A 54,459-nucleotide genomic window follows, 5' to 3' on the forward strand; every position below is an offset into this window, starting at 1 on the left:
TCCAGGCCCGTCGCCGGGCGGGCCTGGGCGGTGGCCGAGCGCCCGTCGTGCTTCGAGGGTGATCGGTGGAAGCGTCTGCCTGGCAGGCGTGCTGTCGCTACTTGCGGTTGTAGAGGCGCATGGTCAGCGCGCCGAAGACCACGATCGAGGCCGCGCCGCAGACCAGCACCCAGATGATCTCCCCGCTGTCCGGGCTGCCCGCCATCAGTGAACGCGTCGCGCTGACCAGGTGGGAGATGGGGTTGACGCCGACGAACGCCTGCAGCCAGCCCGGCATAGTCTGCGGGTCCACGTAGACGTTGCTGAGGAAGGTGAGCGGGAACAGCACCAGCATGCTGGTGCCCATCACCGACTTCTCACTGCGCAGCAGCAGCCCGAACATCGTCCAGATCCACGAGAACGCGAACGAGAAGGCCACCAGCAGCGCGATGGCGGCCAGCACGCCGGCGACGCCGCCCTGCGGGCGGAAGCCCAGCACCAGCCCGACCACGAGGATGACCGTCGCCGCCATCGTGTAGCGGAGCGCGTCGCCGAGCAGATAGCCGACCATTGTCGACGGCCGCCAGATCGGCAACGTACGGAAGCGGTCGAAGACGCCCTTCTCGATGTCCTTGTTGACCTCGACCCCGGTGTACATCGTGATCATCACGACGCTCGTCACCATGATGCCCGGCAGCAGGAACTGCAGATACTCCGTCGGCGACCCCGCCAGCGCGCCGCCGAACAGGTAGGTGAACATCAACGTCATCATGATCGGGAACGCGGTGACGTCGAAGAGCTGCTCGGGCACGTGCTTGATCTTCAGCATCGCCCGCCAGCCGAACGTCAGCGAGGCCGACAGCGCGCTGGGGCGTGGCGGGCGCGCCCCGGGCGCCAGGACCGCGCCCAGCGTCTCGGCCGCGGGGACGAAGGACGTGCCGCTCTCGGTGGTCGTGGTGCTCATGCCGCCTCCTCCTGCGCGTTCTGGTCGGTCGCCGGGCGATTGGTGAGGGCCAAGAAGACTTCGTCGAGGCTGGGCTGGCCGAGGGAGAAGTCGTCGACGACGATGCCGGCCGCGGCCAGTGCCGCGAGGGCGCGCGAGGCCCGCTCCGCTCCGGCGTCCGCGTCCTCGCCGGGGACGCGGGTGGTCAGGGCCACGGGATCGGCTTCGAGGTGAACCTGCGTGTTCAGCTCCCTGGCCAGCACGCGCTCCGCCTCCGGCCGCTGCGCGGCGTCCCGCAGCCGCACGTGCACCGACCCGGAGCCGACCGACGACTTGAGCTCGCCGGGGGTGCCCTCGGCGATGACCCTGCCGTGGTCGATGACCGCGATGCGCCCGGCCAGCCGGTCGGCCTCGTCCAGATACTGCGTGGTGAGCAGCACGGTCGTGCCGTGGGCGACCACAATCCTCACGATGTCCCAGACCTGGTTGCGGCTGCGCGGGTCGAGCCCGGTCGTGGGCTCGTCCAGGAACAGCAGGTCGGGGGTGTTGAGGATGCTGGCCGCGATGTCCAGCCTCCTGCGCATGCCGCCCGAGTAGGTCTTGACCTGCCGGCCGGCGGCCTCGGTCAGCCCGAAGGCCTCCAGCAGCGCCATGGCCCTGTCCTTGGCGGCGGGCTTCTTGTGGCCCAGCAGCCTGCCGAGCAGGACCAGATTCTCCATCCCGGTCATCTCCTCGTCCACCGAGGCGTACTGGCCCGTCAGGCTCACCCGGGTGCGTACGGCGTCGGGCTCGCGCAGCACGTCGTGGCCGAACACCCTGGCCTCGCCGCCGTCCGGGCGCAGCAGGGTGGCCAGCATCTTGACCGCGGTGGTCTTCCCCGCCCCGTTGGGGCCGAGCACGCCGTACACCGTGCCCGCGGGCACGGTGAGGTCGAGCCCGTCCACCGCGCGGTTCTCGCCGAATATCTTGACCAGGCCCGATGTCTCTATCGCCAGGTCCGTCGTCCGGTCCCGCATGATCTGTCGTCTCCTTCTGTCCGTTCACCCAACAGGCGCCAGATCGACGGGCGGGGCCCGCTAGATCGGATCTAGCGGGCCCCGGGGGAGCGTGTCGTCAGGCGGGACGGCAGGAGACCGTGGGCCAGGTCCGGTTGCCGTGGTGCTTGATCGTCACGCCCCAGCTGTCGCCGTGGCCGTCGGGCCGGGCGGTCATGACGTTCGTGGTGGGGTTCCACCTGGCGCTGGCGTTCCACGTCGCGATGATCTTCGCGGGACCACGTCCCAGGCGTAGATCTGGCCCTTGTAGTGGGCCATCACGCCGTCGATGTGGTCGATCATCGCCTGACGCAGCGCGCTGCCGGACAGGTTCTGCAGCCACTGCGGCTGCCCCGAGTGCCAGAGCAGGGTGTGGCCGCGCACCTGTTTGCCGTTCTGCGCCGCCCAGTCGTAGACGCGGTCACCCGGGCCGAAGTTGAACACGCCCTGCCGGGGCTCGGTGGCGTCGAGCTTCATCTCGTTCTCGGGCGTCACCATGGTGAACTCGCGCCCGGCGATCGCGGTGTACACCGGGTCGCCGAGCTTGCTCGCGCTGATCGCGGTGCCGAAGTAGCGCCCGGTTTGGGCCGCCGCCGCGCCCAGCGTGTCGGCGGCGGCGTTCGCCCGGGGGGTCCCGGCCACCGCGAGGCCCGTCGCCAGCGCCGCGACGGCGCCGAGTTTCAGAGAACCGTGACATCTGTCGTGGCCGGGTCGTGACAGACGGCGCAGGCCCGGACCGGGGCGGCGGCGGAGGCTTGCCGCATGGACATTCACGAGGGCGCCCCCGCCCTGTCCGTGGCGGGGCTGCGCAAGACGTACGGCGAGACCCGCGCGGTCGACGGAGTCGACCTGGTCGTGGGCCGGGGAGAGGTGGTGGCCCTGCTCGGCCCCAACGGCGCGGGCAAGTCCAGCACGATCGACATGATCGTCGGGCTCGCCCGCCCGGACGCCGGGGAGATCACCGTGTTCGGGGTGACCCCCCGCGAGGCGGTGCGGAAAGGCATGGTGGGCGTGATGCCGCAGGAGGGCGCGCTGCTCGACGACGTGACCGTGGGGGAGACCGTGGCGCTCATCGCGTCCCTCCACAGCGCCCCCCTGCCGGTGGAGGAGGCGCTGCGCCGGGCCGGGGTGGCCGGCCTCGCCGGCCGGAGGGCCGCGCGGCTGTCCGGCGGCCAGAAGCAGCGCGTCCGGTTCGCCATGGCGCTGGTGTCCGGCCCCGGCCTGCTGGTGCTCGACGAGCCGACGGCGGCCCTGGACGTCACGGCCCGGCGCGAGTTCTGGCGGTCGATGCACGCCTTCGCCGCGACCGGCCGCACGGTGCTGTTCTCCACCCACTACCTGGATGAGGCCGAGGCGTACGCGGACCGGGTGGTGCTCATGCACGCGGGCCGGATCGTGGCGGACGGGCCGGTGTCCGCGGTCATGGCCGAGGTGGGCGCGCTGGGTCTGGAGGACGCGTTCCTGCGCCTGACCGGAGATTCGGAGGCCGTGCGATGACCGCGTACCTCACGTTCGAGATCCGGCGGACGCTGCGGGACGCCAAGTTCCTGCTGTTCGCGGTCGCCCTGCCGGTGGGGTTGTATCTGCTGATGGCCGGCCGTTTCATCGACCAGGGGGTCCCGGCGTCGTACGTCATGGGCGGCGTCGCGGTGTTCGGGGCGATCAAGTCGGCGCTCGACGTCGGTGCCCGCACGGCGGTGGAGCGCGGCATCGGCTGGCAGCGCCAGTTGCGGCTGACCCCGCTCAGCGGCGGCGGCTACCTGCTGGCCAAGGCGTCGGTGGCGATGGTCGTGGCGCTGCCGCCGGTGGCCGGGGTGTCGCTGGTGGCCGCGCTGGTCAGCGGGGTGCGCCTGTCTCCCGGCGGATGGGCGCTCGCGGTGCTCGGCGTGTGGGCGGGCACGGTGCCGTTCGCTCTGCTGGGCCTGCTGATCGGACAGTTCGCCACCGCCCAGAACCTGCAGGCGTACCAGGGGGCGGTGGTGCTGGTGCTCAGCTTCGTCGGCGGGCTGTTCATCCCGGTGAGCACGTTCCCGCAGGCGCTCGCGACGGTGGCCAAGGTCCTGCCGAGCTACTGGCTCGCGCAGGTCGGGCACGCCGCCGCCCTCGGCGGTGACAGATGGCGGGCCGCGCTGGTCCTGGCGCTGTACGCGCTCGTGCTCGGCGCCGCCGTGGTCGTCCGGTATCGCCGCGACACCGCTCGGGCCTAGGGTGACTGACGTGGGCGATCAGGGCGTATGGGGGCCTTCCGCCTGGCCGGTGTGGAACCCGGCCCGGGCGGGCTCCCGCACGTCCCGCGTACGCGCTGTTGTCGTGCTGTCGGCCTTCCTCCTGTGGCCGCTCGCGGAGATGCTCCGCGCGGACGGCGGCCGGCCGGACGCGGTGGTCGGAGCCGTCATGCCGCTGTACGCGGCGGGCTGGCTCATCGCCATGATCACCGGGCCCCGCCTGCCGCCCTGGCGGCGGATCGTGCTGGTCGGGGCCCTTCTCGCGCTGGCGGGCGCAGCGGCACTGACGCAGAACGGCCCGGCCTATCTGGGGCGCGCCGGCGTCTTCAGCTTCGCGCTCGCGGTGGCGGCCTGGCTGCTGCCGGCGCTGTGGGCCGTGCTCCTCGGGTCGGTGCTCGGGGTGGCCCAGGCGCTCGTGCTGTGGGCGGCGCCCGGCCCGATCTCCTGGGGGCTTGTGGGCGGGCTCATCCCCGGGATCGTGATCCCGGTGGCCGTGACGCTGCTGATCCGGCTCGTCGTCCAGCTCGGCCAGGCCCGCCGGGAGATCGAGGCGCTGGCGGCGGCGGCCGAGCGCGACCGGCTGGCCAGGGACCTCCACGACGTGCTCGGGCACAGCCTCACCACGATCACCGTGAAGAGCGGCCTGGCCCGCCGGGTGCTGGAGAGCGGCGGCGACCCGGAACGCGCGCTGGCCGAGTTGCGCGACGTCGAGCGGCTGTCGCGGCAGGCGCACGGCGAGGTGCGCCTGACCGTGTCCGGCCGCCGTCGGCCCTCCCTCGCCGCCGAGCTCGCCGGGGCCCGCGCCGCACTGCGGGCCGCCGGGATCACCGCCGTCCTGCCGTCGTCGGCCGACCACGTCCCGGCCGAGCTCGCCGAGCCCTTCGCGTACGTCCTGAGAGAGGGGGTCACCAACGTGATCCGGCACAGCGGCGCGACCCGATGCGACGTGCTGCTCGGGGACTCCTGGCTGGAGGTGCGCGACGACGGCCCCGGGCGGCAGGCGGCGCCACCGGGCAACGGCCTCTCCGGGCTGGCCGAGCGGCTGCGCGCGGTCGGCGGGCGGATCGAGGCGGGCCCGCTTCCCTCCGGTGGCTTCCGGCTCCGGGCGAGCCGCCCGTGATCAGGGTCCTGCTCGCGGACGACCAGGCGCTCGTACGCGGCGCGCTGGCGGCGATGCTCGCGCTGGAGCCCGACATCGAGGTGGTCGCCCAGGTCGGCTCGGGCGAGGAGGTCGTCGAGGCGGCGCGGCGCAGCCGGCCGGACGTCGCGCTGGTGGACGTGCAGATGCCGGGCAAGGACGGGCTGGAGGTCACCGCCGACCTGCGCGCCGCGCTGCCGTCCTGCCGGGTGGTGATCTGCACGACCTTCGGGCGGCCGGGCTACTTCGCCCGCGCGATGGAGAACGGCGCCTCGGGCTTCGTCGTGAAGGACGCGCCGCCCGAGCACCTGGTCGACACGGTGCGGCGGGTCCACGCGGGCCTGCGCGTGGTCGATCCCGCCCTGGCCGCCGAGTCGCTCGCCAGCGGGTCGAGCCCGCTGACCGCGCGGGAGCGCGACGTCCTGCGCGCGGCCCGGCAGGGCGGGACGGTGGCGGAGATCGCCCGGAGCCTGCACCTGTCCGCCGGGACCGTACGCAACCACCTGTCGGCGGCCATCGGCAAAACGGGGGCGAGCACCCGCGCCGAGGCCGCCCTGAGAGCCGACGAGCAGGGCTGGCTCTAGCGGTTATTGCGCGTACGACCAGACGGCGGCCCGGCGGCGGTCCTCCTGGAAGCGAGTGATCGCCAGGACGATCGCGACGGCCAGGGCGGCCGCGCCGATGGTCAGGACGTTGCCGACGATGTCGAAAAGCGCGGCGTCCCGGATTTCCGGCAACTCCTCGGCATCCGCGTACCTGCGGCTCACCACCCGGGTCACGATGGTCACGAGCACCCACGCCAGCCACCAGGCCCAGACAAGGCCGGAACGGCGTGCGGTCGCGAGGTTCCCGCTCTCCTCGATGGCGCCGGGCTTGGACGACGTCCAGATGTCGTCGACGATTTGCTTGGGAAACCAGAAGTTGACGATCGGCACGACCCACCCGAAGATCAGCCAGGGTGTGGCGCGCCGGTGCGGCCACGGGCTGAGCGTCTCGGCGTTCGCCCGGGCCCGGAACAGCCAGACCAGGAACATGACGGCGGTGGCGACGTAGACGACGGTCTCTACCAGCCCGGACAGGGCGTAGAGCACGTCATTGGTCTCGAGAGCGCTGATCGGGACGGAATTCGTGTCGGCCAGAAACCTGTCGACGAGCACGGCCCGCTGCGCGTCGATGCCGGAGGAGATCAGGCACACCACGGAATCGGCGGCCAGCATCATGACGGCCGCCGTCCCCAGGCCCCGAATGGGTCGCAGGGGAGCGGGTGGTGGTGTGGGGTACACAAAAGACTCCTCACAATAGGCCGACAGGTCATCATGCGATAGGGTGCGGAACCCGATTGTGCGCGTTTCTCACCCGGGATGATTCTGTGATCACGTCGGAATCCGCTAATTCGGAATACCGCTGGGGGTGGCGCCGCCCGGCGGCGACCTCCGGGAAAAAGCGAATGACCGGCGAGCGGTGCGAGGGCAAGAATGCGTCCCATGTCCCAGGCCACACTGCGCACCGACCGCATCGAGCTCGTTCCGCTGTCCGACGAGCACCTCGAACACGAAATCGAGCTGGACGCCGATCCCGAGGTCATGCGTTACCTCTCCGGCCGAGCGCGTACCCGTGAGGAAGTCGAGGCGTTGCATCGCCTGCGGCTCGCCGCGGCGGAGCGCGCGCCGGGGCTCGGTTTCTGGGCCGGTCTCGTGGACGGGTGGTTCGTCGGCTGGTGGATCCTGGAGCCGCCCACGCGTGCCGACCAGGGCCCGGTCGAAGGACAGGCCGAGCTCGGCTACCGGCTCCTGCGTCGCTACTGGCGCCAGGGCCTGGCCAGCGAGGGAGCCCGCGAGCTCCTTCGCCACGGATTCGAAGATCTCGGACTGACCCGCGTCTTCGCCGAAACCATGGCGGTCAACACCGCCTCCCGCGCGACGATGAACGCGATCGGCATGCGGTACGTCCGTACGTTCCACGCCGATTGGGAAGAGCCGCTCCCCGGCAGCGACCTCGGCGAGGTCGAGTACGCGATCACCCGCGCGCAGTGGCTCGCCTCCCGTTAGGTTGTCGCCATGGAGGCAGAGGTCGGCGGTGTGGCGGTGCATTACGCCGAGCACGGAAGCGGGCTCCCCGTGGTGGCGTTGCACGGCTCGGGGGTCGACCACCGCGAGATGGCCGGCGCGCTGGAGCCGGTGTTCCGCGACCGGCCCGGTTATCGGCGCGTCTATCCGGACCTGCCCGGAATGGGGCGCACTCCAGTGCCGGAGCGGTTTCGCGGCTCCGACGACGTCCTCGATCTCCTGCTCGGCCTGGTCGACGCCGTTGTGGGCGATGAGGAGTTCGCCGTCGTCGGCCACTCCTTCGGCGGATACCTCGCCGCGGCCGTCGCCGACCGGCGTCCGTCCCAGGTCGTGGGGCTGGCGCTGATCTGCCCTCTCTCTGAGGAGACCCGTGACGTGCCCGCACATGTCGTGCTGCACGCCTCCGCCGACGTGGCCGAAGGTCTGAGCCCGGCCGAGCAGGGCCAGTTCCGGGACTACTTCGTGGTGCAGACGCCGGACACGCTGAGGCGCTTCCGGGAGCACGTGGCCCCGGCCCTGCCCCTCGTCGACTGGGACGGCCTCGGGCGGATGTCCGAACACTGGCGGCTGAGCGACGCCCCCTCGGACACCCCTCCGTACACGGGCCCGGCTCTGATCCTGGCCGGGCGCCAGGACTCCACATTCGGGTACGCCGGTCCCTGGGAGCTGGTGGAGCGGTATCCGCGCGCCACGTACGCCGTCCTGGACCGCGCCGGCCACGCGCTGCCGCACGAGCAGCCCGGGCTGTTCACCGCGCTCGTCACCGAGTGGCTCGACCGAGTGACCGAGCATCGCGCAGCCTGAGTGCCGAAGCCCGTCAGCTAAGTACTTCACGTACTTGACGTACGTGACGGCGGAACGGATACTCAGGGAGAGCGAAGGGAATTGATATGGGAGTGCATTTCGCCAGCTACACGGAGGCTCGCGCGAAGCTGAAGGAGCTTCTCGACGCGGCGGAGCGAGGCCGCAGCGCGACTGTCAGCCGTGATGACCGGACTGCTGCTGTGGTGGACGGCGAGCGCCTCCGTTACTTCCTCACCCGGGTGTGCCCATCCCATGCGCAAGTGGTGGCTGAGGATGGCGGGTGGTCGGTGTTCATTCCAGGGTTGCCGGTCGCCGCGGACGGGCGGACGTTCGACGAGGCCATAAACGAGATGATCGACGCCCTCCGGGAGTACGCCGAGGACTGGCAGGACCACCTGTTGAACGCGGCCAACCACAGGGACAACTGGGGTCTGGTGCAGATGATCTGCCTGAGCAGCGACGACCAGCTACGGGAGTGGCTGACCGGAGTAGCTCCATGACGTGGCCCCAGCCGACCCGAGAGGATCACGAGCGCTTCTGCAAGGCCGAGGGCTGGCGGCGAATCCGGGACGCCAGGGGACGGACGGGCACTCATCACGTCACATATGAGCTCGACCTTCCTGCGGGTGGCATCCTGCGGACGCGAATCTCACATCCGCCTGACCGTACGACCTATGGGCCCAGCCTTTGGGCTCATATCCTGCGGGACCAGCTCCAGGTCTCCGAGGAGGAGTTCTGGGATTGTGTCCGAGACGGGGTCGTGCCCGACAGGGGAGGCTCTCAGACACCGCAAGAGGCGCTTCCCGCAGATCTCGTGCACCTCCTCATTCACCGGGTGGGGCTTACCGATGCCGAGGTCGCGGGGATGTCGAAGGACCAGGCCCTCGCCCGTCTCCAGCGCTACTGGACCGAAGGCGCGTAGCCCTCAGCCGGTGACGGCGCGAAGGGAGCCGGGGTGGCGGCCGGTGAGGCGGTCGAGCCTGGCGGCGGTGACGTCGTCCGCGGGGAGATAGGCGATCAGGAGCTGGCTGTCGTCGCCGGACAGGCCGAGGGTCTCGTAGGCCAGCCGTAGCTCGCCCACATCCGGATGCGTCAGCCGTTCGAGGCCGGTGCGCCTGGACGGGCCGGGCGGGGTCGTCAGCCGGTCGGTGAAGGGGGCGCCGACGGCGAGGGTCAGTTCGTCGACGAGATGCGCGATGTGCGGGTCCGCGCGGGAAATGCCCAGTTTCAGCCCGGCGAGCCGCTCGTCGGCGACGCGGTCCCACTCGGGATAAGCGGCTCTGGCCCGGGGATCGGCGAAGACGTATCGCGCCAGGTTGGGCGGCCGGCGGTCCAGCAACCCGATGGGGCCGGTGAGCCGTTCGTAGCCGTCCGTGTGGGCGAGCACGTCACCGAGCCGGTTGACCACCACCGCCGGGGCGGGTTCGAGCCGGTCGAGCAGCGCCCGGACGGTGGGACGGACGGACTGCGTGGGCGGTCCCTGGCACGGGCCGACGAGCCGGCCGGCGCCGTCGGCCGCCTTGAAATGGTGGAGCAGATGGAGGCGTTCGTCGGCGGACAGGCGCAACGCGTCGGCGAGGGCGGCGAGCACGGGCACCGAGGGATGACGATCACGCCCCTGCTCGAGCCGGGTGAGGTATTCGACGCTGATCCCGGCGAGCGTGGCCAGCTCGGAACGGCGAAGGCCGGGGGTACGGCGTCGTCCGCCGCCGGGCAGCCCGACCTCGGCGGGGGTGACGGCCTCGCGGCGGGCCCGGAGGAACTCGCCCAGGGTGTTGTCGCTCACGATTCGCAGGCTACCGAGTGGCCTCGGTTCGATCGTGGCCCTGCGGGGGCCAGTCTCGGCCCGGCCTCCCTCCGGCGGTCCCTGTCACCGGATCCTTAGCGCTGCTCAAGGTTTTCCACTGTCGTTTCGTGAGGAGCGCTGAAATGGATCTGGGACTCACCGGCCGTACGGTCATCGTGACGGGGGCCTCCGGCGGCATCGGCCGCGAGATCGCCCGCGGGTTCGCCGCCGAAGGGGCCGACGTGGTGCTCACCTATCACCGCTCCCAGGAGGGCGCGGAGCGGCTCGCCAAGGAGATCGACGGACGCTCGCTCGTCGCGCCGTACGCGCTGGACGACGACGGATCGGCCCAAGGCCTGGTCGAGACCGTGCTGGAGTGGTCCGGCCGGATCGACGTGCTGGTCAACAACGCCGTGCACTGGGGCGCCGCCGAGCCGGAGCCGGATCTCCCCTTCGAGGCCGTGTCCGACGAGAGGTGGCAGAAGATGATCCGGGCCAACGTCGAGGGCACGCTGCGGCTCAGCCGTGCGGTCGTCCCGTCCATGCGGGAGCGCGGCTGGGGCCGGATGGTGCACATCTCGTCGAGCATCGCGGTCGACGGCATGCCCGGCGGGGAGTACTACGGCGCGGCCAAGGCGGCACTGCACGGTTTCAGCAGGTCCGCCGCGTTCGGGCTCGGGAAGGGCGGAGACATCCTGTCCAACGTCGTCATGCCCGGCTTCACCAGGACCGAGACCAACGTCGAGATGGTCGAGCAGGCGGGCGGGCACTACAGCGCGCTGGCTCCGATCGGCCGCCTGCTCGACGCCGCCGAGGTCGCGGGCGCCGTCGTCTACCTGGGCTCGGCCGCCAACACCGGCATCACCGGACAGGCGATCAAAGTGACCGGCGGGGCCTGACGGATCAGGGTCGGGTCAGGCCGGGCCGAACCCGGATACGTGATAGCGAAGCACTTCGGCGTCGCGGATCATCGTCACTTGCCCCTCGTCCGGCCCGGAGCCCCGGAAGGCGTGGAGAGCCTCCTCGGATTCCCACCGCTCGTAGACACTGATGCGCGCGGTGTCGATGAGATCGGCGCTGAGCACGAAGTCGAGGCAACCGGCCGCAGCGCGCGTATGCTCAACCACACTGATGCAGCCCCGCAGATAGGCATCCCGAGCATCCGGGTCGACAGTGAGCCAGCCGGCAATGCTGGGTGCTCTCAAGCCAGGGGATGCGCGGCCAGGTACGCGACCGCATCTTCGTTGGTGGCGAGCCACTGGTCGCAAGCGCCCCACTCTTTGCGTTCGGTTCTCGCATCGGAGAGAGCGACGTACGCGACGGCCGGACGGTTGCACGACTCTTTGCCGTGTGCGCTGCACTTGCGCTGCGCACCATCCGTGGACGGATTTCGGAACAGACGTGCATCCCACCGCTGGATGTCGATGATTTTCGAGGTCATTCGCGGCATGGCGATCAGTCTGATCACTCCGCGGACGTCGAGCAAGGGTTCCTCGGTCAGGAGGCGGGAGTGCAATTCTTGTCCGCGTCCGCGTCCGCGTCCGCGCCCCAGTCCCAGTGGGGTTGCAGGACCGGGCCGAGGGAGCGTCCGCGTCGGGTGAGGCTGTACCGGACCCGAGGCGGCCAGTCGGGGAGACGATGACGGTCGACGACCCCGACATCCCCGAGGTGGGCCAGCCGTTCGGACAGGACCTTGTCCGAGAGGCGGGGCAGCGTGCGGCGGAGCTGGCTGAACGTACGGTCGCCTCGGAGGAGTTCGCGGAACGAGTGTCGTCCACCTGCCGCGGAGTGCCGCGAGGGTGATCTCCTGGACTGGATCATCGACGGCGTGGACGTCCGAGGTGATCGGGTGCACGTGGAGGGCACCGCGACAGATGTCGCCCGCGGCGGCCTGGACGGCGTCTGGCGCTACGTGATCGACAATCCCTTCGGGGTGGCCCCTGTGGGATGAGGGTGGATCAGGAGATGGGGCAGCGGTAGTCGGCGTGGCGGTTGGGGGAGCAGCAGACCACGCCGCAGGTGAGGAGAGGCGTCGATCCGGCGGGCCGGCTTCAGCGGCCAGTCGCAGGTCCGCATCGGCGGCAGCGGGGAGCTGGTGAACGGGCCGGGGTCGGCGGGCGGCAGCGGCGGCCGTCGCTCGGCCTCGTTGCGCAGGTCTGCCCCGATCCCGCTCCACACGTAGCAGTGCAGATGACTGGCGCGGGAGTGGCCCCTGCCTGCTCAATCGGTCGTGGCGACGTTCGATTGGAACCTCCCGTGGCTGGGTCGCCTGGCGTACCGCAGCGGAGGTCAGAGCCAGCCGGTCAGCCGGGCCGTCCAGACGAGGGCCGCCGCCAGCGCGGCCGCGGCGAGGACGGTCCGCAGCCGGGCCGGCCAGGCGGGCCGGATGACCAGCGCGAGCACGAGCGACAGGGCAAGACCCGCCCAGTCCTGCCAGGGGTGCCCCCACTCCGCACCGGTGCAGCACTCGCCGTCCGGCCTGGTCGCGAGCGCCGTCATGGCGGGGACGAGCTGCGCCTGGAGCAGCAGGGCGCCGGCCAGGTCCCCGGCCACGTCCCGGCGCCGGGTGAGACAGGCGAGCACGGCCCCGGCCACGGGCGCGGCCAGCACCCACGCGTTCAGCGGGCTGGAGAGGTCGGGCACCAGCGCATTGGGCGTGCCGCGGAGCGCGGAGACCGCGACGTCGCCGACGAGAGCCGCGGCCGTGACGATGAGCCCGTGGACCGCCGCCCGCGCGACGGTCGGCGCAAGCCGCCCGACCGCGACCACCACCAGGAAGTACGCGAACCTGAAGAAGAACGACGAGGCGACCAGGGCCGCGTCGGGCCACTCGCCGCCGTGGTAGGCGACCGCGCCGCTCAGCGCGCCGAGGACCAACCCCACTGCCGCGTACCGCAGACCGACTCCCACCGGCGACCCCCTCGGCCCACTTGCGACAGAAGTTGAAAAATTACACTTCCGCCCTTTACGAGATCGTGATTCACTTTACCCGTTTTGATCACGCTTTCCGTCGAGAGCTGGAGATCCCCGCATGCGCAACGCCTTATTTCGGCGTGCCGTAATCGCGGGCGGCGTCGCCGCCCTGACCCTGACCGCACTCCCCTCGGTCACCGCCACTGCCGACCCGGTCCCGATGGTCGAGGTCTTCACCGGCGACCCGTACGCCAACGTAACCGCCCCCGACTACAAGCTGAGCTACGCGCTCAAGGAGGCCGAGGCGCGGGCCCTGGCGAAGCCCGACCAGTACGCCCAGCCGTATGTGCAGTCGGGCGCCGTCTACATCCCCGTGACCAGCCAGGACGTGATTGCCGAGGCGAGCCAGCCGCTCAGCCTTCCGCCCCAGCTCTCCCCGCCCGACGACGGCAGCGGCGACCCGACGAACGTGCCCGCCCCGGTCGACAAGGACGCCGTTCCGGTCACCGCGCCGACCGCCGCGGCGACGCAGACCGCGAGCGCCGAGCAGAAGCAGGCGGCCGCCCTCGCGGAGGCCACGACCACCACCAGCACGAAGACCACGACCCAGTCGGCCCAGGCCGTCTCCCCGCCGGTGACGAACCCGTGGATCATCTACCCCAAGGTCCAGGTCGTGGCCCACAGCATCACGCAGCTCAACGCGTTCAAGGACGAGGTGCTGACCCTCGGCACCGACGTGCTGCCGGGCGCCGACCAGCTGCTCACGTCCATGATCCAGCCGGAGCGTGACCGCGTCGTCCTGGAGTCGACCCTCGCCTCCGACGAGCTGCGGGCCGCCCTCGCGGCCCGGTACGGCGCCGATGCCATGGCCATCCGCCTCGTGTCCGACCCCGGTGAGGTCCAGCCGTCCTCGGGACGGTGGGACGACGGCCACATCGGCGGCTTCTACGGCGGCGCGCACATCGAGACGTCGGTAGGCGGCTGCACCGACGGCTTCTCCTGGTACTCGGGCAGCACGAAGTACATGCTGAGCGCCGGCCACTGCACCACCCAGGGCGGCGGGGTGTACACATCGGTCGAGTACCTCGGCAGCGTGGTCAAGGACACCTTCGCCAACGGCTCGGGCACCGTCTACATCGACGGGCAGAGCACCTACCACGGCGACCTGTCCCTGATCAAGATCACCAGCAACTACTACGGCGCGCCGCGCATCTACGTCGGCGGCAAGAACAGCAAGACGAGCCGGCCGGTCAGCGCCATGTGGTCGCGCCGCGCCGACTACGGCGACCAGTACTGCACCGGCGGCGCGATGGCCGGGGAACTGTGCGGATGGAAGGTCAACGCGCTCAAAATCAACTTCAAATGGAGCGACGGCCGGATCACCAAGAACATGATCCGGGGCACCAAGCAGGGCCAGTGCATCATCAAGGGTGACTCCGGCGGCCCCGTGTACACCGTGACCTCGGCCGGCAACGTCGTCGCCAAGGGCATCCAGAGCGGCAAGGGCGGCGGCGGCTCCGACAACTGGGGTGGCGCCTTCGACCCGTGCATCGACACGTTCACCGACATCTGGGAGGCCTACTACGGCTTCCCCGGGTTCCTCAGCACGTCGTGACGTGAGGGATGAGCGGGGTCTCGCCACCGGAGTGATCCGGGACCCCGCTCACCACCGTCGCCGGGAGCGACGATCAGCCGGCCAGTCTGATCGTTTCGCAGATGCCGAATTTCCGGACGGCTGAGAAGTTCAGGAGAGAGGACAGCGGTAGTCGGCGTGGCGGTTGGGGGAGCAGCAGACCACGCCGCAGGTGAGGAACCGGCCGCCCGTCAGCCAGATGCCCCACTGCACGTCCACGCCGTTCTGTAGCGCCTCGCGGGCGGTCTCCAGCCGGAAGTCCAGCCCGAGCCGAGCCTCGTCGGCCGGGCGGAGGAATGAGCTCTTCATCGACCGGTAGCGCTCCGCCAGCCACGTGACAGCGTCGTCGGGCGTGGCCGGACTGGCGTCGATCCGGCGGGCCGGCTTCAGCAGCCAGTCGCAGGTACGCATCGGCGGCAGCGGGGAGCCGGTGAACGGGCCGGGGTCGGCGGGCGGCAGCGGCGGCCGTCGCTCGGCCTCGTTGCGCAGGTCTGCCCCGATGCCGCTCCACATGTAGCAGTGCAGGTGCATGACGCTCCGTACAGTGGGGGTGGCCCCCGCCTGCTATCACCGGGCAGGGACCACCGTGCTCCTACAGTGTGGTCAGGCCGGCCGCGCGAAGCTCGGCACCGGTGAACCGGAGAGTCCCGGCATCCGGGTTCTTGCTGTCACGCAGGGCGAAGGCGTCGGCCTCGTTCGGAATCGGGGCCAGCTCGACGCAGGACTCCATGTCCTCCTCCTGCTGGTTGCCGCCGCACAGCCGCCGGAAGCGCACTCCGGCGAGGTCGTGGTCGTACAGGTCCATCGCGTTCCTTCCTGTTTGGTGGTCCCGCCTCGGCGCGTTCGCCGGGCGGGCGTCTTCATCGGGCCTGGCCGAGAAGCAGATCCAGCCACAACCCGCGCGCCCGCGCGTCTGGCAGGCGTTCGGTCTCCCGGATCTCCGGTTTGTTGCCGCTCCGGTCCGTACGGCGGACGAACAGCAGCCCGCCGGACGCGCAGAGTTCGTACGCCAACGGCGAGCAGTGGTCACAGGTGTGCGCCACGACCCGGGCCCGGACAGTCCGCCTGGTCTCGCGCATCCACCGGATCACGACGCGCCCCGGCTGCTCGGGAGCCACGTGCAACCCCGGGCAGCTGTCAGGGAGCCGAGGCAAGGGCGGCCAGGCTCTCCTGCTCGGCGATGACCCGGCAGAGCTCGGCCAGGTCGTCGCCGTCGACAGTCCGGGCGGCGCCCGCGTCCTCGGCTGCCGCGGGGAAAGGTCGTTCGCGGGTCGCCCACAGTCGTCCACGATCGCTCGTCATCACCCGCCAGCCCTCGGTCGGCGTGGTGCTTCTCCGGTCTGTCACAGCTCGGACCTCGATTCCTGATCAGAGGTCCTGCGCCGGACCTCGTTCGGTGCTACCTGCTATGACAGCGCTGCGTAACCTTCCCGGCACAGGTGCGGATGAGGGAAACTGAGGGCGCACAGGGATCACCCCGGATCCGAGCAGAGGTGCAGGCGATGAGCGACGACCTACCCGCATGGGCCGTACGACTGCGCGCCGAGCGGCGCAACCGGTTGTGGAGCCAGCGTGAGATGGCTCGCCGCCTGGTCGAGGCCGCCGACGAGGACATCCGTCCCCGCCTGCCCTCGCGGGAGACCATGATCCGCCGCATCAAGGCGTACGAGGCCGGTCACAACCGCCCCGGCGACCCCTACCGCGTCCTGTACGCCCGAGCCTTCGGCCTCAGCGAAGCGGAACTATTCAGAGAATCGGCTGATGTCTCGTCGCACGGGAGCGACGTGATCGATCTCGTCGCCTGGGTCGAACAGACCAACGTGGGTGACGGCACGATCGGCATGCTCGCGGAGGAGACGCAACGCCTCGGTGAGAGCCACGCGCACGTGCCTCCCTCGCGTGTGTTGTCTGATGTCGTCCGCCTCGAACGGCACACTCGCGCGCTGCTGTCGGGCGGCAGGCAGAGGCTTCGCCAGACCCGCGAACTGTTCCGCATCGAGGCCGATCTGCTGGCTCACGCCTGCATCCTCTTCGGGGACCTGCACCGCAATGGTCCCGCCCTGAGTCACGGCACGGCCGCTGCCATGTGCGCCGACGAAGCCGGCTCGAGCCCAGCCGCCGCGCTCAGCGCCCAGGCGAAGACCGAACGATGGCGGGGGAGGTTCGCCGCGTCGGCGGACCTCGCGCGGCGAGGGTACGAGTGCAGTCCGCCGACCCAGCTTCGCGTTCTGCTCGCGAGTCAAGAGGCCAACGCCGCAGGACTGCTTGGGGACAGGGTCCGGGCACGAGAAGCACTCCAGCGCGCCGAAGAGGCCGTCCAGGGCGGGCTCTCACAGGATTCCGGCGTTTCCCCCTGGTCGTGCCCGCGCCCACGGCAGGCGTTGTACGCGCTCTCGGTTGCCCTGCAGGCCGGGAATCCGGAGGCGGCTCTTCAGGCCGCTCGTGTGGCGGAGTCCGCTTGGGCGTCGGGTGATCCACGCGTGCCCGCCACCTGGGCGCAGATCAGGTTCGGCGCGGCCAACGCCTACGCGATGTTGGGTGACCTCCACGGCGCTGCCGAGCAGATCGAGCCCGTGATGAGCATGCCGCCGGAGTTCCGCATGTCCACTGTGACCAACTACCTGGTGGAGCTGGACGCGCGATTGGACGACCGGCGCTTCCACGGCTCTGGCGCGGCAGCGACCCTCCGGGAGCAGATCCGCGATTTCACCTCAGCCGCCCTGTCGGCGGTCGGTGCCGGGGAGGACGCGTGAGCCCTCTGCCGAAATTCATGGCTGACCGCTGGGGGAGACGGGAGATGCTCCCTCCTGGAAAGGGCCGGATTTACTGGCACGTCCTGTTCCGCGATCACCCAGAGGTCCGGGCGATAGCGAGCGAGGCCCATCGACGACTGGACGGGATCAGTGGGCTGGACCCTGTGCCGTACGAATGGCTGCACCTGACGACCCTCGTCGTCGGCCTGACGGACGAGATCACGGAGGAGCAGATCTCCGCCTTGATCGCCGAGGCCCGCAAGCGCCTGACGGACGTGCAGCCCGCCACCGTAACGCTTGGCCGCGTGCTCTACCACCCCGAAGCTATTGCCCTAGAAGCGCGTCCTGCGCAGGCCCTAATGCCGATGCTCGACGCGGTACGGACCGCAACGCGCACTGCGACCGGTCGTGCAGGCATCCTGGGCACCAATCCCTGGATACCGCACATCACGGTCGCCTACAGCAGCGCGGAGCAGCCCGCCGAGCCCGTCATCGCGGCCCTGGGCCGTCACCTACCGGACTGCGAGGTAGCCATCGACCACATCAGCCTGGTCGTCCAAGACGGCCCCGAATACCTCTGGGACTGGCATCCGCTTGCAGGGATGCCCTTTGGCGCCAGTCCTTCGAATTCGCTCAGTGGTTGATGAGGTCAGTAACCAAATTATCGAAGCTCTTCAATCTCTTCTGCTTGACCATCTCATCCCACTGCTCTAGCTGTGACGGCTGATCTCTGTTCGTCCTTTCGTTTGCAAATTCAGTTACTCCTTCTCCTGTCTCAGTGAGGGCTACGTGATAGACGGTATCCACCCCGCCTACTCCGCCGACAAGTGCCGCTATGCGCGAAGGTAGTGGCTCCGCGGTAACGGCCACAATGTGCGGTGCGCGGCCTCGTCGCGCCGCAATCAAGGTATTGGACTCGTGGCGAACATTCTGTACTCGGTCACTACGGATAGTCCATTTGCAAGAGATTACCGCGTGCAGCATGACTGCATCTCCGTCGAGGCGGCCGACTACAACGTCGGGGTTTGTGGTGTACTCCGTGCCCACTACATCCCGGAGAATTTCATCATTCGCGAGCAAACTTCGAAGCTTGCCGAGATGTTCATACTGGACGTAATCATCAAGCTTTGCATTACGCTTTACTGTCCACTTGCTAGTGTCGAGGCTTTGCAGTAGGTGTTGCTCGGCAGCTCTTTCCAGGGCGTTCCCCGCGCTGCCCTTTTGCTCCTCTGAGGCCAATTCGCGAGATACTCCCAGTTTAGTGTATATGTAGTTTGCTATCCTCAGGCTGGTAGTGCTATGAATATCTGCGATATTTGGACGCCAAGGGCGTCCGCAGATATCAGTAACTTTCTGTCGCGCCGCAGCTTTGGTACCTTTGTCTAGCTCTTGCCATAAAAACAATTCTGTGAGCGAGCTGGGGGCCGTCATGCGATCTCCATGGAAAGCTATTTGTTCTTTGGGTGGCAGTCTTGCTTGCGTGATTGCCTGGCTGCGCAGATGGGACTGACCAGAAGCTCGAAGGCGACCTAAGTCGCCTGTGGCGGCGTTGTTTTCGATTGCCATGTCGCCATCCGGTGGGAGTGCTGCTAATGCTTCGCTATTCGCATCAATCTCGCTGACGGGTCGGCCAGGCAGGCAAGGTGCGACTCAATAAAGGCGATAAGACGGCAGTGTCACTCCTTCAAATATCTGGAGCAGCCCGCCGTGCTCGACTCGAAGTGCTATCCCGCTCAGGCAGATATCTCAGCCGTTATGCAGAGCTATTCGTGAGCTATAGAGGCGCCTAGCTGATCTTAGTCCGCAATTGCTGGAACTGCTCGTGGCGCACATGGGTCTCTTGGCCAAGGAATGCCTTGAACTCTCCGAGTTTGTATGCGGTGAGGGCATTGCCGTCCCGGACTTCGATATCGAAGTCGCGGCGTAGGAGACTGATGCGGCGCTCCAGTTCGTTTGGCTCCAGCTTGATTCCGACGGCTTTTTCGATTTGGGTGGCCGTCATGAAGTCGCCCTTGGCGCGAAGCGCCCGGTAGATCGGGTCGTGCTCCGGTTCGGGATCGAGTTCACGCCGCTCGGCCGTACGGTTCAGTGCAGCGGCAATGGCTACTCCGATGGCCTTGGCAACGGGGGGTGGGAAGGCATTGCCGATCTGCCGGTAGTTCGATGTCTTCTTGCCGGTGAATTCCCACTGGAATTCGCGGTCATTCCAACCTTGGATGCGTGCGACCATCTCACAGGTGAGTTTCGGGCCGATGACAAACTCATCATCCGGGCCAGGGGCATGATTCGCGATGCCCAGAGCATCTACGCCCAACTCGGCCCATGCACGCTTGGCTCGGGTGGGGCCGAGGTCAGCACCACCATGCTTCTTGGAGCCACCGACGATAGTGGGGGCAATGCCGTCGGCCTTATCGGCCCAATCCTCCGCGCCCTTCCAGCCGTTGACCGACATCAAGGGCAGAAGGATTTCGCCCACGGTAGGTGCGGGTCCTACTGGCTGCGGCCAGTGGAAGTGGGCGAAGTCATCCGGCTCCATGGCGACGAGCACGAAGCGCGGGCGTAGCTGAGGGACTCCATAGTCGGATGCCTGAAGGAGTTTCCATTCGGCGGCGTAGCCGAACTCGCGAAGGCGGTCCAGCACGTGCTGCCGATAGCCGGCAAAGCGAGGCATGCTCAGGCCGCGGACGTTCTCCAAAAGGAGCGCCCGAGGCCGAACTAGCCTGACTTGCTCCACGGCCCAGGCGAACAGGTCACGTTCGTCGGTGGCGCCGAGCTGCTTGCCCGCGATGGTGAAGGGTGGGCAGGGAACTCCGCCAGCAAGGAGATCGAGTCGCCACCCATCCCGAGGGGCGTAGTCCTTCGGGTCCCACACGGAAGGGTCGGCGACGTCACCCTGTGCGACCTTCCAGCCCGGCCGGTTGCGTCGCAGGGTGTTGACCGCGTTCTCGTCCAGTTCAATGGCTAGCTCATGCTCGAAGCCAGCCTGCTCTAGGCCAAGAGCTTGGCCGCCGGCGCCGGCGCAGATCTCAATGACCCGAAGTGCCTTCTGGGTGGTCACAAGATCTCCTTTTCGGGGGTTCTGGGGCGACGCTGGGGAGCCAGCAGAGGTATCTTCGCGGAGGAGACAGTGAGTCGTTCGGAACGAGTGTGTCTGACCTTAAGAGAAGCCATGCCCGAGAGCAGGCCCATGAGCGAGGTAGCTACCCAGCTCCGCTGAATGAGGGCCGCTCCAGAAACATGCGTGCCAACCGGCGGACGGACACCAAACCTGAGGTGGCGTTGCGTAGCGCCTTGCACAGGCTGGGCTACCGGTACCGTAAGGATCTTCGTCTCGACCTGGGCGGTGGAGTCAAGGTCCGCCCAGACATCGTCTTCACGGCACGCAAGGTCGTGGTCTTCGTCGACGGTTGCTTCTGGCACGTCTGCCCTGAGCACGGGCGGCAGCCGACTGTCAACGAGTGGTACTGGACGCCCAAGCTGCGGCGAAACATGGAGCGGGATCGCGCGGCTGACACGGCGCTTGCCACCGCTGGGTGGCAGGTGGTGCGTCTGTGGGAGCACGAGCCGCTGACGAGCGCCGTTGCAGCGGTCGTCGCTGCTCTGGGAGCCGAGAGCGAACACGTGCGCGACCCTAGCGGATAGCACTGACACTCTGGGCAGCGACTCATGCCAGGTCATGCCTGTAGGAAGCTCAACAGACGTTGCCTCTCCGAATCGGGAATGTTTTTGTTGGCCTTGATGGTGTTTCTCGCAATGCTATGAATGTATGACTTGTCGAGCTCGAGTGAACGAAGAGTGTACGTGTCGGAATCTGCCACCTTGGCCGGGATCACAGGTAGCCCAAGCTCTCGCAGCTCGCGTACCCGCCGCTCGGCATGGACAGCATCCGCAGTGATTACTCGCAGATAATCTGCCGGCACGGGCTCGCCGAGGCGATCGGCTAGCAAGCTGAAAAGTTCCTGGTGCGTCCGGGAGCTATACGGGATCTTCGTTGCCCAGTCGGGAAGGACGCGCCCGTACTCTCGATCCATCTCGTACTCCAGCGTATGCCGGATTGTGTGCCAGGCTGTCTCCTGCTTAGGGATATTGGCCCTGAGTAGCGATTGAAACGCGACGGCGGAGGCCCTTTTCGCTGTCAAGTAGGCATCAAGTAGATCTTGATGGGATGCGGAATTTTTGAGTTGCTCAACAAGCTCGCTATACGCGTCAACGAGTTCCGGGCGCTGACGCAGCCACTTCTCCATAACCGATCTGTCGCTATGCATAACCGCCCCTAACCTCGCCTGAAGTCACTGTGGTCATACTCCGGCGGGTATCGAAGGATGTGTACGTCTTCGCCTGCTTCTTCTACAGCTTTCAGATCACCTAGCCACTCTCGTAGGAACTGGGCACCGGGCTTGTCCTCCTCGTTGGCGTGAAAAAAGGTCACCTTACTGCCAAGTTTGACCCGTGACCCAGATCGGCTCTGCGGAGCTTCGAGTGAACTATGCAGGTCCAAACCGGCGGCGAAGCGCCGGATATCCGAGACAAAATCGAGAACGATCACCCGATCCTTGCCTCGTGCAAGACGGAGGCCCCGGCCAAGTTGCTGTACGAAGATCCGGCGGCTGTGGGTGACTCTCTGAAAAACGACGATATTAACGTCGGGAACGTCAACGCCCTCGTTAAGTACATCGACCGCACACAGGACTCCGATACGGCCCTCGGCGAAATCCCAGAGCGCTTTGTTGCGCTCCACGGGCTTCATTGCCCTTCCGCTCGCGGACCTGGAGTAAATCGCTTGCGCTCGGGTGATCGCCAGAGCGTTGATCCTGGCTGCAGTCTTCTCTGCGTGGTCGATGGTCCCGCAAAAGACAATGGCGCGAGGGTTCGTCTGCTCCTTCCAAGCCTCGGTTAGTCTCTGCACGACAGCATCGTCCCACTCGTCGACGAATAGAGTTCTATTGATTCTCCTTGGGCTAAATTGGTCGCCGTGAAGTTCCTGGAGAGCCTCCCAATTCACGTTGTCTGTGTACATGCGGTAGTCAACATTGGCGAGGTACCCCTCGCGTAGTCCTCTGACGAGATCGATGTTCACTACAGGGTGGTCAAACCACTTTCCGAGGGCGCTGCCATTCGGGCGCCAGGGCGTAGCCGTCATACCGACAAGGAATGCCCCCCCGTCGCCGGCCGACAGCTCGCCTAGTACGGAGTTGTATGCAAGAGTGCCTAGATGATGACACTCATCTACGATCACCAGATCAAAATGCGGAAGTGCTCGGCCTGACTCTAGGCTGGAGGCAACGCTGTCCACGCATGCGAAGACTAGGTCCAGATCTCTCAACACATCAAAGTCGGGTCGCTCATAACCGTTCCAAACTCCTGTGGACTGAAAGGTGGATAGCATCGGCCAGAACGAACGTTCCAACTGATAGACGAGTTCGTTACGGTGAGCGAGTACAAGTGTCTTTGAGGTGGGTCGTAAGAGCGAGAAACGGCGGTAGAATTCCGCTGCAACAAAGGTCTTTCCTAGGCCTGTCGCAAGTACCACGAGGGCGCTTCTAGCACCTCGAACGAGTTCTCCCATCATTCGGTCGACGGCGTCAGACTGGTAGTTGCGTAGCTCGTAATTATCCAGGCAGCGTTGAGCGATCGGCTCGGGCTCAGCGAGTTCTGCCTGTTTGATGAGCTTCCGGGAGTCCCAAAGCTGTAGCTTGATTCCCTGCGCGAGGAGTTGACGCTGTTGTTGCAGCACCGCGGGCGCGAACCCACTTTTACTTACGATGACAGGGATATCAGCCTCATATCTCCTGGTAGCGGCAAGAGTCTCAGCGACCACTTCCGGACCCACTGCGGTCCGCCAGCGCTTGACCTGGAAGAGCCATCGCTTGCCTGACTTGGTGGCAATGACATCAGCACCGCCATCACCGGAGGTACCCGCGAGACGTACATGCTCGAACCCACGAGCTAAGACCAGTCGCATCACCATGCGCTCGAATGCCTGCCAGCTGGTCCCGCTCAGCAGGAGGTCACTCACTATCCGCTGAGCCATCACAGTCTGCTGTCTAGGAAATCAGCCGCCGCGCGTGCGCGTGTCACAAGCAGTGGTTCCGGCCGCTGATAGCGTAGATAGGAGGCGCAGTCCTCAAGGCAGCGTAGGTACTTGATTGATAGTTCCTCTCGCAGGCCTTCAGCAACGGTAGGCCCCAGATCGTCACTTGGCCAGGGATCCCGCCACACTTGCCCGTCGAACCACACCTGCGGGAATTTCTGAAAAAACATCACCAGGGCGGCCGGATCACAGTAACGCAGGTACTCGCCGGACTGCTTCATGCGGTTGAGTTCGCTGAGGTCCACCCCCGAAGAAATCATCCCTTCCGCCAGTGCTCGCTGCTGCTTCTCGTCCAGGTCCGCATAGAAATCCTCCGCTTCAGGAATTCCGACGAGACGCTCGGCGATCAGTCGGAAGACCTGCTTGATCTCCTCGCGAACGCTTTCGGGTGTCTCGGCAACCAGGTCACCCCATGCTCTCCGGAGGACCTCAGCCATGAGAACCCCAGGCGAGTGGCCTCTCTGCCCGGTCAGAGACGAATAGTTGTCGTAGAAGAACTGCGCGGTCTCTGCCGCTACCATATCCTCTGGCCGCATACCCAATTCCGAGAAGGCCGGGTGCATACGGTCGACGAAGACCGCAATTTTTCCGATTTTCTTATGGCTGAGCACCGGTATCGGTTCCCGGCCGTACCGGGGGACGATCGGACGTTGCATCATCCGGGTAGTGACGTCCACTGGAGAGCTGGTTGTCCCGTCTGCCAGGCTGATAGTCAGTCCTGTTATCGACAGATCGGTCCACTCTTCGGAGGCGGTAAGCAGTTCCTCTTCGCTAGCCGGATGTGCCGCACCGCGAACGAGGGCGCAAGTCCGGCAAGCGTCTTCGCTGGCCTCGTTGGTTTGACCGCAAAATGTGCAATTCCACGGGGTGATTACTTTGGGTATCTGAGAGCTGCCGCACACGTCGCAGCTGACGGCCGACTTAGGGATCTCGGCGCCGCAGTCAGAGTTCAAGCAGTTCTTGCCAACAAGGACGCAATTGCATTCCTCGCAGGTTTCCACTCGAGGGACGTTCTGAAAGCCGCATACCGGGCACTCTAAGAGCTCCTCAATTGGCTTGTCATTTGCGCTCTCGACAAGTTCCCACCACTTGGTATCGTCATAGTAGCCAGCTTCTTGGCTCTGAAATCTAGAAAGGTACTCCCGCTCGATCTCGCGGGGGATTCGTTCGGCCTTTCCTTTGGCTGGGTTGTACTGACCCATGTACATGTCAGCGCGGCCAAAGTTACGTACCTTGCGATATCCCTGAAAGAGTCTGGATACCGGGGATGGATTTGTTTCGCCTGGGCCCCATTTGCTCGGGATCAGTGAGCTGCCGCGAAGGAACTGCATTGCCGCGTACCATTCGTCGCTTGTTCGCTGAAAGTCCTGCTTGGAGAAGTCAACCGGAACATGATCAAGGTGTACCTCGCCAACAATTCTCCCGTACTGTTGGTCGACTGGGTATTCTTTCTCCGCCTTCTTTGTGTTTTCGTCCACATGCTCGAAGAAGGCGGCCTTTTCTCCAATGCGGATCGCGCGGCCGTTACGAATCAAGTCAATGCCGTAGTCGTTCTGGTCGTCGTACCGCTGGATACCAACCCAGCCCCAAACTCGCTCGACGACTTCCCGTGCCTCTGAACCGCCGCACCGGCCACAGGGTTGACCGTCCTCCATCAACGTCCCGTCTCGCAGGCAGCGAATGTTTTTCGTAAGCTCCTTATCGAAGGAGATACGGGCAGGGATGCGGCCATGCCCTGCTCTCTCAACAAAGCGGCTGGCATCCCAGACGCAGTGCTCAAAGGCCGGGTATGAGTCGTTATTGAGAAGAATTTTGGTGCGGCTACCGCCTTCGCCGCGCAGAATAGTCGCATACCTACGGGCTAGCTGCTGGCGAATAACATTCTTTCCCAGTGATGCGAGCTTGCGTATGAATGCGTTGTTCGGGTCACCCTCCGGCCACCAGTTGCGAACTTCAATGATTGTCCCGTGCTCCAGCCCGTGAGGCTTGGCGACCACATCTGCCGGCACCTCAAACGATCCCTGTTCGAGTAGCTTCGGCAAGTCCACGGTCACCTGGAGAGCGTACGAGTCCTCAGCTCGCGCGGAGATGAGCTTTGTGACTCGCCCGAGCTTGCCGGTAGCGATATTGAAGCCCATGCCGAACAGCCCGAGAGTGTCGAACGCGTTTTTTGACGAATAGCCAGCACGTAACGCATTCGCGATCTGCTCCTCAGTCAGGCCCGGCCCCGAGTCCCGCACGCGCACAAAGCCGTCGCCCCGATTGACCTCGGAAGCCCCAGGCACCTCAACGAAGACCTGCCGGAAGGCGGAAGGCTGGCCTAGGGCTTCCGCAGCACGGAAGGAGTCGAGTGCGTTGTCGATGAGCTCGCATAGCGCATCCAGGGGAGTGATAGGGGTCCGCGTGAGTGCCAAGAGGACGTTGGGTGTGGGCTGGATGTCCAAGAGCTTGTGCGTGCTCACGACTGCTCCTTAACCGTGCAACTCAGAGGAGATCATGCACAGGTTACGTATCCCCTGGGGCAAATGCCGTCACGATATGCAAACACTCACGCTTGAGATGCTGGGAAGGTTACCCTCACCTGCGCAGACGCTTGCTGGCTGTACCGCCGGGGCTTCCTCCCGCTAGTTCAGGCCGTGAGTCTCGTGCAGCCTGCGGAAGACCCACCTCGGCTTGCGTGAGCCGGTCGGCTCCGAGGCGGTTTACTCCTTCCCTCGCAACCGTCCATGACTTGAGCGATCGCTTAATTCGGCTTACTCTCGGTTTTGAGCGATCGCTCAAGGCGTCGGAGGTGCGTGTGGCTCGGTTCGTGTACGTGGAGTGCTTGGTCCGGGCCGACATGGAGGCCTTGTGGGAGCGGACGCAGCGGCCTGAGCTGCATCAACGGTGGGATCTGCGGTTCACGGAGATCGACTACCTGCCGCGTGTGGACGGCGAGCCGCAGCGGTTCCGGTATGCCTTCCGGCTCCTGCCCGGGCTGGTCATCACTGGGGCCGGCGTCACGGCCGGGGACCGTCACGATCCCGAACAGAGGACCTCGGCGCTGCGGTTCTCCTCTGACCACCCGCTCTCGCTGATCCGCTCCGGCTCCGGCTACTGGCGGTACGTCCAGACCCATGACGGCGTCCGCTTCATCACCCGGTACGGCTATCGCCCCGGGTGGGGCAGAGCCGTCGACCTCGTGTTCCGGCCGCTCATCGGCTGGGCGACGGCCTGGTCCTTCGACCGGCTCCGCCTCTGGCTGGAGACAGGAAGGACACCCGAGCGCTCCCTGTGGCAGGCCCTCGCCGAACTCTGCCTGCGCACCCTCACGACCGCCATCGCCATCACAACCAGCCCGACCGCCGCCGCCTGCCTGATAGGAGCGGCAGCGATCCTCCTGCCGCCGCTTCCGTCGACCCCGGCTGCCCGCCGATGCCTGCGCCGCCCGCCCGACCGGCAGGCGGCGAAAGCCCCGCACACCCTGATGGAGACCCCATGACCTCGATCTTCGAACGTGCCCTCGGCGCCGACTTCGTCCGCCTGCACCCGCAACTCCAACGACGCTTCGGCGTCAGCGTCGCCGGCGGGCAGGCCTGTGTCGGCACGGGAGTGATGGAGCACATCTGGCACGCCGGGTTCACCCGGCCGTTCCTGGCCCTCGGCGGCACCCGCAACATCCTGGTTCCCGAGCAGGGCCGGCAGGTGCCCTTCACCATCGAGAACTATCCGTACGTCGACTCGTACGGGCGGGAGACGGTCAGCTTCGTCCGCACCTTCGACCTGCCCGGCCGCCCCAGAAGGTTCGACGCGCAGATGGTGTACGACCCCGCGAGAGGCATCGTCGACTACCTCGGCTCGCACCAGCACCTGGCCGTGGACCTGGATCTCCACGTGGACGAGCGCGGGGGCATGGTCTTCCGGTCCGGCGGGTTCCGCTTCCACGAGGGCTGGTTCTCCTGCCGTCTCCCCGCACTCATGACCGGCACCGCCGTGGTCCGGGAGTCGTACGACGACGACGCCGAGGAGTTCCGCGTCGGAGTGACGGTCTCCCACCCCAGGCTGGGGCCGATGTTCGGCTACTGGGGCGCCTTCCGGGCCCGCTACGTCGACGTCACCCAGCACGGCGTGCCCGCTGTCATCAAGCCGCGGCGCGAAGAGGCACGCATATGAATCCCACACCGAGCTCGATCTTCGAACGTGCCCTCGGCGGCGACTTCGCCCGCCTGCACCCGCAGCTGCAGAGCCGCTACGACGTGAGCGTCGCGGGTGGCCGGGCCTGCGTCGGCACGGGGGTGATGACGCACGTCTGGCACGCGGGTTTCACCCGGCCGTTCCTCGTCCTCGGCGCGCTGCGCAACATCCTGGTCCCCGAGCAGGGCCGGCAGGTGCCATTCACGATCGAGAACTACCCGTACGTCGACTCCCACGGCCGGGAGGCCGTGACCTTCGTGCGCAGCTTCGACCTGTCCGGCCGGCGACGACGGTTCGACGCCACGATGGTGTACGACTCCACGAGGAACGGCATCCTCGAGTACGTCGGCTCGCACCAGCACGTGTCCGTGGACCTCGACCTGCGGGTGGACGAGCGCGGCGGGCTGGTCTTCCGCACCGGCGGCTTCCGGCTGCACGAGGGGTGGCTCTCGTGCCGCCTCCCGAAGGCCCTCACGGGGTCGGCCCTCGTCAGGGAGTCGTACGACGACGACGCGGGGGAGTTCCGCATCGAGGTGACGGTCTCCCAGCGGATGCTGGGCCCGTTCTTCGGCTACTCGGGCGCCTTCCAGGTCACCTACGTCGACGTCGCCGAGCACGGCGTGCCCGCTACGGTGAGGCCGCGGCGCGAAGAGGTACGCCGCTGAGGGAGGGGACGATGGGCGACACCCGGACGAGGCTGCTCGAAGGCGCTCTGGAGACCTTGCGCGCCCAGGGCATCGCCAAGGCCTCGGCGCGGGTCATCGCCGCCGCCGCCGGGGTCAACCAGGCGCTCGTCTTCTACCACTTCGGCAGCGTCGACGAACTGCTCGCGGCGGCCCTGCGGTACGGCTCGGAGCAGCGGGTCGCCGTCTATCGGGAGCGGTTCGCGTCCGTGACCTCCTTGAAGGAGCTGCTCGATCTCGGCCGTTCCCTGCACGCCGACGAGCGCGCCGCGGGGAATCTGGCCGTGCTGGCCCAGATGCTCGCGGGGAGCCAGGCCGATGAGCGGCTCGCCCCCGCCACCGCCGGGGGGCTCGCCCTGTGGGTCGCCGAGGTCGAGGACGTGCTGCGACGGGTGCTGGCCGGCAGCCCGCTCGCGGAGTTCGTGGACGTCACCGGGCTCGCCCGCGCCACCGCGGCCGCCTTCGTCGGCCTGGAACTGTACGACGGCGTCGACAAGGCCGGCGCGGAGCAGGCGTTCGACAGCCTGGAGCAGCTCGCCGGCCTGGTCACCGTGCTGGAGGACATGGGCCCGATCGTCCGGCGCACCGTACGCTCCCGCCTCCGCAAGGCCAACGGCGATTGACGAGCCGGCACCGCTTGAGTAGTGCCTGTCCCCGGTCAGAGCCCGGTGCGGTACGCCTCAAGGCGGTCGGCCAGTTCCTTCGGGTGACCGAGCATCGGACAGTGATCACCAGGCATTTCGTCCGGTTGGAAACCGAGACGCTCGGTGACGATCCCGCGCATGAACTCGGCCGGGAAGAAGCGGTCGCCGGCGGCCAGCAGGAACCTAGTCGGCACGTCCGGCCAGGATGCCAGCGGCCACGGGTTGCCGAATGGGGTAGGCGCCTGGTGCCGCTGGTGTCGGGCTACGAACTCGGCGGCCAGGTCTGCCGGGGTGTCGTGCAGCACGAGGGAAAGCGTGTCCTCCTCCGTGCCGCCCGGGGCGCCTCGGCGCCGGTCGGCTTCCTCCCGTGCCGCCCAGTAGCCGGTGTTGCCCCACCATTCGCCGGGCGATTCGGCGGGAGCCGGGATCTGAGCCTGGAGCATCACGAGCAGGTCGGCAGGCACCCGGTCACACACCAACGGGCCGGTGAACCCACCGAACGAGTGGGCGACGACGATCAGATCGGTGCGCCCGCCGATCGCCTCGACCACCGTGTCCGCGTACTCCGCGAGCCCGGCCGACTCCTGATCACAGGGTAGGTCCGGCGCCACCACATCGTGGCCCCGGTCTCGCAGGGCGGCCGAGAGCGGTCCCCAATACCAGGAATCGACCGCCGCAGCGTGGATCAACACGTAAGTCGCCATTAGAAGAAATCCTCTCGAGTTGTCGATCTACTCGTACGGCGTACCGTCCGCGCTCGCCTCCCGCAAGGCCGGCTCCGCCGAGAGGTGAGTCAGCGCAGCGGCGGGACGGCGTTGCGGGCGCGTTCGAGGGCGAGGGCGGGCCACCAGGTGCCGCCGACGGGGTCCACCTGGCGGTGCACCGGATCCTCCGGCCCGGAGCCGCCCCGCAGGCACCGGCCGTTGGACTCTCCGGGGTGGCGGATCCACAGGAAAGCGTCGGCCAGCTTGTCGCCGGTGTCGGTGGTCGGGCGCAGGCCGATGCCTCGCCCCGGAGGATTGCACCACAGCTGGGGGTCGGCGTACTTGCCCTTGGGCGCCTCCCACGTGCCCTTGCCGTTGCGGCTGGTGTCGATGACGAAGTGGGTCAGCGGCGCCCTGGCCGGCACGGCGTCGATCGCGGCGTCCGCACAGGTGCCGCCGCCGTCGGTGGTCAACAGATAGACGCAGCGGGAGAGCCTGTTCCCGTACCATAGGAGATCTTTGGTCGTCTGGAAGTCCGAGCTGTTCAGGTAGAAGCCGTCGGCCCGCCCCACCCCGGCCTTCACCAGCCGGTCGGCCATCTGGACGAAGTCGGGCCAGCCCAGGATGCCGCCGTCGAGATAGACGGCCGTGTGCGCGAGCGCCCCCAGGCGGTCAACCGCGTAGCCGAGCTCGCGGTAACGCTGGGCCATCCCCGCCTTCCCGCCCGACGGGCAGTCGTCGGTGCCGGGCAGCTCGGCGAGGCTGTTCGGTTCGAGCACGACCACCGCCTGGCCCGCGCCGATGCCGGCCGCGACCTGGTCGATCCAGTCCTTGTACGCCCGCTCGTCCGGCGCCCCCCGATCGGAACAGTCGAGCAGGGGGACGTTGTCCGTGAGGAACACCGGCACGGCATCGTGGGCCGCGGCGAGCCGCATCGTGGACGTGACCGTGGTCTCGACCTCAGTGGTCGATCCGTTCAGGTTCACCGAGTGCGGCACCGCGGCCAGCGCGCGCATCAGCGCGGCATCGGCCTTCTTGCCCTGTGCCTCCCAGACGTCCGCCTGGTGCAGCGGGTCGGGCTCCTGCTTGTACGCGAACCGTACGCCGGGCTCACGCAGCGGATTGCCGCCGGTGCCGGCGCCGGAAGCGGACGGGAGCGCGGCGGCCACGGATGCCACGGAGGCCACGGAGGCCGCAGAGGTGGCGGATGCGGCGGCGGACGAGCCGGACGTGGCCGGGCCCGACGAGGTGCCGAACCAGGCGGCGGTCACCGCCGCGACCAGGGCCAGCGCGCCCGCCCCGGTCCCGATCATCAGGCCGCGGCGTCGCCCGCCGGCCCCAGGCAGGGTGACGGCGGACGGTGTCGTCGAACCGGTGAGCTCGTCGAGGATGTCCTGCACGGTCGGCCGCTGAGCCGGGTCTTTGGCCAGGGCGCGGGCGACGAGCGTGCCCAGCGGTCCGTCGAGGCCGGTCAGGTCGGGCGTCCCGTTGACGACCCGGTTGAGCACGACGGGGAGCGATCCGTGGCCGAAGGGGGCGTGGCCGTGCCCGCGTACGTGATCGTGCTCGCCCAGGCGAAGACGTCCGAGGCGGGCGTGAGGGAGCCGCCCTCGAACTGCTCGGGGGACATGAACGAGGGCGTGCCGACGACCGCGCTGCTCATGTGCCCGGCCATGTCGGTCAGGTGGGCGACGCCGAAGTCGATGACCTTGGGGCCGACGGGGGAGAGCAGGACGTTGCCGGGCTTCAGGTCGCGATGGATGATCCCGGCGGCGTGGATGGCGCGCAGGGCGGTCGCGATGCTGACGGCGAGCCCGTCCAGGTTGGAGCCGCGGAGCGGTCCGTCTCGCTCGACGGCCTCGCGGAGGGTCGGTCCGGGCACGTACTCGGTGACCAGATAGACGGTCTCGCCGTCCACCTCCGCGTCCAGCACGGCGGCGGTGCAGAAACGGGCGACCCGCTTGGCCGCCTCCACTTCGCGCCGGAACCGGCGGCGGAAGCCGGGGTCGGCGGCGATCGTGTGGTGGAGCAGCTTGACCGCCACGTGCGTGCCGTCCGGCGCCTCACCCAGGTAGACGGTGCCCATCCCGCCCTCGCCCAGCCTGCGCAGCAGCCGGTAAGGCCCCACCTGGGCCGGGTCACCCGCCCGCAGGCCCGACTCGTGCTGCCCCGGTAAGCCCCCCGGCTCGCCGCCGCCGTTCACATCGCCCCCGCTGGGATGTCCGGAAGGTCAGGTCACTAAGGATCTTATTGACGGCCGCCGGGCGCGGCCATGGCCGGACACGTGCCATCACGGTGAGGCCGTGAGGGGGAGCGAAGCGGCGTCGGCCCTCCCGCCCCGGGCGTCCGGGCCGCGAACCGCCTTCAATCGACCCTGACGACGTATTTGCCCCGCACCCCGCCCGCCTCCAGCGCCCGGTGTGCCGCCGCCGTCTCCTCCAACGGGAAGCACGTGTCCACCGCGGGGCGCAGTCTCCCCTCCGCCACCTCACGGGCGAGGTCGTCGAAGAGTGCCCGCTTGGGGTTGCCGCTGAAGAAGCGCACCCGGCCGCGTCCGTGTACGGCGCTGGCGGCGATGTAGCCGAGTGACGCGGCGAGCCGTGTCAGGTCGAAGGCGATGGTGACCATGCGACCGCCGGGCGACAGCAGGCGCCGGAAGGCCCGCAGGTCGGTGCCCGCGGTGTCGAGGACCACGTCGAACGGGCCCAGTTCTTCCGGCGAGACGGTCCGGTGGTCGATGGCGCGGTGGTCGATGGCGTGGTCGGCGCCGAGCGTACGGACGAAGTCGAGGTTGGCGGCGCGGGCCAGGGCCGTGACCTCGGCGCCGTAGGCCCGTCCGAGCTGGACGGCGGCGTTGCCGACGCCGCCCGCGGCGCCGCGTACGAGCAGCCGTTCGCCGGGGCGCAGTTTGGCCTTGTCGCGCAGCGCCGTGATGGCCGTGGTCGCCACCGGCAGCGCGGCGGCTTCCACCAGGTCCAGCTCGTCCGGGACCCGGCCGAGCCGCTCGGCCCGGACCGTCACATACTCGGCGGCGCTGCCGAATCCGGTGCGGCCCACGATGCCCCACACCCGGTCGCCGACCGCGACGTCCGTCGTGCCGGCGCCGAGCGCGGCGACCTCGCCGGTGAAGTCCAACCCGGCGCGTTGCGGGAACCTCCGTCCGGTGAGGAGACGGAGGCTGCCGGAACGGGCCGCCGTTTCGCCGCCGTTGACGCTGAACGCGCGCACCCGCACGAGCACCTCCCCGGGCGCCGGTTCAGGGCGCGGCACCCGGCCCACGTACAGCACCTCGGGGCCGCCGTAGCGGTCGAAAAGCACTGCTCTCATCATGCGGTCGTCCATCGTTCTCACCTTCGCCACCAGTGGACGTGCGGGGGATCTGGCCCGAGCGTAGGCTCATAAGTGGACGCCGCCGTCCGTTTGGACCGGAAGTGAGAGACAGTGGTGGAGGAATCCTCTCGGATCGCCGACCCGGGGCTGCGGGCCGACGCCCGGCGCAACCTGGGGCGCATCCTCGTCGCCGCCCGTGCGGTCTTCGCCGAGCACGGGATCGACGCGCCCATGGCGACCGTGGCCCGGCGGGCCGGGGTCGGTGTGGCGACGCTGTACCGGCGTTTCCCGACCCGGGACGCCCTGGTGCGGGCCGCGTTCGCGCAGCAGATGGAGACCTGCGCCCGAGCGCTGACCGAGGCACTGGCCGACCCCGACCCCTGGCGGGGCTTCCAGCGGCTGTTCGAGACGATCTGCGAGCTTCAGCGGCAGGAACAGGGCTTCCCGGCCGCGTTCGTCGCGGCCTTCCCGGACAGCACGGCGGAGCACGCGCAGGCCCGGGAACGGGCTGAGCGGGACCTCACGATCCTGGTCCGCAGAGCCAAGGCAGCGGGCGCGCTGCGGGCCGATTTCCACCCGTCCGACCTCGCCGTGGCCGTGTTGTCCCACTGCGGTCTGGTCGCCGCGCTGCCGCATGACAGCGCCGCGTCCCGGCGCCTGGTGGCATACCTGCTCCAGTCGTTCCGCGCCGAGGCGGCTCACGGGGCCCTGCCGCCGCCGAGCGCCCTGTCGCTGCGCGGTTTCCCGATCGCGGCCGACGGCTCCCAGAGACAGCGCCCCTCCAGGGCCTGAGGCGAGAGCGGGCGACGCCCGGTGGTGGCGCTACTGCACGCAGAGCCCGGACACCGTGACGTCGTAGATGTACCAGCTCCCGGTCGGAGTCGTGTACACGTTGGTCACGCCGGTCGTCTGGTAGCCGCTGCAGTCGGCGCCGGCCGCGAGGATGGCGGCCCGGGCCGCTGCCGCGCCGTTCTGCGTGGCCGCCGTCGACGTGCTGCCCTCACCGCGCGCCGTCGCGCTGCGCGGCACCGTGTAGGAGGGTCCCGGCGACGCCGGCGCGCACAGACCGGTCGCCGTCCCGCCGTACACGTAGCCGCCTCCGCTGGGCACGGTGTACTGAAGGCTCGCCGACGAGGTCACGTTCGTGCAGACCTCCCCCAGCTGAGCGGCCAGGCTGTTGAGAGCGCTACGGGCGTTCGCCTGGGCCGCCGCCGACGCCGTGGACTGGGTCTGGCCCCACGCCGTGGAGGTCGCCGTCCGCCAGGTGTCGGCGTGGGCCGCTGCCGGGCTGAGGCCGATCGCCGCCGCGACGACCGCTCCCAGGAGCATCGACCGGCCGGCGAGCCGTCCGCGCCGGTTCCCGCCGCACGGTCCATCGTGCCGGGCCATTCGCGTCTCCCTTGATCAGCGCCTTGTGCATCGACCGTGCAGGATGTGATCTGATCCCCGCTTATGCGCATGATCTCGGGGCGTGAAGTCATCGTAGGTTCGCCGTTTCCCGGCGGCCATCCTCGGCCGCGTGGGCGGCACGGACATGCTGGTGGGCGATCACGGCCGATGTAAGTTTCGGCGCCCTCGCCCCGAGCCCTTCCTGCCCGTCAGGTCCGGTCGCGACGGCCGTTGTCGCGGTCCTCGTCCTTCCCGCTGTGGTCGAGGCCGGTGAACTGACGGATGTACGCGTGATAGGCGTCGGCCCGAAGCCTGGCCGACGGCGATCGAACATCCCGGGCGATGTTCTGGGGGAGGCCGCCGGAACCGGCCCGCCTGGACTGGTAGTCCCGCAGTCGTTCCCGATGCTCGTCCGCCCAGTCGTGCAGCGCCCCGATGCGGGCGAAGTAGAACGCCGCCGCGAGCAGGGGCACGAGGAGAACCGTCGTCGCGACAGGGCCGATGTCGTGCACGAGCACCCCGAGGATCAGGACGGCCCCGGCCGCGCTGCCGGCTCTGATCAGACCCCTCCGGACGCTCGCGCGGTCGGTCCGGGCCTCCTCGGCCCACGCGCGCACGCGCCGCAGCGGAGGCTGGTAGGCCGCGCCCAGCTGTACGACTCGCGGTAGCCGGCCCGCGTACGCCGCCAGGGTCAGCGCGACGACATACCAGGACACCGTCGCGGCGATGTCCGGACGCGCCCAGCCCCACATGATCCAGGGCACCGGGATCGTGGCCGCGCCCCAGGCCCCGAGCCACAGCGCCGCGCGGACGGCCGCTCCCGATCGGGCGGTGGGCGAGAGCCGGCGGCGCTCGTAGTCGGCCCACTGCCGGTCGCGCAGGGTGGAGGCGGCGTCCAGCGCGGTCGATATCCGCTGGTTCTGCCGGTCGACCGCCGCCTGGTGACGCTGCTGTTCCGCCTGCACCGCGGCGAAAGCGGTGAAGTCGGCGCGCACGAGCCATCCGACAGGGGTGTCCGAGCCGCCGTCCCGCGCGCGCAACCAGTCGTACCAGCCGATCTCACCAGTGGGGGGAGGCGTCACGCGCTCGCAGCCGGCGCGCAACCACGTTCTGCTCTCCGGGTAGGGCAGAAGAGCCGCCAGCAGCAGCCCGCGCGCCCCGCTCTCGGCCCATTCCCGGGCTTCCGGCGGCAGTCCGGGAACCCGAGCCGCCAACCGCCGCCACGAATGCCAGGCCTCGTCCCATGCCCGCTGCGTTCCCCGCAGCGCGCTCAGGCCGGTGAACCCGGCCAGGGCTTCCAACAAGCCGCCATCGCAGAGGTCGCGGTAGAGCTCCCATTCCGGGCCGCTTTCCCCCAGACGACCGATCCTGCATGCCTCGGAGAGCGACTGCGGGGTTACGACCGTTCCTCGCCAGACGGCTTCGCCCTGCGGATCGAGCCAGCCCAGCAGGTGAAGCAGTTTGAGGTCGGCCGGGAGTCCGTCGTCGCGGAGCCGATGGTCGACGAGTTCGATCTGGGCGGTCAGGTCGTCGGCGGTGAGACCGTCGAGCTCGTGCAGCCAGGAGCGAAGTCCGAGCCACCCGTCGGAGGGGGTGCCTGGCGTGCCCGCGCCCTCGAAGAACTGACGCCTCGCGGCAGCCCAGTCGAGGCGGATGGCGGCGGCCAGTTCCTCCCGGGTCGTGACCGCCGCACCTGCGAGGACCAGCGGCCGGCGCTGCGGCGCCGGATGGTGGATGTGATTGATCTGGACGTTGCGATCGCCGAGTTGGAAAGGGGCCGGGCCGTGGAAGACGTTTCCCGATACTCCGTCCCTTCCCGATTCGGCGTCGCGGGTCATGCCCTCGGCCCGAAGTGGTTGTCTTGACGGTTGTCGTTGCCGACCTGGAATGCGGTCGGTCCGTTGAAGACGTTCGCCGACACTCCCCCCACCGATGCCTGACGAGCCTGGTCGGCGATGTCGTTCAGCTCGCGGGCGACCCGTTCGCGTTCGGCCTCGCCGAGACTCTCCAGCAGCATCTCGAATCGGGCCGTCCAGGACGCCTCCTGCCGTGCCCGTATCAGCGCCGATTCCTCCGGGGCGAGCGAGGCGAGGTCCGTCGCGGTCTGATCCAGCCGCATCAGTTCCGCCTGCTCACGTTCGGGATCGTCGCGGCCGAGCACGTGCGCCACCCGCTGCCGCACAGTCACCCACACGTCCGTGCCCGCGGCCTGCACCACGGCGGTTCCGCCCGCCGCGGCCACCGCTGCCAGCCATTCGACGAGCATTCCCGGCCTCCTTACAAGATCTGATGACACTGTATATCTGGCCTTGACGAGGTCGCCGGATGTCTGGAAATCGACCGGTGAAGCGAGGCCGCCTGATTCAGATCAGGACCGTCATGGACTCGTCGACCACCTGAAAGCCGAGCCTCTCGTAGAGGCGACGGGCGGGGTTGCCCTCGGTGACCGCCAGGCCGATCGTGGTCAGCCCGTCCGCGGCTGCACGGACCAAGGCGGTCGACAGCATGAGCGCGCCGAGGCCCCGCGGCGACCGCTCGGGGTGCCGGAACACGTCCGCGATCCCCGGCCCCCGGTTGGAGTCATTGACGAAGACGCCGCCCACCACCTCGCCGGGGGAACCGTCGCGTACGGCGAGCACGCTGCACGGAAGCAGCGGGCCGATCTCCTCGCCGTTGAGCAGCGGAACGAGCTCCTCGCGCAGGGCCTTCTCGGCGTCCCGGGGCCGGTGGTCGGGATGGCCGGGCGGGTAGGCCGCGAACCACGCGGGGAAGATGTCGGCGGGCGCCCGGTCGCAGGGCGTGATCTGGAAGCCGTCGGGAGCGGCGCCCTCGACGGGCCGGGCGATCGGCAGATCACACCGCATCACAAAGGCGTGCCGCTGCAGGCGGGCGCCTCGCTCCACCAGGTCCCGGCCGAGCTCGACCGGCGCGGATAAGGCCCAGCCCCCGAGCCGTGACATGATCACGGCAGCGGCGTCCGGGCCGATGTCCTCGACCGCGTAGGCCCAGGGAAGGCCGTCACGGACGCCTTCCAGGTAACTCATCACCGGGACGCCCTCAGCGTCGGTCAACCTCCGCCGCTCCTCGCTCATACGCCGAAGGGTCGCGCAGTCGCGGCCCGGCAGGCAACCATCGCGCCCCGAGATTGCCGAGAGGCGCTATTGCACGCAGAGAGCGGACACCGTCACGTCGTAGATGTACCAGCTTCCGGTCGGAGTCATGTAGACGCTTCCTTCACCGGGTTCGTGCATCCGGCGTGCTTTCCTGGTCGATGCGTCTCGCCGGGCGGAGCAGGGACACGACCAGACCGGCGAGGGCCGCCATCAGGACCGCGCTCACCACCGCGGCCAGGTGGAATCCGTGAACGAAGGCCGCGCGGGCCCTCTCCAGGAGCGAGGGGAGATTCGCGGCCACAGCTGCGGTCAAGCTATCTCGGACGGTTTCTGGGGCCGAGGACATGTCCGCACGGTAAATCGCGGTGATCAGGCTGCCGAGTACGGCGATGCCGAGCGCTCCGCCGACCTGCGGGGCGGTGGAGGAGATCGCCGCCGCCGCGCCGGCCCGCTCGGGCGGGGCCGAACTCACGACCAGGTCGGTCGCCAGCGCCATCATCGGCCCCAGACCGGCGGAGACGACGACGGCTCCGGCTACGAGGACGGCGAGATTCCCGGACACCTGGCTGAGAATGAGATATCCGGCGGCAGATATCGCCAGGCCCGTGCCGATGACGATCGCGCTGCCGGTCCTGCGCGCGATCCTCGGCGCCAGCGTGGATCCGGCGATCACCCCCAGGGCGGCCGGCGACGTCCACAGGCCCGCCTCCAGCGGTGACTTGCCGTACACCAGTTGCAGATACTGCGCGACGGCGTAGTTGGAGCCCCACAGGACGAAGATGCCGAGCGCCAGTGTGGCGGCCGCGACCGCGAACGTGCGGTCGGTGAACAGCCGCAGGTCCACCAGGGGGTTGGCGAGGCGGCGCTGTCGGCGCGTGAACGCGCCGGCGACCGCGATCCCGGCCGCGATCGCGATGAGGGACATCGGCTCGACGCCGTCGGCGGCGATCTGCTTGAGCCCGTAGACGACCGGCAGCACCGCCGCGAGCGACAGCACCGCGCTCAGCCAGTCCAGCCGGCCCGTGCCGGCGTCCCTGTGCTCGGGAAGCGTGAACGGCGCCACGACGAGCAGCGCCGTCATCACGGGTACGGCCAGGAGGAACGCCGACCCCCACCAGAAACGCTCCAGCAGCCAGCCGCCCACCAGCGGGCCGATCGCGGTGCCCGCGGAGACGGCCGAGACGACGATGCCGATGGCCACCGTCCGCTGTCGGGGATTGGTGAACATCGACGTGGTCAGCGACAGCGTGGACGGCATCAGGGTCGATCCGGCGACGCCCATCAGCGCGCGGGCCGCGATCAGGCTCCCGGCGCTCGGGGCGTACGCGGCGAGAACCGCGGCCACGCCGTACGCGGCGGCCCCGATGAGCAGCACGCGGCGGCGGCCGAGCCGGTCACCCAGAGCGCCCATCGTGATGAGCGCTCCGGAAAGGAGGAAGGCGTAGACGTCGGCGATCCACAACAACTGGGTGCTGCTGGCCATCAGGCCCGTGCCGATGGCGGGCAATGCGAGGTTCGTGACGGTCAGTTCCAGAGAGGCGAGGAGGGCGGGCAGTGTCAGGACGGCCAGGCCGATCCATTCCCGCCTCCCCGCGACCAGGTGCGTCTGGGGCATGGAACCCAGGATCAAACCTCGACTATGGTCGAGGTCAAGCCTTAGTCTCCGGCTATGACGATCGCGAAGGAACTCACGGTCGGACAGCTCTCCGCCCGGTCTGGCGTCGCGGTGACCGCGCTGCACTTCTACGAGGAGAAGGGGCTGATCCGCAGCCGGCGCACGCCCGGCAACCAGCGCCGTTACCCCCGTGACACGCTTCGCCGGGTCGCCTTCATCCGTGTGGCGCAACGCGTCGGCATCCCGCTGCGCATGGTCGGCGAGGCCCTGGCCACGCTTCCCGAGGGACGCGCGCCGACGCGCGAGGATTGGGAGCGGCTGTCCTCCGGCTGGCGGGCGGAGCTCGACGCCCGCATCGAGCAACTGGTCAAGCTCCGTGACGACCTGTCCGACTGCATCGGCTGCGGCTGCCTGTCCATCGACCGCTGCGTCCTGCGCAACCCCGACGACCGCCTCGGCGCGGATGGGTCCGGCCCGCGCCGACTGCTGGTCCGCGAGGCGGAGGCCGGCTCGCCAAGGCGGCGGTAGCGTTTTCGGATGCTCGACGCCTGACCGTCAGCGGGCGGCGCCGGTTTCGACTCCCCGATCGCGTACGCCCAGGGGAGGTTGTCACGGACGCCTTCCCGGTAGCTCATGACCGGGATGCCGGCAGCGCCGGTGAGGCTTCGCCGCTCGTCGCCCATACGTCGAAGGAGCGCGCGCGGCCGGACCCGGCAGGCAACCCTTTTATCGGTTCGCGAGCACGTCGCGGAGCGCGGTCGGCTTGCGGCCGAGCAGGTCACCGAGCGCCGGGCCGACCTCGGCGAACTCCCCCTGACGGCCGGCCTCGAACATGCCCAGCAGGAACCGGGCCTGCTGCTCGGGCACGCCGCGCGACACCATGCCCGCGACCCACTCGTCATCCGGGACGGTGACGCGGGTGATCTCGCGACCCGTCAGGTCGGAGGCGATCGCGGCGACGTCCGCGAGGTCGAGCGACTCGGAGCCGGTCAGCGGCGGCGTGATCCCGTCGAGCCGGCCCTCCTCGGTCAGCGCGACGGCGGCCGCCTCGGCGAGGTCGGCGTGGGCGGTCCAGGAGACCGGGCCGTCCTCGGGCGCGGCGAGCGTGCCGGTCTCGAGCGCCTGCCGCACGAAGTGGAGCGCGGTGGTCGCGTAGAAGCCGTTGCGTAGCGCGGTGAACGCCACCCCACATGCGCGCAGGTCCTGCTCCGTCTCGGCGTGGGACGGCATCGGGAGGAAGGGGGAGGCCGGGTTCGCGCCCATGTGGCTGGTGTAGACGATCCTCCCGGCGCCCGCCGCCCTGGCCGCCTCGATCGCCGTACGGTGCGGGCGGGCGTCGGCCGGGCCGGAGACGACGAGCACCTGCGAGGCGCCCTCGAACGCGTACGCCAGGCTCGCGGGGTCGGCGAAGTCGCCCTGCCGTACGCGGGCGCCGCGCTGGGCGAGGTCCTCGGCTCGCGAAACGTCGCGGACGCTGACGCCGATCCGGTCGGCGGGAACGCGCGCGAGCAACCGCTCGACGACGCCTCGGCCGAGCTGACCGGTCGCTCCGGTGATGATGATCACGGTCTACGCCATTGCTATCGCTGATATTGACTTCACGCTAACATCGGAAATTCAGCGATAACAACTTACTGCTATCGTTGGAAGCATGAGCGACTCTGAGAGCGAGACGGCGAGCGGCCGCGACAGGACGCGGGCGCACATCGTGTCGGTCGCGGCGCGACTGCTCGCGAGCGGCGGGCGCGACGCCCTCTCGACCAGGGCGGTGGCCGCCGCGGCGGGGACGCAGGCACCGACGATCTACCGCCTGTTCGGCGACAAGGAGGGCCTGCTCGACGCGGTCGCCGAGTACGGCTTCGGCTCATACCTGTGGGACAAGAAGGCGAGCCCGCCCGCCGACGACCCGGTCGAAGGGCTGCGCGCCGGGTGGGACCTGCACGTCGGGTTCGGGCTGGCGAACCCCGCCCTGTTCTCGCTCATGTACGGCGATCCCGCACCGGGCCGGCAGTCGCCCGCCGCCGTCGCCGCCTTCCGCATGCTGGGGGAGCGCATCCGCGCCATCGCCGCCGCCGGCCGGTTGAAGGTCGGCGAGCGCCTGGCGGCGGACCTCGTGCACGCCGCCGGCTGCGGCACGGTCTTCACGCTGCTCGCCATGCCCGAGGAACGGCGTGACCCGCGCCTGTCCGAGGTGGCCCGCGACGCGGCGATAGCCGCCATCACCACCGACGCCCCCGTGGTCGAGACCCCCGGACCCGCCGCGGCGGCGGTGGCACTACGCGCCGCGCTGCCCGGCGCCACGGCTCTCACCGACGGTGAACGTCACGTGCTCGGCGAATGGCTCGACCGCCTCGCCGCCGACCGATCCGGCTGAGATCTCGGCGGGAGCGCTCGACAAGGCGGCGTCAGCGTGCCGCGCCGGTCTTGGCGTACTCCAGCAGGAGCTCCCGGCGCAGCCGGGCCAGGTCGGGTCCGCCTCCGGTGGCCGTACGGCTGTAGCGGTCGGTGCCGTGCAGGCCGCGCCAACCGGGCAGCCGCTCCTGGATGAGGTGCATGAGACCGAAGTCCGGGCCGGAGGCCGTGCCGCCCGCGGCGGCCCGCAGGAACGCGGGGGCGGAGGCGAGCATGGCGTCGAGCTGGGCGTGGCCGTCCTCGACCTGCCGGGTCACCTCGTCGATCGCCTCCTGCCTGGTGCGGCCGGTCTCGTGGCGGAGCACCCTGACCAGGTTGTAGGGGGCGCCGATGGCCTCGTCCTGCTCCAGGGTCCGCAGGTCGTTCTCGGTGAGCGCGGTGGCCAGCCCGAGGTCAAGCGCCCGGCGGAAGAGCGGATCGTCGCGGACGGCCGGGTCGATCTGCCTGCCGTACGTCACCTCGAAGAGGTCGAGGGCGAGGTCGGGCCCGGCGCTGCGCAGGCGCAGCGGGAGCTGGTCGCGCAGGCTGGGGACGAACCCGCTGAGCCGATGGCACGCCTCGCGCTCGCACGCCTCCAGCCATTCGGCGAGGTGGTCCAGGGCGCGTGCCCGCCACGAGGGCGGCTGCGTCGCGCGGATCCCCGCCCAGGCCTGGGCGAGAGCGGTGGCGACCGCCCCACCGGCCCCCCGGGCGTCGCCATGCTGACCGAGTTCGCCAAGCTGACCGAGTTCGCCGAGTTCGCCGAGCTCGCGGATGAGAACGGTGAGCCGGTGCCGCAGCCGGACGACCTCCCCGGGGTCGGTGAGCTCGGGGTCCTCCAGGAGGTCGTCGAGCACGTAGCACACCAGCATCCACCGGCCCAGCGTCTCGGCCTGCCCGGCGTCGGCGTCCGGCCACAACCGCGCGGCGGCCGAGGCCATGCCGCTCCACCGCGGATGGCGGGCCTCATCCGGCGTGGCGGCGAGCCCGGTCTGCAGTAACCAGGCGTCCAGCCGCTCCTGCACCCGCTCTCGCAGCTGCCCGGCGACGCCTGCCGGAGCGGGGGACGACGCGGGGGACGGCGCGGGCACGGTGACGAGAGCCGGACCGGCCGGCCTGTCCGTGTTCATGATCGATAGCGCGTAACCGGCCAGCGCGTCGCGTGACCGCGGATCGCCGAGGCCCTCAAGCCGGCCGAGAGCCGCCTCCATGTGAACGTCGACGACCTGCCGGGCCTCGTCCACCGCTCCGCACGACAGGACCAGGCGCCGGGCGGTCTCGGCCTCGGCCGCCGTCAGGCCGCGGCGCAGCAGCCGGGCGAGCGCGGGCTCGCGGGCCAGGGCCCTGATCACGGGGAGCGTGTAGACGCCCTCCACGATGTCGGAGTTGGCCGGCTTTCCGAGGCTCCCGGCCGTCGCGGTCAGGTCGAGGATGTCGTCGCGCACCTGATAGGCCATGCCAAGATGCCAGCCGAACCGCGCCAGCGCGTCCTCCTCCTCAGGGCCCCGCCCGGCCTGCATGGCGCCCAGGCGGCAGGCCAGGGACAGCAGCTCGGCGGTCTTGGCGCCGGTCACCTCCAGGTAGGCCTCCTCGGTGCGGGAGAGCAGGAAGCGGTCGGCCGTCTCGGCGATCACCCCCGCGCAGGCGCGTTCGCCGGCCTCCGCGGCAACCAGCGCCTCGCGTTCGCCCAGCTCCGCGAGGATCCGGCTGCCGTTGACGACCAGGAGGTCACCGGCCAGGACCGCCATGCGCGCGCCCCACACGCTGTTGACGCTCGGCCTGCCCCTGCGCTGCCGTGCGTCGTCGATCACGTCGTCGTGGTAGAGGGACGCCATGTGCAGCAGCTCGACGGCCGCCGCGGCGCGTACGGCGCGGACGCCGGCGGCCCGGTCCGCACCGGCGAGCAGGTAGTACGACAGCAGCGCCAGAGTGGGCCGGATCAGGCGGCCGTGGCCGCCCGGCGGCTGCCTGGTCAGCGTGGCCAGATCCGGCCGGCCCGGCACCCCGGCCAGACCGAGGATCTCCCGCACTCGTCCCAGGTCGGATTCCACGGCGGGGAAAGACTGCGTTGTCATGGGTGGCTCCTGACGGGACTCACGGACGCCGGCTCACCGAGCGGCCGGTGGACACGCGTACGGGCGGCGAAGGCGGAGATGCCGAGGGCCGCCGTGACCAGCGCCCAGCACGCGGCCGGGCCCGCGGCGTTCCAGGGCACCGTGTCCAGGGCCACGGACGAGACGGCCCACTGCATCGGCCCGTAATCGGGCAGGTAGCGCACGACGACGCTGGCCGCGGCCGGAGTGGCGAGCGGGCTCTGCAGGGCCAGGTCGATCGAGCAGATCACGGTGACGAGGACCAGACCGGCCAGATCGGTGGTCAGCACCGCGGCGAGCGCGATGCCGATCCCTCCGTAGATCAGCGCTCCCCCGGCGAGGGCGGCGGTGAGCAGCAGGGGCTGCGCGGTCGGGTGGGTCAGGCAGATCAGGCCGGTGGCGTAGAGCGCGACGCAGAGCGCGACCACCACCAGGGCGGTGAGCTTCGCCGCGATCAGGGACAGCCGCGGGAAACCGGCCCGCACCAGCCGGCGGTCGAAGGACGCCGAGCCCAGGGTGGTCACGAACATCATGAACCCGGTGATCAGCGCCGAGATCTGCAGCGCCCCGGCGAGCTGGTTGAGGACGTTGGCCGGCAGCGTGACGGTCCGGCCGGCGGCCCGGAGGTGGAAGGGGAGCGCGATCTCCAGGGACAGGGCGTAGATGAGGATCGCCCACACCGGGATGAAGACCACGACGATCACCAGTGCCAGCCGGTTGCGCAGGTGCTCCACGAACGTCATGCGCACGGCGGTGGCGTAACAGGTCCACTGACCCCTCATAAGGCACCGGTCCTGTCCGCGACCCTGTCCGCAGCCCTGTCCGCGACCCGCAGCACGCCGCCCTCCAGCCGATGAAGGATGTCGAGGCGCGCCGCGTCGTACGCGAGGTGGGAGACCACCAGCACCGAGCGGCCACGCGCGCGCAGTTCCCCGGCCAGGTCCCAGAACCGCACGTACGTCTCCCAGTCGAAGCCCTGGTAGGGCTCGTCGAGCAGGAGCACGTCCGGGTCGTGCATCAGGGCCAGGACGAGGTTCAGCTTCTGCCGCGTCCCGCCGCTCAGCGTGGCGGGGCGGGCCCGGCGGGAGCCGGAGAACCGCAGCGCCTCCATCAGCTCCTCGGCCCCGCGCAGGTCTTCCAGGCCGTAGGCGACCTGGAAGAACCGCAGGTGCTGCTCGACCGTGAACGCGTCGTGCAGCACCGTCTCCTGCGGGCAGTGACCCACGCGCCCGCCGTGGCGCACCGACCCGCCGTCCGGCCGCAGGTCGCCGGCGAGGACGCGCAGCAGCGTGGTCTTGCCCGCGCCGTTCTCCCCGACGATCCCCATCACCCGGCCGGGCGGCAGATCGAGATCCACCCCGCGCAGGACCGGGCCGCCCCGGTAGCCCTTCCGCACGTCCCGCACCCGCAGCACGGGCTCTTCCGACGGCATCGACTACTTCGGCGCGTCGACGGTGATGAAGGCGACCGTGCCGCTGCCCTGGACGCTGCTCACGCCCTTGCTGGAGCACTGGCTGACGTCCGAGGTGGGAGCCGCCTTCCCGGCGATCCGCCTGCCCTTCATCTTCCCGTCGGTGACCTCGCCGACGAGCATCATGTCGCCGGGGTTGTACGCGTTGATCGCGTCGAGGTTGGGGCGGATCGTGGAGCTGCCCAGCGACTGGCCCTGGCCGTCCTTCCAGCTGATGATGCCCGTGCCGGTGACGTTCTGGACGCCGGTGCAGGACGCCTGCGCGCTGCCCTGGAGGGTGGCCGTTCCCGAGCGGATGTTGGGGAAGCTGCCGTCGGGGGAGGCGCAGCCGGTGAGCGTAAGAACGCCCTTGGCGGTCACCGTGCGGGCCTCCTTGCCCACGGCCGGGTCGCTGGTGATCGGCTGGCCGCCGCCGGTGCTCACCGCGCAGGTCAGCACGGTGTGGCCGCCCGGCTGCTTCGGCGAGGGGTCGGCGACCGGCCTGGTGCGCGCGCCGCCGCCCGACGCGCCTTCGGCCACCGACGGGACGACCGTCAGGGCCAGGCCCAGCACGGCCGCTCCCGCGGCGCCGAGACCACAGGCCAGGTACGTACGAGATCGAGAAACGCTCATGGACATCCCCCCGAGTGATTGCTGACGGTAATCTAACTATCACAATCAGCAACGGCGAGGGTGGCGAGTCAATGCGCCCGACGAGCGGGCACCCCTGGACGCGAGGTGGCCGGCGCCAGGCGTTCGCGGGGGTGATCGCGTCCTGGCCGACAAGGCCTACACCTCTGGGGCCAACCGCGCCTACCTGCGGCGGCGCGGGATCAAGGCCACTATCCCCAGCAAGGCCGATCAGGATGCCAACCGCCGCGCCAAAGGCTCCAAGGGCGGGCGGCCACCCGCCTTCGATCCCGAGATGTACAAGCGGCGCCACGCTGTCGAGTGCGGCATCAACCGGCTCAAATGCCACCGTGCTGTCGCCACCAGGTACGACAAACTCGCCGTCCGCTACGAAGCCACGATACTGATCGCCGCGATCAACGGATGGCTCTGATCGACTTTGATACAGGCCCTACACGCCCTGGGGAAGGCGGAACAGGCGGCCCGGGTCGTACGCCGCCTTGACCTGGGCCAGACGGGCGGCGTTCGCGCCGTAGTACTGCTGCCGCCAGTTCTTGAGCTCGGGGTCGACGTAGTTCACGTACGCGTGGTCGCCGAAGTGGGGCCGCATGGCGGCGTGGGCGGCCCGAGCCCAGGCGGCGGCGCCGCCGAAGTGCGCGAAGTACTGCACGCTGAACAGAGCCTTGCGGTGCGGGAACGCGGTGGCGTCGGGGCGGACCCGGCCGATGGCGCCGCCCATCGCGTCGAGCATCACGGTGTGCCGTCCCGGCGCGGAGACCTGGGCCAGCAGCGCCTTGATCCCGGCGGACGACAGCGGGGTGTAGGCGAAGTGCGACTTGGCCGAGAACGAGTCGCGGACCAGCCTGCCGCTCGGGTTCTGCCCCGGGAGGGTGCCGGGACGGTGGCACTGGGCCACGGACATCGACGCGCAGCCCGCCTCCACCATCATCGCGTGGTCGTACGCCGAGACCGCGACGTACCGGTTCGAGGGGCCGGAGCCGACGCGGTCGACGAGCTTCTGCAGCAGGTTCTCGCACGCCGCCTTGCCGCCGATATACAGCCCGCCGACCATCACGTCGGGCGACGGGTCGTGGCCGAGGTGGCAGTTGGACCACATCGCGTCGGGCGCGGCGGGCGCCCACGCCTGCCAGGCCTTCAGCACGGCCGCGGCCTTCGCCCAGGGCCAGTGCAGGAAGAACAGGGTCACGGGACGCGTCGGATGGGTCCGGAACGTGAACGACGTCGCCACGCCGAAGTTGCCGCCACCGCCGCCGCGCGAGGCCCAGTAGAGGTCGGGGTGCGAGCCCGGCGAGCAGGTCAGCACCTTCCCGTCGGCCGTGACGACCTTCAACGACTCCAGCACGTCGCAGGTCAGGCCGTACTGCCGCGACACCACGCCGATGCCGCCGCCCAGCGTGAGCCCGGCCACCCCGACCGTCGGGCAGGAGCCCGCCGGGATGCTGACGCCGTGCGCGGCCAGCTTGGCGTACACGTCGACCAGCCGCGCCCCGGCGCCGACCGTGGCGTGGCCGCCCGAATACGAAACGCCGCTCATCGGCGACACGTCGATTACGAGGCCGCTGCCCGTGGACCAGCCCGCATAGCTGTGGCCGCCCGACCGGGAGGTCACCGGCACGCCATAGCGCCGGGCGAACGCCAGGCACTCCGACACGTCCGCCGCCGTTCTGCAGTAGGCCACCCCGGCCGGCCGTACGGAGTCGAAGGCCGAGTTGAACACGCGACGCGCGTTGTCGTACGACGTGTCGCCGGGGCGGATCAGCTTGCCGTCCAGCCCCCGGCCGAGCGCGGACCAGTCGGCGGGACGGGGACCCGCGGGGGCGAAAGCCGTGCCCGCGAACGCGCCGGCCCCGGCCAGCGCCGAGACTCGAAGGAAACTCCGTCTGTCGATCATGGTCGTACTCCCGAGGTGGTGATCTACCTCGTTGAGACGCCTGTGGATCTGGTCTGGTTGGTCACATTGCCATCACTACGCTCCTCCTATCCGCAGGGCGAGTGCGGGGCACATCTCCATGGCCTTCTGCGCCTCGCCGGGCAGCCAGGAGGGCACGCCGGTGTCCATGAACACCGGGAGGCGCCGCGGCCCTTCACGGCGGCGGCCGCCAGGCGGACCAGGTCGGGGCCGTCGGGTCGCCGTCCTGCATTTGCCGGCACGCCCGCGCGAGCCCCGGCAGGCCGAGGCGGCACGGCCCGCACTGCCCGGCCGACCGTGCGGCGAGGTGGCCCGCCACCCGCGCGGTCTCGCCGAGCGGGCAGGTGTCCTCGCCGAGGACCACGATGATGCCCGCGCCCAGCTCGCCGCCCCTCAGCGAGCACGGCGAGCTGGGCGAAGGTCTCGGTGTTCGACAGCAGCGTGGGCAGCCCGCGCACCCCGCTGTCGCTGGAGCGGACCTTGCGGCCCGGGGGCAGGCGCGCCTCGCGGTTGACCGCGCGGACCAGCGCGCCGCCCTCCCCGGACACGAACCGCTCCTGGATGCCCGCGACCCACGGACTGGACCGGTCAGTCAGGCCGCGCTCGGCCACTGCGGCGGTGACCGAGGCCTCGGCCAGCTCGCCTGCGCCGACCGCGATCAGGACATTCCGTGAGCCGAGCGCGCTGGCCGTAAGCAGGGCGCCCTCCAGCACCAGGTGGGGCGCCCGGGTGAGCAGGGTCTTGTCCTTCAGGCTGGCGGGCTCGCCCTCGGCGGCGTTCACCAGCACGACGGTCTCGCTGTCGCGGGCGCGTGAGGCGACGGCGCGCAGCTTGCGCGCGAACGGGAACGCGCTCCGCCCCCGGCCCCGCAGGTCCACCTCCTCGGCTCTCTTTAATGTGAAAGGTCGCACCATGTCGTTTGCCGCCAGCACCCTGAGCGCTCTGGTCGCTCTCGTCTTCCTCCTTGCCGGCGCCCAGAAGGTTCTGTTACGGGATCCCGTGACGGCCAACCTGCTCAGGCTCGGCGTAGGCTCGACGATGACCCGCTCGATCGGCACCCTGGAGATCGCCGGCGCGCTCGGGCTCGCGGCCGGCCTCTGGTTCAAGCCGCTCGCCGTCGCGGCCGCGGCCGGTCTCACGCTGCTGTTGATCGGCGCAGTGGGGTTCCATCTCCGCGCCCGCGACTTCGCGCACCGGCGCCACCGCTCCCACGCCGTGGCGCCCGTGGTGCTGGCCGTGGTCACCGGAACGACCATGGCCTTGTTGCTCGCGACTTCCTGAGCGAAGAGCGCGGTGACAGCACAGTTCAGCCCAGGGCACGTCGGGGTGGTGGCTGGAGCCGTTTGGGCCCAGTCAAGGCGATGCTCGACGCCATCAAGGACGGCTCCGTCTCCTCGGAGCGTTCGCACCCCTGACCGCCCGGCGCCGGCGGCCCGCGGGTCTCCCGGCGGCCGGTATCGCCACGGCCTGGCCCGCCAGGGCGAACGTGCCCTCCCTGCGGACCGTGTGCCAGCGCAGCCGCGCGCCCAGGACCGCCGTGGCCACGGACTGGATGACGACCAGATACATCAGCTGCCGGTAGACGAACTGCTGCAGCGGCAGCGCCCACAGCACCGAGGCGCGTTCGCCGTCCAGGCGCAACGCGTACCAGCCGGTGAGGGCCTGCAGTGCGACGAAGCCGGCCCACACCGCGACCACCGGAAGAGGGTCGCCGACGAGCAGGCCGTACATCGCCATGACGTCGACGACGGGGGCCAGCAGCGGCAGGATCACCTGGAACAGCGCGAGATATCCGAGGCATCGGCGGCCGAAGGGCCGGCGCTCCACGATCGCCCCGCGGTGCTTCCAGATCGCCTGCAGCGTGCCGTAGCACCACCGGTACCGCTGCCGCCACAGCTGGCTGAGCGAGGCGGGCGCCTCGGTCCATGCGCGGGCCCGCTCCTCGTAGACCACCCGCCAGCCCCTGCGGCAGATCGCCATGGTCAGATCGGTGTCCTCGGCGAGCGTGTCCGCGCTGACGCCCCCGGCCGAGGCCACCGCCTCGCGGCGGAACGCGCCGATCGCCCCCGGCACCGTCGCCATGCAGCCGAGCAGGTCGAACGCGCGGCGATCCAGGTTGAACCCGACGACGTACTCGATGTGCTGCCAGCGCCCGATCAGCCCTCGCCGGTTGCCGACCTTGGTGTTGCCGCTGACCGCGCCGACCGTCCGGTCCGCGAGCGGTCGTACGAGGTGGCCGATGGTCGGGGGCTCGAAGACGGTGTCGCCGTCGACCATGACCAGGACGTCGTGGGCGGCGTGGGCGATCCCGGTGGTGAGCGCGGCGGGCTTCCCGGCGTTCGGCTGCCGGATCACCCGGACCCCGGGCAGTCCGAGCGAGGCGGCGATCGGTCCCGTCCCGTCGGTGGAGCCGTCGTCCACGACGACGACCTCGACCCGGCCGGGGTAGTCGGTCCTGACCAGGGACCGCACCGTCGCCTCGATCCCCACCTCCTCGTTGTACGCGGGGACGATCACCGAGACCGGCGGCGGGACCGCCCACGGGGGGACGCCGGTGTTCGGGGGCCGTCCCCGCGTCCTGCGGGCGTGCGCCCACGCCAGCGCGGCGAACAGGGCCGACCTCAGCAGGGTGAGCGCGCCGGCCGCGGCGAGGAACCAGCCGAGCGCCTCGACGAGGGCGAAGGAGGCGCGCTGGGCGAATGACAGGACCGTGCCGAGGACGCGCTCGCCGGGGGCGGCGGCCGTGTGCGCCGTGGGGAGCCCGACGGCGTCCGTGAGCGTGGTCGCGGTGTATCCCTTCTTCTCCAGCCGGGTGAGCAGCCGGTCGACGGCGGCCAGCGTCCGGGTGCGGTCGCCGCCCGAGTCGTGGAACATGATCACCGCACCCTCGCCCTCGACCGTGCGCGCGAGGGACGCGAGGACCATCTCGTCCACGGGCGGGCGGCTCCAGTCGCCCGTGTCCACGTCGGTGAACGTCACCAGGTATCCCTCGTCGCCGAGCAGCCGCATCGCCGCGAGCTGCCCGTACCCGACCGCGCCGGGGGCCGAGGAGTACGGCATGCGGGCGAGGCGGGTGTGGATGCCGGCCGCTGCGGCCAGCGTCTTCTGCGTCAGGGACATCTCCACGCGGGCCCGCCAGGCCGGCACAGCGCCCAGGTCGGCGTGGGTGTAGGTGTGGTTGCCGATCTCGTGCCCCTCGGCGACCAGCCGGCGGGCGAGCTCGGGGTGCTCGGCCACGTGCGCCCCCAGCACGAAGAAGGTCGCCTTCGCGTGGTGCTCGCGGAGCAGGTCGAGCAGCCGGGGAGTCCAGCGGGGATCGGGACCGTCGTCGAAGGTGAGCGCCACCGTGCGCGGCTTGGGCCGCGCGCTGAGCGGCCGCGATTCCGAGACGTTGACCAGAGGGCCGCCGGAGCGGATCCGTTCGAGCTCGGCGGAGTCGCCGTAGTCGGCCGGGGGCGGCCGGGTCTCGCCGACGACGTTGTGCGCGTACGCGTTGAGCAGCAGCGCTCCGGACATGAGCAGCGCGGCGATCGCGACGAGGAACCAGTGACCGCGCGGCTCGGGAGGTCTGCGCTGGACTGGTCTGCTCTGGGCCGGTCTGCGCTGACGCCTCACTGGGTCGTGCCGGGAGTCTGCCCGGGCTGCCCGGGAGGCGTCTGGACCGCGCTGGGCCCCGGCGCGGGGGTCCGCGTGAGCTCTCCGGACGGCGCCGTGGCCGGCGGGACCTCCGGTTCGGACGACGGCGCGGGCGCGGACTGCCCGGACGAGGAGATCTCCACGTCCGGCTCACGGCCCGCCGGAGGCGTCGTGCTCGGCTTCAGGCTCCCGCGTGGGGAAGGCGAGGCGGAGGGGACCCTGCTCGGCAGGCCGCGGCCGGAGGTCGCCCGCCGCGCGGCCGCCGTCGAGTGCGGCGTGCCGCTCGCCCGGGGGACACGCCTGTGCTCGGATCTGTGCCCGGAGCTGGGGGACGCGGTGGGGGAGCCCGTGGGGGAGCGTTCCACCACCTGCTGTCCCCGCGTGCCGACCCAGCCCATCGGGGGGAGTTCGGGGCCTGTCAGTGCTCCGCTCACCAGGGTGAGCGTCAGCGCGAGGACGACGATCGCCCCGCCGACCGCGGCGGCTGTCAAGATCTTGGCCCGGCGTCCGCTGTGGTCCACGAAGACGGCCGTACGCGCCGGGTGATGATCTTCCACGAAGCATGATCGTACGCGAGTCGAAAGCAGCTTCGAGAAGTTCGAACCATTTCGTGATCCGAGGGTTCCGGCTTTCCCGATGCCCCGTGCGGAGAACCCCTGGGATGCGTTCGGTTGAGGCTCCCGGCGGGGGTGGGGCTGGTTAAATGGGCGCAGCACCGGCCCCTGGTGTGAACGCACGGACGAAGTTGACGTTTGTGCTGTTATGGGGTGATATCAGGTGCGGTGGTGCCGGGCTTTCGGTCAATGGGGATCGGAAGGGACGCGCCCATCGTGGAGGAGTGGCGCATGCCTGCGACGCCGTACGGCCGAGCTGGATCGGGGGACGTGCTGCCCCCGCCCCGTAGCTTCGGCGAGGAGGGCGGACGCCTCTCCTACGGCGGCTATCTGCGCCTGCCCGAGCTGCTCGCCCAGCAGGAGCAGCGGTCCGGGGCCAGCGACGAGCTGCTGTTCATCACCGTCCACCAGGTCTACGAGCTGTGGTTCAAGCTCCTGCTGCACGAGCTGGAGCGGATCAGGGACGCGATGGTCGAGGGCGCGCTGTGGCGCGCCAGGCACCTGTTCCGCCGCGTCCACGCGGTGGAGAAGGTCATGGTCGACCAGGTCCAGGTGCTGGAGACGATGACGCCGCAGGACTTCCTGGAGTTCCGGTCGGTCCTCGCCCCCGCGAGCGGCTTCCAGTCGGTCCAGTTCCGTGAGCTGGAGTTCCTCTCCGGCGCCAAGGACCCCTCGTACCTCGGCCGGCTCAGGGACGCCGACGACGCGGAAATCGCCAGGTTGCGGCGGCGGCTCGCCGAACCGTCCCTGTGGGATGCTTACCTCATCGCCCTCTCCCAGCGGGGCCTGCCGGTCTCCGACGAAGAGATCATGGAATCCCTGCTGGCCGTGGCCCGTGACCGGGGGTCGTACGACGATCTGTGGGACCTGGCCGAAGATCTCCTCACGCACGACGAGACCACCGCACTCTGGCGGATGAGGCACGTGCAGATGGTGGAGCGCCAGATCGGCACGAAATCCGGTACGGGAGGCTCGTCCGGGGCACCGTATTTGAGGGGACGGACGCGTTTGCACTTCTTTCCCCTGTTGTGGGAACTCCGGGCCTGGCTTTGAATCCTCACAAGGGAGTGAGTAGCGACATGCCGCTCGAAATGGCGCTAGATCGGCAGGAATCGGACGAAGCGTTGGATGAGCTTCTCCGTCTCGCCGCCGAGAGGTGCGCGCACGCGCCGGGAGCGCTGCAGGTGGAGGGCGAGGATCCCCTGGCCTTCCTGAGGCGGTACTACCGCAACGTCCCCGTCGAGGACCTGATCGACCGCGACCCGGTGGACGTGTACGGCCCCGCCATGGCCCACCGCCACCTGGCCCAGCACCGGCCGCAGGGACGCGCGCTGGTCCGCGTCTACACCCCCACCCTCGAGGAGTGCGGCTGGGACCCGGGCCGCACCGTGGTCCAGATCGTCACCGACGACATGCCGTTCCTGGTCGACTCGGTGACGACCGAGCTGGACCGGCACGAGATCGGCACCCACCTGATCGTCCACCCGCAGATGCGGGTGCGCCGGGACATGACCGGCGAACTGCTCGGCGCGGGCCAGGAGGACGTGACCGGGCAGGTCGTCCGCGAGTCGTGGATGCACATCGAGATCGACCGGCAGGCCGATCACGACGTGCTCAAGGAACTGGAGAGCGACCTGCAGCGGGTGCTGCTCGACGTGCGCTGCGCGGTCGAGGACTTCGCCAAGATGCGGGCGCTGGCCGTGCAGACCGCCGAGGACCTGGCGGTCAACCCGCCGCCGCTCGACCCCGCGCAGGTCGAGGACGGCATGGAGCTGCTGCGGTGGCTGGCCGACGGCCACTTCACCTTCCTCGGCTACCGGGAGTACCGGCTGGAGGACACCGACGGCGGCGCCGCGCTGCGCGGCCTGCCCGGCACCGGACTCGGCATCCTGCGGGCCGACAAGGCCGGATCGGCCAGCTTCGCCGCCCTGCCGCCCAAGGTGCGGGCGAAGGCGCGGGAGAAGCAGCTGCTGATCGTCACCAAGGCCAACAGCCGGGCCACCGTCTACAAGCCCCACTACCTCGACTACGTCGGGATCAAGGTCTTCTCGCCCGAGGGCGAGGTGATCGGCGAGCGGCGGTTCCTCGGGCTGTTCACCCACGTGGCGTACAACGAGTCGATCTCCCGGATCCCGGTCCTGCGGCGCAAGCTCGCCGAGGTGCTGGAGCGCGCGGGGCTGTCGCCCGACAGCCACGACGGCAAGGATCTGATGGAGATCCTGGAGACCTACCCGCGCACCGAGCTCTTCCAGATCTCCGTGGACGAGCTGCTGCCCATCGCGCTCGGCGTGCTGCGGCTGCGCGAGCGCAAGCAGGTCAAGCTGTTCCTGCGCCGCGACGACTACGGCCGCTACATCTCCTGCATGATCTTCCTGCCGCGCGACCGTTACACCACCAAGGTCCGCCTGCACATGCAGCGGATCCTGATGAAGGCGCTCGGCGGCACCTCGCTCGACTACAGCACGATGATCGGCGAGTCGGCGCTGGCCCGGCTGCACATCGTGATCCGCGGCGAGCGCGGCAAGCCGCTCGGCGAGACGCCGGTCGACGTCGAGGAGCTGGAGGCGCGGCTGGCCGCCACCACCCGCACGTGGGAGGACGACCTGGCCGCCGCGATCGGCGAGCTGTGCCCGGAGGAGGAGGCGCCAGGGCTGCTGCGCCGCTACGGCTCCGCCTTCCCCGAGGGGTACAAGGCCGAC

Annotated in this window: 61 protein-coding genes and 1 pseudogene (1 of these 62 only partly in view); 25 read left to right on the plus strand and 37 right to left on the minus strand. The window is 69.4% G+C overall.

Annotation, left to right across the window (positions count from 1 at the left end):
• Positions 1-97: 97 nt before the first annotated feature.
• The 3 genes from HHX41_RS12920 to HHX41_RS12930 form a co-directional block, all read right to left on the minus strand.
• Positions 98-943, minus strand: a complete 846-nt coding sequence (locus HHX41_RS12920) for an ABC transporter permease (RefSeq protein WP_182906129.1) — start codon at positions 941-943, stop codon at positions 98-100.
• The gene (locus tag HHX41_RS12925) at positions 940-1,938 is read right to left on the minus strand and encodes an ATP-binding cassette domain-containing protein (RefSeq protein WP_182906130.1); all 999 of its coding nucleotides are present in this window, start codon (positions 1,936-1,938) and stop codon (positions 940-942) included. Before HHX41_RS12925 ends, HHX41_RS12920 begins: the two co-directional genes overlap by 4 nt.
• Positions 1,939-2,130: 192 nt before the next feature.
• Positions 2,131-2,598 (minus strand): endo-1,4-beta-xylanase, encoded by a 468-nt coding sequence (locus tag HHX41_RS12930; RefSeq protein ID WP_310741958.1) that lies wholly within the window; start codon positions 2,596-2,598, stop codon positions 2,131-2,133.
• A gap of 120 nt (positions 2,599-2,718) precedes the next feature.
• On the opposite strand from HHX41_RS12930, the gene HHX41_RS12935 reads away from it, so the two are divergent.
• Genes HHX41_RS12935 through HHX41_RS12950 form a run of 4 tightly spaced genes read left to right on the plus strand, consistent with a single transcriptional unit; the run spans position 2,719 to position 5,903 of the window.
• Positions 2,719-3,453, plus strand: coding sequence for an ABC transporter ATP-binding protein (locus tag HHX41_RS12935; protein WP_182906131.1), 735 nt, complete (start codon positions 2,719-2,721; stop codon positions 3,451-3,453).
• Complete coding sequence (locus HHX41_RS12940) at positions 3,450-4,163, plus strand: ABC transporter permease (protein WP_182906132.1); 714 nt, start codon at positions 3,450-3,452, stop codon at positions 4,161-4,163. Before HHX41_RS12935 ends, HHX41_RS12940 begins: the two co-directional genes overlap by 4 nt.
• 10 nt (positions 4,164-4,173) lie before the next feature.
• Positions 4,174-5,301 carry a histidine kinase gene (locus tag HHX41_RS40480; RefSeq protein ID WP_182906133.1) on the plus strand — a complete coding sequence of 376 codons (1,128 nt, stop codon included), beginning with the start codon at positions 4,174-4,176 and terminating at the stop codon, positions 5,299-5,301.
• The gene (locus HHX41_RS12950) at positions 5,298-5,903 is read left to right on the plus strand and encodes a response regulator transcription factor (RefSeq protein WP_182906134.1); all 606 of its coding nucleotides are present in this window, start codon (positions 5,298-5,300) and stop codon (positions 5,901-5,903) included. Before HHX41_RS40480 ends, HHX41_RS12950 begins: the two co-directional genes overlap by 4 nt.
• Positions 5,904-5,906: 3 nt before the next feature.
• Here HHX41_RS12950 and HHX41_RS12955 read toward each other — a convergent pair whose 3' ends face one another.
• On the minus strand, positions 5,907-6,602 hold the full coding sequence (locus HHX41_RS12955) for a DUF4328 domain-containing protein (protein ID WP_182906135.1): 696 nt from the start codon (positions 6,600-6,602) through the stop codon (positions 5,907-5,909).
• Between the two features lie 201 nt (positions 6,603-6,803).
• On the opposite strand from HHX41_RS12955, the gene HHX41_RS12960 reads away from it, so the two are divergent.
• From HHX41_RS12960 to HHX41_RS12970, 3 genes are all read left to right on the plus strand, one after another.
• The gene (locus HHX41_RS12960) at positions 6,804-7,367 is read left to right on the plus strand and encodes a GNAT family N-acetyltransferase (RefSeq protein ID WP_182906136.1); all 564 of its coding nucleotides are present in this window, start codon (positions 6,804-6,806) and stop codon (positions 7,365-7,367) included.
• A 9-nt stretch (positions 7,368-7,376) separates the two neighbouring features.
• Positions 7,377-8,189 carry an alpha/beta fold hydrolase gene (locus HHX41_RS12965; protein ID WP_182906137.1) on the plus strand — a complete coding sequence of 271 codons (813 nt, stop codon included), beginning with the start codon at positions 7,377-7,379 and terminating at the stop codon, positions 8,187-8,189.
• Between the two features lie 86 nt (positions 8,190-8,275).
• Complete coding sequence (locus HHX41_RS12970) at positions 8,276-8,689, plus strand: prevent-host-death protein (RefSeq protein ID WP_182906138.1); 414 nt, start codon at positions 8,276-8,278, stop codon at positions 8,687-8,689.
• 425 nt (positions 8,690-9,114) lie between these two features.
• On the opposite strand, the gene HHX41_RS12975 is transcribed toward HHX41_RS12970, so the two are convergent.
• A complete protein-coding gene (locus HHX41_RS12975; RefSeq protein WP_182906139.1) occupies positions 9,115-9,975 on the minus strand; it encodes a helix-turn-helix domain-containing protein in 861 nt (286 codons plus the stop codon).
• Between the two features lie 143 nt (positions 9,976-10,118).
• Here HHX41_RS12975 and HHX41_RS12980 point away from each other — a divergent pair, with 143 nt between their 5' ends.
• Positions 10,119-10,874 (plus strand): SDR family NAD(P)-dependent oxidoreductase, encoded by a 756-nt coding sequence (locus HHX41_RS12980; protein ID WP_182906140.1) that lies wholly within the window; start codon positions 10,119-10,121, stop codon positions 10,872-10,874.
• A gap of 15 nt (positions 10,875-10,889) precedes the next feature.
• Here HHX41_RS12980 and HHX41_RS12985 read toward each other — a convergent pair whose 3' ends face one another.
• Genes HHX41_RS12985 through HHX41_RS42275 form a run of 3 tightly spaced genes read right to left on the minus strand, consistent with a single transcriptional unit; the run spans position 10,890 to position 11,688 of the window.
• A complete protein-coding gene (locus HHX41_RS12985) occupies positions 10,890-11,180 on the minus strand; it encodes a putative quinol monooxygenase (protein ID WP_182906141.1) in 291 nt (96 codons plus the stop codon).
• Complete coding sequence (locus HHX41_RS12990; protein ID WP_182906142.1) at positions 11,177-11,443, minus strand: hypothetical protein; 267 nt, start codon at positions 11,441-11,443, stop codon at positions 11,177-11,179. Before HHX41_RS12990 ends, HHX41_RS12985 begins: the two co-directional genes overlap by 4 nt.
• Before the next feature lie 29 nt (positions 11,444-11,472).
• A complete protein-coding gene (locus HHX41_RS42275) occupies positions 11,473-11,688 on the minus strand; it encodes a winged helix-turn-helix transcriptional regulator (RefSeq protein WP_396794507.1) in 216 nt (71 codons plus the stop codon).
• On the opposite strand from HHX41_RS42275, the gene HHX41_RS40485 reads away from it, so the two are divergent.
• Both HHX41_RS40485 and HHX41_RS39670 read left to right on the plus strand, forming a co-directional pair.
• A complete protein-coding gene (locus HHX41_RS40485) occupies positions 11,614-11,778 on the plus strand; it encodes a hypothetical protein (RefSeq protein ID WP_259400907.1) in 165 nt (54 codons plus the stop codon). The two genes, HHX41_RS42275 and HHX41_RS40485, sit on opposite strands and share 75 nt — an antisense overlap.
• 25 nt (positions 11,779-11,803) lie before the next feature.
• On the plus strand, positions 11,804-11,926 hold the full coding sequence (locus HHX41_RS39670; protein WP_259400908.1) for a hypothetical protein: 123 nt from the start codon (positions 11,804-11,806) through the stop codon (positions 11,924-11,926).
• Positions 11,927-12,264: 338 nt separating this feature from the next.
• Here the strand turns inward: HHX41_RS39670 and HHX41_RS13000 are convergent, their stop codons facing one another.
• Entirely contained in the window at positions 12,265-12,885 is a 621-nt protein-coding gene (locus tag HHX41_RS13000; RefSeq protein WP_182906143.1) for a hypothetical protein, read from the minus strand.
• Positions 12,886-13,006: 121 nt separating this feature from the next.
• Between HHX41_RS13000 and HHX41_RS13005 the strand changes: the two genes are divergently transcribed.
• Entirely contained in the window at positions 13,007-14,503 is a 1,497-nt protein-coding gene (locus HHX41_RS13005; RefSeq protein ID WP_182906144.1) for a hypothetical protein, read from the plus strand.
• 129 nt (positions 14,504-14,632) lie between these two features.
• Here the strand turns inward: HHX41_RS13005 and HHX41_RS13010 are convergent, their stop codons facing one another.
• From HHX41_RS13010 to HHX41_RS13025, 4 genes are all read right to left on the minus strand, one after another.
• Complete coding sequence (locus tag HHX41_RS13010) at positions 14,633-15,052, minus strand: hypothetical protein (protein WP_182906145.1); 420 nt, start codon at positions 15,050-15,052, stop codon at positions 14,633-14,635.
• Positions 15,053-15,113: 61 nt separating this feature from the next.
• Positions 15,114-15,326, minus strand: coding sequence for a DUF397 domain-containing protein (locus HHX41_RS13015; RefSeq protein WP_182906146.1), 213 nt, complete (start codon positions 15,324-15,326; stop codon positions 15,114-15,116).
• Positions 15,327-15,381: 55 nt separating this feature from the next.
• Entirely contained in the window at positions 15,382-15,639 is a 258-nt protein-coding gene (locus HHX41_RS13020) for a hypothetical protein (protein ID WP_310741959.1), read from the minus strand.
• Between the two features lie 19 nt (positions 15,640-15,658).
• Positions 15,659-15,868, minus strand: a complete 210-nt coding sequence (locus HHX41_RS13025) for a hypothetical protein (RefSeq protein WP_182906340.1) — start codon at positions 15,866-15,868, stop codon at positions 15,659-15,661.
• Positions 15,869-16,014: 146 nt separating this feature from the next.
• Between HHX41_RS13025 and HHX41_RS13030 the strand changes: the two genes are divergently transcribed.
• Together HHX41_RS13030 and HHX41_RS13035 are read left to right on the plus strand one after the other, a co-directional pair.
• Entirely contained in the window at positions 16,015-17,274 is a 1,260-nt protein-coding gene (locus HHX41_RS13030; protein WP_182906148.1) for a helix-turn-helix domain-containing protein, read from the plus strand.
• Positions 17,271-17,918: a 2'-5' RNA ligase family protein gene (locus HHX41_RS13035; RefSeq protein ID WP_182906149.1), complete on the plus strand. Its 648-nt coding sequence runs from the start codon at positions 17,271-17,273 to the stop codon at positions 17,916-17,918. The genes HHX41_RS13030 and HHX41_RS13035 overlap by 4 nt, the downstream gene beginning before the upstream one ends.
• Here the strand turns inward: HHX41_RS13035 and HHX41_RS13040 are convergent.
• Both HHX41_RS13040 and HHX41_RS41725 read right to left on the minus strand, forming a co-directional pair.
• Positions 17,908-18,840 carry an NgoMIV family type II restriction endonuclease gene (locus HHX41_RS13040; RefSeq protein WP_182906150.1) on the minus strand — a complete coding sequence of 311 codons (933 nt, stop codon included), beginning with the start codon at positions 18,838-18,840 and terminating at the stop codon, positions 17,908-17,910. The two genes, HHX41_RS13035 and HHX41_RS13040, sit on opposite strands and share 11 nt — an antisense overlap.
• 220 nt (positions 18,841-19,060) lie before the next feature.
• Complete coding sequence (locus HHX41_RS41725; RefSeq protein WP_310741960.1) at positions 19,061-20,332, minus strand: DNA (cytosine-5-)-methyltransferase; 1,272 nt, start codon at positions 20,330-20,332, stop codon at positions 19,061-19,063.
• 89 nt (positions 20,333-20,421) lie between these two features.
• Here HHX41_RS41725 and HHX41_RS13050 point away from each other — a divergent pair, with 89 nt between their 5' ends.
• Positions 20,422-20,916, plus strand: coding sequence for a very short patch repair endonuclease (locus tag HHX41_RS13050; RefSeq protein ID WP_182906151.1), 495 nt, complete (start codon positions 20,422-20,424; stop codon positions 20,914-20,916).
• 32 nt (positions 20,917-20,948) lie between these two features.
• Here HHX41_RS13050 and HHX41_RS13055 read toward each other — a convergent pair whose 3' ends face one another.
• From HHX41_RS13055 to HHX41_RS13065, 3 genes are read right to left on the minus strand one after another with little or no spacing between them, the layout of a single operon-like run.
• Entirely contained in the window at positions 20,949-21,518 is a 570-nt protein-coding gene (locus HHX41_RS13055; protein ID WP_182906152.1) for a hypothetical protein, read from the minus strand.
• A gap of 29 nt (positions 21,519-21,547) precedes the next feature.
• Positions 21,548-23,305: a DEAD/DEAH box helicase family protein gene (locus HHX41_RS13060; protein WP_182906318.1), complete on the minus strand. Its 1,758-nt coding sequence runs from the start codon at positions 23,303-23,305 to the stop codon at positions 21,548-21,550.
• On the minus strand, positions 23,305-25,827 hold the full coding sequence (locus HHX41_RS13065) for an ATP-binding protein (RefSeq protein WP_182906153.1): 2,523 nt from the start codon (positions 25,825-25,827) through the stop codon (positions 23,305-23,307). Before HHX41_RS13065 ends, HHX41_RS13060 begins: the two co-directional genes overlap by 1 nt.
• Positions 25,828-26,162: 335 nt before the next feature.
• On the opposite strand from HHX41_RS13065, the gene HHX41_RS13070 reads away from it, so the two are divergent.
• Genes HHX41_RS13070 through HHX41_RS13085 form a run of 4 tightly spaced genes read left to right on the plus strand, consistent with a single transcriptional unit; the run spans position 26,163 to position 28,844 of the window.
• On the plus strand, positions 26,163-26,846 hold the full coding sequence (locus HHX41_RS13070) for a hypothetical protein (RefSeq protein ID WP_310741961.1): 684 nt from the start codon (positions 26,163-26,165) through the stop codon (positions 26,844-26,846).
• Entirely contained in the window at positions 26,843-27,517 is a 675-nt protein-coding gene (locus tag HHX41_RS13075; protein WP_182906154.1) for a DUF4166 domain-containing protein, read from the plus strand. The genes HHX41_RS13070 and HHX41_RS13075 overlap by 4 nt, the downstream gene beginning before the upstream one ends.
• A complete protein-coding gene (locus HHX41_RS13080; RefSeq protein WP_182906155.1) occupies positions 27,514-28,203 on the plus strand; it encodes a DUF4166 domain-containing protein in 690 nt (229 codons plus the stop codon). The genes HHX41_RS13075 and HHX41_RS13080 overlap by 4 nt, the downstream gene beginning before the upstream one ends.
• A gap of 11 nt (positions 28,204-28,214) precedes the next feature.
• A complete protein-coding gene (locus HHX41_RS13085; protein ID WP_182906156.1) occupies positions 28,215-28,844 on the plus strand; it encodes a TetR/AcrR family transcriptional regulator in 630 nt (209 codons plus the stop codon).
• 35 nt (positions 28,845-28,879) lie between these two features.
• Here HHX41_RS13085 and HHX41_RS13090 read toward each other — a convergent pair whose 3' ends face one another.
• From HHX41_RS13090 to HHX41_RS13105, 4 genes are all read right to left on the minus strand, one after another.
• Entirely contained in the window at positions 28,880-29,569 is a 690-nt protein-coding gene (locus HHX41_RS13090; RefSeq protein ID WP_182906157.1) for an alpha/beta fold hydrolase, read from the minus strand.
• A gap of 89 nt (positions 29,570-29,658) precedes the next feature.
• A complete protein-coding gene (locus HHX41_RS13095) occupies positions 29,659-31,077 on the minus strand; it encodes a glycoside hydrolase family 6 protein (RefSeq protein WP_182906158.1) in 1,419 nt (472 codons plus the stop codon).
• Positions 31,041-31,772: a serine/threonine-protein kinase gene (locus HHX41_RS13100; protein WP_182906159.1), complete on the minus strand. Its 732-nt coding sequence runs from the start codon at positions 31,770-31,772 to the stop codon at positions 31,041-31,043. The genes HHX41_RS13095 and HHX41_RS13100 overlap by 37 nt, the downstream gene beginning before the upstream one ends.
• Positions 31,773-31,933: 161 nt before the next feature.
• Positions 31,934-32,911, minus strand: a complete 978-nt coding sequence (locus HHX41_RS13105) for an NAD(P)-dependent alcohol dehydrogenase (protein WP_182906160.1) — start codon at positions 32,909-32,911, stop codon at positions 31,934-31,936.
• Positions 32,912-33,013: 102 nt separating this feature from the next.
• Between HHX41_RS13105 and HHX41_RS13110 the strand changes: the two genes are divergently transcribed.
• On the plus strand, positions 33,014-33,691 hold the full coding sequence (locus tag HHX41_RS13110; protein ID WP_182906161.1) for a TetR/AcrR family transcriptional regulator: 678 nt from the start codon (positions 33,014-33,016) through the stop codon (positions 33,689-33,691).
• A gap of 30 nt (positions 33,692-33,721) precedes the next feature.
• Here HHX41_RS13110 and HHX41_RS13115 read toward each other — a convergent pair whose 3' ends face one another.
• The 5 genes from HHX41_RS13115 to HHX41_RS13135 all read right to left on the minus strand — a co-directional run bounded on the left by HHX41_RS13115 (position 33,722) and on the right by HHX41_RS13135 (position 39,016).
• Entirely contained in the window at positions 33,722-34,288 is a 567-nt protein-coding gene (locus HHX41_RS13115; RefSeq protein WP_182906162.1) for a hypothetical protein, read from the minus strand.
• A 209-nt stretch (positions 34,289-34,497) separates the two neighbouring features.
• Positions 34,498-36,126: a hypothetical protein gene (locus tag HHX41_RS13120; RefSeq protein WP_182906163.1), complete on the minus strand. Its 1,629-nt coding sequence runs from the start codon at positions 36,124-36,126 to the stop codon at positions 34,498-34,500.
• Positions 36,123-36,554 (minus strand): hypothetical protein, encoded by a 432-nt coding sequence (locus tag HHX41_RS13125; protein ID WP_182906164.1) that lies wholly within the window; start codon positions 36,552-36,554, stop codon positions 36,123-36,125. The genes HHX41_RS13120 and HHX41_RS13125 overlap by 4 nt, the downstream gene beginning before the upstream one ends.
• Before the next feature lie 97 nt (positions 36,555-36,651).
• Entirely contained in the window at positions 36,652-37,359 is a 708-nt protein-coding gene (locus HHX41_RS13130) for a GNAT family N-acetyltransferase (RefSeq protein WP_220504009.1), read from the minus strand.
• A 163-nt stretch (positions 37,360-37,522) separates the two neighbouring features.
• Positions 37,523-39,016, minus strand: coding sequence for an MFS transporter (locus HHX41_RS13135; protein ID WP_182906166.1), 1,494 nt, complete (start codon positions 39,014-39,016; stop codon positions 37,523-37,525).
• A gap of 54 nt (positions 39,017-39,070) precedes the next feature.
• Here HHX41_RS13135 and soxR point away from each other — a divergent pair, with 54 nt between their 5' ends.
• On the plus strand, positions 39,071-39,544 hold the full coding sequence (gene soxR / locus HHX41_RS13140) for a redox-sensitive transcriptional activator SoxR (protein WP_182906167.1): 474 nt from the start codon (positions 39,071-39,073) through the stop codon (positions 39,542-39,544).
• Between the two features lie 198 nt (positions 39,545-39,742).
• Here soxR and HHX41_RS13145 read toward each other — a convergent pair whose 3' ends face one another.
• Positions 39,743-40,582 (minus strand): NAD(P)H-binding protein, encoded by an 840-nt coding sequence (locus tag HHX41_RS13145; RefSeq protein WP_182906168.1) that lies wholly within the window; start codon positions 40,580-40,582, stop codon positions 39,743-39,745.
• An 85-nt stretch (positions 40,583-40,667) separates the two neighbouring features.
• Here HHX41_RS13145 and HHX41_RS13150 point away from each other — a divergent pair, with 85 nt between their 5' ends.
• Positions 40,668-41,390, plus strand: a complete 723-nt coding sequence (locus HHX41_RS13150; RefSeq protein ID WP_182906169.1) for a TetR/AcrR family transcriptional regulator — start codon at positions 40,668-40,670, stop codon at positions 41,388-41,390.
• Between the two features lie 31 nt (positions 41,391-41,421).
• Here HHX41_RS13150 and HHX41_RS13155 read toward each other — a convergent pair whose 3' ends face one another.
• From HHX41_RS13155 to HHX41_RS13170, 4 genes are read right to left on the minus strand one after another with little or no spacing between them, the layout of a single operon-like run.
• Positions 41,422-43,482, minus strand: coding sequence for a polyprenyl synthetase family protein (locus tag HHX41_RS13155; protein WP_182906170.1), 2,061 nt, complete (start codon positions 43,480-43,482; stop codon positions 41,422-41,424).
• Entirely contained in the window at positions 43,479-44,282 is an 804-nt protein-coding gene (locus HHX41_RS13160; RefSeq protein WP_182906171.1) for an ABC transporter permease, read from the minus strand. The genes HHX41_RS13155 and HHX41_RS13160 overlap by 4 nt, the downstream gene beginning before the upstream one ends.
• Entirely contained in the window at positions 44,279-44,932 is a 654-nt protein-coding gene (locus HHX41_RS13165) for an ABC transporter ATP-binding protein (protein WP_182906172.1), read from the minus strand. The genes HHX41_RS13160 and HHX41_RS13165 overlap by 4 nt, the downstream gene beginning before the upstream one ends.
• 3 nt (positions 44,933-44,935) lie before the next feature.
• Positions 44,936-45,583 carry a hypothetical protein gene (locus HHX41_RS13170; protein ID WP_182906173.1) on the minus strand — a complete coding sequence of 216 codons (648 nt, stop codon included), beginning with the start codon at positions 45,581-45,583 and terminating at the stop codon, positions 44,936-44,938.
• A gap of 94 nt (positions 45,584-45,677) precedes the next feature.
• Between HHX41_RS13170 and HHX41_RS13175 the strand changes: the two genes are divergently transcribed.
• Complete coding sequence (locus HHX41_RS13175; RefSeq protein WP_220504039.1) at positions 45,678-46,013, plus strand: transposase; 336 nt, start codon at positions 45,678-45,680, stop codon at positions 46,011-46,013.
• An 18-nt stretch (positions 46,014-46,031) separates the two neighbouring features.
• Here HHX41_RS13175 and HHX41_RS13180 read toward each other — a convergent pair whose 3' ends face one another.
• The 3 genes and pseudogenes from HHX41_RS13180 to HHX41_RS42285 all read right to left on the minus strand — a co-directional run.
• On the minus strand, positions 46,032-47,492 hold the full coding sequence (locus HHX41_RS13180) for an FAD-binding oxidoreductase (RefSeq protein ID WP_182906174.1): 1,461 nt from the start codon (positions 47,490-47,492) through the stop codon (positions 46,032-46,034).
• Between the two features lie 193 nt (positions 47,493-47,685).
• Positions 47,686-47,874, minus strand: coding sequence for an NADH-ubiquinone oxidoreductase-F iron-sulfur binding region domain-containing protein (locus HHX41_RS42280; RefSeq protein ID WP_396794461.1), 189 nt, complete (start codon positions 47,872-47,874; stop codon positions 47,686-47,688).
• A 55-nt stretch (positions 47,875-47,929) separates the two neighbouring features.
• Positions 47,930-48,424 (minus strand): annotated as a pseudogene (locus HHX41_RS42285) (NADH-quinone oxidoreductase subunit I); the annotation flags it as partial.
• Between HHX41_RS42285 and HHX41_RS13190 the strand changes: the two are divergent.
• On the plus strand, positions 48,423-48,791 hold the full coding sequence (locus tag HHX41_RS13190; protein ID WP_138205371.1) for a DoxX family protein: 369 nt from the start codon (positions 48,423-48,425) through the stop codon (positions 48,789-48,791). The pseudogene HHX41_RS42285 and the gene HHX41_RS13190 sit on opposite strands and share 2 nt — an antisense overlap.
• A gap of 93 nt (positions 48,792-48,884) precedes the next feature.
• Here the strand turns inward: HHX41_RS13190 and HHX41_RS13195 are convergent, their stop codons facing one another.
• The gene (locus tag HHX41_RS13195) at positions 48,885-51,125 is read right to left on the minus strand and encodes a bifunctional polysaccharide deacetylase/glycosyltransferase family 2 protein (RefSeq protein WP_310741963.1); all 2,241 of its coding nucleotides are present in this window, start codon (positions 51,123-51,125) and stop codon (positions 48,885-48,887) included.
• On the minus strand, positions 51,122-51,703 hold the full coding sequence (locus HHX41_RS13200; protein WP_182906175.1) for a hypothetical protein: 582 nt from the start codon (positions 51,701-51,703) through the stop codon (positions 51,122-51,124). Before HHX41_RS13200 ends, HHX41_RS13195 begins: the two co-directional genes overlap by 4 nt.
• 288 nt (positions 51,704-51,991) lie before the next feature.
• On the opposite strand from HHX41_RS13200, the gene HHX41_RS13205 reads away from it, so the two are divergent.
• Together HHX41_RS13205 and HHX41_RS13210 are read left to right on the plus strand one after the other, a co-directional pair.
• Positions 51,992-52,813: a tryptophan 2,3-dioxygenase gene (locus HHX41_RS13205; RefSeq protein ID WP_169982910.1), complete on the plus strand. Its 822-nt coding sequence runs from the start codon at positions 51,992-51,994 to the stop codon at positions 52,811-52,813.
• Positions 52,814-52,839: 26 nt separating this feature from the next.
• A protein-coding gene (locus tag HHX41_RS13210) for an NAD-glutamate dehydrogenase (RefSeq protein ID WP_182906176.1) crosses the window boundary here: on the plus strand, positions 52,840-54,459 show its 5' portion. Its footprint extends 3,324 nt past the window's final position; the window shows 1,620 of its 4,944 coding nt (coding positions 1-1,620); it begins with the start codon at positions 52,840-52,842; the stop codon falls past the right edge of the window.

The organism is Microbispora sp. H13382 (assembly GCF_014161445.1).
GTDB lineage: Bacteria > Actinomycetota > Actinomycetes > Streptosporangiales > Streptosporangiaceae > Microbispora.

Coding starts and splice junctions, on each gene's coding strand:
- HHX41_RS12920 (WP_182906129.1), bottom strand. CDS start 943: ATGAGCACCACGACCACCGAGAGCGGCACGTCCTTCGTCCCCGCGGCC.
- HHX41_RS12925 (WP_182906130.1), bottom strand. CDS start 1,938: ATGCGGGACCGGACGACGGACCTGGCGATAGAGACATCGGGCCTGGTC.
- HHX41_RS12935 (WP_182906131.1), top strand. CDS start 2,719: ATGGACATTCACGAGGGCGCCCCCGCCCTGTCCGTGGCGGGGCTGCGC.
- HHX41_RS12940 (WP_182906132.1), top strand. CDS start 3,450: ATGACCGCGTACCTCACGTTCGAGATCCGGCGGACGCTGCGGGACGCC.
- HHX41_RS12960 (WP_182906136.1), top strand. CDS start 6,804: ATGTCCCAGGCCACACTGCGCACCGACCGCATCGAGCTCGTTCCGCTG.
- HHX41_RS12965 (WP_182906137.1), top strand. CDS start 7,377: ATGGAGGCAGAGGTCGGCGGTGTGGCGGTGCATTACGCCGAGCACGGA.
- HHX41_RS12970 (WP_182906138.1), top strand. CDS start 8,276: ATGGGAGTGCATTTCGCCAGCTACACGGAGGCTCGCGCGAAGCTGAAG.
- HHX41_RS12980 (WP_182906140.1), top strand. CDS start 10,119: ATGGATCTGGGACTCACCGGCCGTACGGTCATCGTGACGGGGGCCTCC.
- HHX41_RS40485 (WP_259400907.1), top strand. CDS start 11,614: ATGACGGTCGACGACCCCGACATCCCCGAGGTGGGCCAGCCGTTCGGA.
- HHX41_RS13005 (WP_182906144.1), top strand. CDS start 13,007: ATGCGCAACGCCTTATTTCGGCGTGCCGTAATCGCGGGCGGCGTCGCC.
- HHX41_RS13010 (WP_182906145.1), bottom strand. CDS start 15,052: ATGCACCTGCACTGCTACATGTGGAGCGGCATCGGGGCAGACCTGCGC.
- HHX41_RS13015 (WP_182906146.1), bottom strand. CDS start 15,326: ATGGACCTGTACGACCACGACCTCGCCGGAGTGCGCTTCCGGCGGCTG.
- HHX41_RS13040 (WP_182906150.1), bottom strand. CDS start 18,840: ATGGCAATCGAAAACAACGCCGCCACAGGCGACTTAGGTCGCCTTCGA.
- HHX41_RS13055 (WP_182906152.1), bottom strand. CDS start 21,518: ATGGAGAAGTGGCTGCGTCAGCGCCCGGAACTCGTTGACGCGTATAGC.
- HHX41_RS13060 (WP_182906318.1), bottom strand. CDS start 23,305: ATGGCTCAGCGGATAGTGAGTGACCTCCTGCTGAGCGGGACCAGCTGG.
- HHX41_RS13075 (WP_182906154.1), top strand. CDS start 26,843: ATGACCTCGATCTTCGAACGTGCCCTCGGCGCCGACTTCGTCCGCCTG.
- HHX41_RS13080 (WP_182906155.1), top strand. CDS start 27,514: ATGAATCCCACACCGAGCTCGATCTTCGAACGTGCCCTCGGCGGCGAC.
- HHX41_RS13085 (WP_182906156.1), top strand. CDS start 28,215: ATGGGCGACACCCGGACGAGGCTGCTCGAAGGCGCTCTGGAGACCTTG.
- HHX41_RS13090 (WP_182906157.1), bottom strand. CDS start 29,569: ATGGCGACTTACGTGTTGATCCACGCTGCGGCGGTCGATTCCTGGTAT.
- HHX41_RS13105 (WP_182906160.1), bottom strand. CDS start 32,911: ATGGACGACCGCATGATGAGAGCAGTGCTTTTCGACCGCTACGGCGGC.
- HHX41_RS13115 (WP_182906162.1), bottom strand. CDS start 34,288: ATGGCCCGGCACGATGGACCGTGCGGCGGGAACCGGCGCGGACGGCTC.
- HHX41_RS13120 (WP_182906163.1), bottom strand. CDS start 36,126: ATGACCCGCGACGCCGAATCGGGAAGGGACGGAGTATCGGGAAACGTC.
- HHX41_RS13125 (WP_182906164.1), bottom strand. CDS start 36,554: ATGCTCGTCGAATGGCTGGCAGCGGTGGCCGCGGCGGGCGGAACCGCC.
- HHX41_RS13135 (WP_182906166.1), bottom strand. CDS start 39,016: ATGCCCCAGACGCACCTGGTCGCGGGGAGGCGGGAATGGATCGGCCTG.
- soxR (WP_182906167.1), top strand. CDS start 39,071: ATGACGATCGCGAAGGAACTCACGGTCGGACAGCTCTCCGCCCGGTCT.
- HHX41_RS13150 (WP_182906169.1), top strand. CDS start 40,668: ATGAGCGACTCTGAGAGCGAGACGGCGAGCGGCCGCGACAGGACGCGG.
- HHX41_RS13155 (WP_182906170.1), bottom strand. CDS start 43,482: ATGACAACGCAGTCTTTCCCCGCCGTGGAATCCGACCTGGGACGAGTG.
- HHX41_RS13160 (WP_182906171.1), bottom strand. CDS start 44,282: ATGAGGGGTCAGTGGACCTGTTACGCCACCGCCGTGCGCATGACGTTC.
- HHX41_RS13165 (WP_182906172.1), bottom strand. CDS start 44,932: ATGCCGTCGGAAGAGCCCGTGCTGCGGGTGCGGGACGTGCGGAAGGGC.
- HHX41_RS13170 (WP_182906173.1), bottom strand. CDS start 45,583: ATGAGCGTTTCTCGATCTCGTACGTACCTGGCCTGTGGTCTCGGCGCC.
- HHX41_RS13180 (WP_182906174.1), bottom strand. CDS start 47,492: ATGATCGACAGACGGAGTTTCCTTCGAGTCTCGGCGCTGGCCGGGGCC.
- HHX41_RS13190 (WP_138205371.1), top strand. CDS start 48,423: ATGTCGTTTGCCGCCAGCACCCTGAGCGCTCTGGTCGCTCTCGTCTTC.
- HHX41_RS13205 (WP_169982910.1), top strand. CDS start 51,992: ATGCCTGCGACGCCGTACGGCCGAGCTGGATCGGGGGACGTGCTGCCC.